This window comes from Micromonospora sp. SD19 (genome assembly GCF_054462275.1).
Genome location: NZ_JBTLMN010000002.1, coordinates 458,070 through 515,071, shown reverse-complemented (window position 1 = coordinate 515,071; position 57,002 = coordinate 458,070). Strand labels below are relative to the sequence as shown.

Genomic DNA, 57,002 nt, shown 5'->3' with positions numbered 1-57,002 from the left:
CTCTTCGCCGCCTACCAGGTCCCCTACCTGGCCACCCCCGCCGACCTGCGGATCGGCTACCACGAACGCACCCGGCTGATGGCCTTCCGGATGGTCGTGCTGACCCTGGGCATCCTCGTCTCCGGGCTGCTGGCCCCCCTGCTGACCGGCGGCGAGGATACGACCCGGGGCGGCTACCAGCGCATGGGCGTGGTCCTCGCGGTGGGGATGCTGGTGGCCATGCTGGTCGGTGTCGCCGGCATCGCCCGGCTGCGCGGCTCCGCCGCGGATCGGACCCCGGCCGGGCACGGCGGGTGGCGGGCGCTGCGCGTCGCGCTGCGCGATGCGCAGTTCCGGTGGCTGGTCGCCGCGTACCTGGCGATGTCCACCACCACCCACCTGGTGCTCGCCGGCGTGCCCTACTACGCCGAGTACGAGCTGCGCGCGCCCGGCCTGACCACGGTGCTGGTGGCCGCGTTCGTGGCGCCGGCGCTGCTGGTCACCCCGCTCTGGCTGGTGGTGGCGCGACGCGTCGGCAAGCAGCGGGCGCTGCTCGGCGCGCAGGGCGCGTTCGCCGTCGGCTCGCTGGTGCTGGCGGTGGGCCGACCGGCCGGCCTGCCGGTGCTGATCGCCGCGGTGGCGGTGCTCGGGGTGGCGTTCGCCGGCATGCAACTGTTGCCGTTCTCGATGCTGCCCGACGTGATCCGCGCCGCCAGCTCCGACACCGGCGGCACCGGGGCCGGCACCTACACCGGGGTGTGGACGGCAACCGAGGCCACCGGCGCGGCGCTGGGCCCGTACGCGTACGCGTTGTGCCTGGCCGTGGGTGGTTTCGTGGCCTCGACGGCCGGTGAGTCACCGGTGCAGCCGGACGCCGCGCTCGCGGCGGTCCGCTACGGCTTCGGGTTGCTGCCGGCGGTGGCGATGCTCGCGGCGCTGCTGCTGCAACGCCGCTACACCCTGGACGCGACGGCCCGGACGACGACCTGACCGGCCGGCACTAGACTTCGCCCTCGATGGACGCCCAGCCCGCCACCACCGAGACCCGTCCCTGCGCCCACTGTGGAGCGCCGGTGCCGCAGCGTGTCGGCGCGGGCCGACCGTTTCGCTACTGCCGCGACAACGACGGCGCCTGCCAGCGCGCCTCCCGCAACAGCCGGATGCGGCACCGCAACGCCCCCGGCCTGCCGGGGCAGGTGGCCCGCACCTGGGAGGCGGTGGACCGGCTCGACCAGATCGTCGAGACGTTGACCGAGTCGCTGCACGCCGAGTTGTCCCCGGTGGGTGTGCAGCGGCAGCTCGCCCAGGCCCGCGCGGAGGCCGCCACCGAGATCGCGGCGGCGCAGGCCGAACGTGACGAGGCCCGCGACGACGCCGAGGCCGCGGCGGCCGACGCGACGCGCGCCCGCGAGCAGGCCCGCGACGCCCGCGCCGACGCCGACGCCGCCCGTCAGCGCGCCGAGCTGGCGCACCGGCAGGCCACCGCCGCCGACGAGCGGGCACAACACGCCGAGGACGCCCGGGACCAGGCGCGCCACGCGGCCAGCGCCGCCGAGGCGCTGCGTGTGCAGGCCGAACGCGACCGCGACCAGGCCCGCGCGGAGGTGCGGGACCTGCGCGCGCAACGCGACGCCGAGCGGCAGCGGGTCGCCGATCTCGTCGTGGAACGCGACGCGGTGCGCGCCGAGGCTGAGCGGGCCACCCGGGCCGCCGCCGACGCGACCGAGCGGGCCGGGCGGTGGCAGGCCGAGGTGCAGGACGTCCGGCGTCAGATCGAGCAGTCCCGCGCCGACGCGGCGCGTACCCGGGCGGAGGCCGCCGACGCGGCCCGGGCGCGTGAGCAGGCCGACCGGGCCCGCGACCGCGCCGAGGTCGCCGCCCGGCAGGCCGACGAGGCCCGGCAGGAGGCCGCGGAGCTGGCCGCGCGCCTGCGCGCGGAGCTGACCGCCGTGGCCGCCCACCGCGACACGCTCACCGCCGAGCTGAGCGTGGCCCGGCAGGCCGCGGCGACCGCCGAGGGACACCGCACCGCCCTGACGGTACGGCTCGACGCCGCCGAGGCCGACCGGGATCTGGCCCAGCGGCGGGTGGCGCAGCTCGGCGACCAGGTCAGTGACCTGGCGTTGGCGTTGGCCCGTCTCGGCGCCGGCACTCCCGGCGACACGACTTGAGCATCGTGGCGCAACCTTCGGTAAGCTTGCGCGGTTAACCTCCCCGGTGGCCGCGCACACGCACCGTTGTCGCGACTCGCCTGGGGATCACCTCACCGGGTGACCGTCCCGGCCGGCTACCCTTGGTCCCGGCCCACCCGTGGACGCCTCACGCCCTCGGGCGGGAATGGCGCGGCGGGGACGCACCGTTACACCCAGAAGACCAGCACCACGAACGAGGGGAAGTCGATCATGGGCGAGCGTATGCTGCGCGGAAGCCGCCTTGGCGCGGTGAGCTATGAATCCGACCGCAACACGGAGCTCGCGCCGCGTCAGACCCGCGAGTACCTCTGCGCCAAGGGCCACCAGTTCGAGGTGCCGTTCGCCGTCGACGCCGAGGTCCCGACGACCTGGGAATGCAAGTTCGACGGCAGCGTCGCCCGACTCGTCGACGGCAGCGAGCCGGAGCAGAAGAAGGCCAAGCCGCCGCGTACCCACTGGGACATGCTTCTGGAGCGGCGCTCGATCGCCGAGCTGGAGGACATCCTGGAGGAGCGCCTGCAGGAGGTTCGGACCCGCCGCGGCCGCGCCTGAGCCGCACGACACACAACGGCGACGCCCCCGGGGTTTCCCCGGGGGCGTCGCCGTTGCTGATGGGCGGTGTCAGTGTCGACCGGGCTCGACGATCTCACCCTCGATGGCCCGACCGCCGTCGACCACCACCGGCTGTTCCGGTTGCGGTGTCGGTTGCGGCGCACCCTGGCGCACCCGCACCGTGCGGGGCCCGAACAGGTCACCGGCGACCATCGACGACACCCGCCGCTCGGTGGCGCGGCGCACCCCGGCGCGGGCCAGCCGACGCACCGGCGGCACCAGCAGCAACACCCCGACCAGCCCGCTGACCAGGCCGGGCACCGCCAGCAACAACGCGCCCGCCAACCCCACCAGGCCGTCGGTCACCTGCCCACCGGGGGGCTGCCCGGCCGCCGCGGCGGAACGGAACCCCCGCCAGGCGCGCATCCCCTCGCGGCGCAGCAGCACCAGACCCAGCAGGGACGCGGCGAACACCAGCAACACCGCCGCGCCGAACCCCAGCGCCCGTCCCACGCCGATGAACACGGCCAGCTCCAGCACCACCGTCAGCAACAGGGCCAACGGTACGAACCTCAGTCCTCGGCGCATCTCACCTCATCGCCATTCCTGCGGACACCACGGGCGTGGTCCGCTCATCCAGCATGACACGACCGCGCTCACGGCCACCGCGCCTGACCGGTGGCGGTGCCGTGCAGGCCGCGGCGTACCGACTGGCGTCGGTCCCGCACACCCCAGGCGGTGATCCGCCACAGCGCCTCCGCCACGATCTTCGGGCTCATCTTGCTGTCGCCGTGTTCCCGTTCGGCGAACGTGATCGGCACCTCCACGATCCGCACCCCGGCCCGGTGCGCCAGCCGGGACAGCTCCACCTGGAACGAATAGCCCTGCGAGGTCACCGACTCCAGGTCGATCGCGTCCAACGCGCTGGTCCGGTACACCCGGTAACCACCGGTGGCGTCCGAGACGGGCATGCCCAGCGCCAGCCGCGCGTACAGGTTGCCGCAGCGCGACAGCAGCAGCCGCCGCAGCGGCCAGTTGAGCACCCGCGCGCCGCTGGTCCACCGGGAGCCGATCACCACATCCGCGTCGCGGGCGGCGTCCAGCAACGCCGGCAGGTCCTCCGGGGCGTGCGAGCCGTCAGCGTCCATCTCCACGACCGCCTGGTAGCCGCGCTCACGCGCCCACCCGAACCCGGCCAGGTACGCCGCGCCGAGGCCCTGCTTGCCCCGGCGGTGCAGCACCTGCACGTGCGCGTCACCGTCGGCGAGGGCGTCGGCGATCGCGCCGGTGCCGTCGGGGCTGTTGTCGTCGGCGATGAGGACCTGCACCGCCGGGGCGGCGCGCCGGACCCGGCCCACGATCGCGGCGATGTTGTCGGCCTCGTTGTAGGTGGGGATCACCACCAGCACCCGGCCCACCCCGGGCACCTCGTCCGGGCGTCGGATCGTATCGGTCGCCTGGATCACGGTTCCTCCGCTCCCGCCGGCGTACCGGCTGTTGCTATCCGGGCATGACCCGCCGTCGGCGCAGCACCGCCGCGCCGACCAGGGCCGCCGCGGCCAGCGCGGCGAGCGTCACCTCCGGCCACCAACCGAGGCGGGTGGCGAGGGTGCGTCCGTCGTCGAGGCGCACCTGCCGCACCACGACCTCCCGGGTGTTGAACCCGGTGGCATCGCTTACCCGCCCGTCGGGTGCGACGAACCCGGACACACCGACAGTGGAGGCCATCAACGCCGGCCGGCCGTGCTCCACCGCCCGCAACCGCACCATGGCCAGCTGCTGGCGGGCCTCCGCCACGTTGAACGTGGCGTTGTTGGTCTGCACCACCAGCAGTTGCGCGCCACCGGTGACGGTGTCCCGGACCACCTCGTCGTAGGCGACCTCGAAGCAGATCACGTCACCGAGCACGGCGGGGCCGGCGCGTACCACGCCCGGGGTGCTTCCGGGCACGAAGTCGTTGCGGATCAGGTCGACCTGCTTGCTGACCATCCGGGCCACGTCGCGCAGCGGCACGTACTCGGCGAACGGCACCGGGTGGCGTTTGGTGTACAGCTGCTCCATGTCGGCGCCGGTGCCGGGGCGCCACAGGATGCCGGCGTTGCGGACCTGCCCGACGTCGGGGCCCAGCAGCACCGCGCCGACCAGGATCGGCGCGCCGATGGTGTCGGCGGCCTGGGAGATCCGGGCACCGGCGGTGGGGTTGCGCAGCGGGTCGATGTCGCTGGAGTTCTCCGGCCACACCACCACGTCGGGGTGCGGCTGCTGCCCGGCGGCGACCCGCCCGGCCAGCTCGATGGTGGCGTCGACGTGGTTGTTGAGCACCGCCTGCCGTTGGGCGTTGAAGTCCAGGCCCAGCCGCGGCACGTTGCCCTGCACGATCGCCACGGTGACGGTGGCGCCGGACCCGGCGGAGGCGACCGGCACGAGCAGGGCACCGGCGGTCAGCGCGACGGCCACGACCGCCGGTACGACGACCGGCGTCCACCGCCGCACCGAACCGCCGCCGGACGGCGCGGTGGTGGTGGGGTTGGTGTCGGCGGGGCCGTCGAGCTGGTGGCTGTCGGCGGGGCGGTCGGGCCGGTCGGTGTCCGCGGTGTCGGCCGTGTCGATGCTCGGGCCGGTGCCGTTGGGGGTGGTGCGGCGCAGGGTGCTGACGGTGCGCCAGCCGGCGGTGACCAGCAACCCACCGACGAGGGCCACGGCGAAGGTCACCAGCGGGGCGCCGCCCAGCGCTGCCAGGCGCAGCAACGGCGACTCGTCCTGGCTGAACGCGAGCCGCCCCCAGGGGAACCCACCGAACGGGGTGCGGTCGCGCAGCGCCTCCTGGCCCACCCAGAGCAGCCCGGTCAGCGCCGGCCACGCCCAGCGGCCCCGGTCGGCCAGCGGCGACACCCAGGCGGTAGCGGCGCCCAGCAGCGCCAGGTAGCCGGCCTGCAGCAACGACAGCAGCACCCACGGCAGGTAACCGGTGTGCAGGTTCGTCCAGGCCAGCAGCGGGGCGAACAACGCCACACCGGTCAGGAAGCCCAGGCCGGCGCCGGCGCGCAACCGCCGCCGGTGCGCGGCGGCGGCCAGCAACGCCACCCCGACGGGCGCGAGCGGCCACACCCCGTACGGGGGGAACGCCACCAGCAGGGCCAGCCCGGCGGCCACGGCCAGGGGCACAGCGACCCGCAGCGGCAGCGGCCGACCCGCGACGACCGGCGTGCCGGTCACCCGGGGGGTGCGGGTTTCATCCTGGTCCAGCATCGTCACCGCAGCTTCACCTCGATCACCCGGCGAAGGCTACCCGCCTGATGGTCCCGCCGGCCGGGCCCCCCGCTCGCCGATCTTGCGCTTTCCGTGCCGACACAAGGGGCATTCCCGCCCACCTCGACGACCGAAACCGCAAGATCGCCGCAAGTGGGGGTGGCGTGGGAGTGGCGTGAGGGTGGGGGATGAAATCGGGGCGCGGCTGACGCCGCGCCCCGATGCTCCCAGGCCCTTCCCGGCCGGTGTGGCGAGGATGGGGCACGACGACCTTCGGACCGACCGGACGTGGACTGGCTGCCCCCGCCGGGCCGTTGTCTACTGGCCGTGCACCTCACCCTGCCCGTACACCGGTAACCGCGGCCGGTTCGCGCCGCCCCGCCGACCCCCGCCCGCTGGACCTGGCCGCCGCGACGATGACGCTGAAACATGTCGCTCGGCCAGCGGACGAAGGGACGAAGCGAACAACAGCCGCTTCCCGTGGTAGGACTCAAAGACGGTACGTGCCGACCCCCGTCGGTTGTCAACCCGCACCCGGCCTGTCGTGTGTTGCGACACGGCGTGTCGGTCGGCGAGTCTCACTGCGTACGCAGATGGTGACGCAGCAGCGCCCTCGCGGCCGCCGGGTGTTCCTCGGCGAGCAGCCCTCCGGCGGCCAGCACGTAGTCCGCGTCGACGACCGCCGCGGCGGCGCGCGGCAGCGCCCACCCGCCGGCGTGATCGGCCAGGACCGCCGACAGCACCTGCCCGGACATGTCCGCCGGGGCGTGCCGCAACACCCCACCGGAGCCCACCAGCAGCCGCACGTCGCGCAGGTCCCGCCCGGCCCGCTCACCGGTGGCCACGCCCCGGGCGTGCCGGCGCAGCGCCACCGTCGCGGCGAGGGTGGCGATGCGCCGGTCCACGGCCCGCTCGACGTCGTCAACGGCCAGCAACGCCGGGTCGCCCGCCCGACGCGCCGCGGCGGCCGCCAGGTCGTCGGACTCGTCCCCGGCGAGCAGCCGCTCCTCGACGGCGGCGCGCACCACCCCGGGGGCGCTCCACCGCATCCCCAGATCGCCCTCCACGGTGCGGGCCCGCCACAGACTGCCGGCGACCTCCCGGCCCGGCCCGGTGGCCCGCTCGTCGGGCGTGAGCACCGAGTACACGTCGGTGGTGGCCCCACCCACGTCGACCACGGCGAGATCACCACCGAGGGTGTCGGCGAGCACCTCCACACCGGTGAGCACCGCGTCGGGGGTGGCCGCCCGCACCAGCCGCGCGAACCGGGTGCCCCTGGACAGTCGTTTACCACCGATGACGTGACGCAGGAACACCGCGCGGATCGCCGAGCGCGCCGACGCCGGGGCGAGCACCCCGATGCGCGGCAGGACGTTGTCGGCGGCGGTGACCGGCACCCCGGCGTCGCCCAGCAACCCGGTCAGCTGCTCGCGCACGTCGGAGTTGCCCGCGTACACCACGGGCCGGCGCCACCGGGCCCGGGCCAGCCGGGTCGCGTTGTGGGTGATCGTGTCGGCGTCACCGCCGTCGGTGCCACCGACGAGCAGCACCACATCGGGTCGGGCCGCCCGCACCGCCGTCAGGTCGGCCGCGCCGAGCCGACCCGCCGCGACGTGCACCACGTGCGCGCCCGCGGACAACCCGACCCGCCGCCCGGCCTGCGCGGTGACCAACGGCTCATAGCCGATCACGGCCAGCCGCAACCCACCCCCGGCCGACGAACACACGTACCACGGCACGTCACCCACCCGCAGCCCCGCGGTGGCCGCCGCCACCGCGGCGTCCAGGCCGTGCAGCACGTCGGTGCCGACAGTGGTCGGCGCCGACGCCGCACCGGCGAGGACACCGGCGGCCAGGTCCACCACCGCCACCTTCGTGTACGTGGAACCGACGTCGGCGCAGACCGCCAGTGTCGCGGGCTCTCCCGGTCCGCGACCGCGGGGCTCGCGACCCTGGCTCATTCCTCGCGACCGACTGCGGCGGGGACGACCACGGTGCCGGTCGCGGTGACCGCCACGATCGGCGGGTCGAGGACCTCCGCGGCGGACGCGGAACGGTCCGGGCGACCCCGGCACACCACCGCGCAGCTCAACTCCAGGGTGCGGCTGCGGGTGCCCACCCGCGACACCTGCGCGGTCACCTGCACCACGTCCCCGGCGTGGATGGGCGCGTGGAAGCGCACGTCGGCGTACCCGGCGAACAGCCCCTCGTCACCGTCGGTGCGGATGCACACCTCGGTGGCGACGTCACCGAACAACCCGAGCGCGTACGCCCCGTCGACCAGGTTCCCGCCGTAGTGGGCGTGCGAGTACGGCACATACCGCCGGTGCGTCACCGTCAACCCGAGCCGTGCGTCGGTCATGCCATCGCCTTCCGTTGCGTGATCAGGGCGTGCACCAGGTAGCTGGCCACCTCGCCGGGCGTGGTGCCCCGACCGAAGATCCGGTCCACGCCCAACTCGTCGGTCATCGTCTCGTCGAAGCGGGGACCACCGACGATCAGCAGCGGCCGCCGCCCCGCCGGCATCGCCTCCCGGAACGCCGCCGACATCTCCCGGGTGTTGTGCAGATGCGCGTCGCGTTGGGTGACCACCTGCGACACCAACACCGCGTCGGCCTTCTCCGCCCGGGCGGTCTCCACCAACTCCGGCACGCTGACCTGCGCGCCCATGTTGGTGACCTTCAACTCCCGGTAGTACTCCAGGCCCTTCTCCCCCGCGATGCCCTTGACGTTGAGGATCGCGTCGATGCCCACCGTGTGCGCGTCGGTGCCGATGCACGCCCCGACCACCGACAGCTTGCGCCGCAACCGCTGCTTGATCACCGTGTTGACGTCCTTCGCCGATAGCAACGCGAAGTCACGCTCCACCACCTGCACGGCGTCGAGGTCGACCAGGTGGTTCACCCGCCCGTAGACGACGAAGAAGGTGAACCCGTCACCCATCGGTTTGGCGTGCACCACCATCGCCGGGTCGATGCCCATCTTGTTGGCCAACTGCACCGCCGCGCCCTCGGCCCGCTTGTCATGCGCCACCGGCAGGGTGAACGACACCTGCACCATCCCGTCACCGGTGGTGTCCCCGTACGGGCGCACGATCTGCTTGCTCACGCCGCCGCCTCCAGGATGTCGGTGGCTGGGTTGCAGTAGTCGGCCTCGTGCGCGGCGACCCCGTCGAGGCCCTTGCCCCGGTCCGCGGGCCGCTTCATGATCCCGAAGGTGCCCTCGGCGATCGCCGTCAGCAACGTCTGCTCCCCGATGCGTTCCAACAGGTCCAGCGCCTCACCGAGGACCTGGTTGGCGCGGCGGCGGATGAACCCGCCCGGCGCCGGCACGAAGTCCTCGTGCAGCCCACCGGCCGCGCCCAGCACGTACCGCACGTTCTGCAGGGCGATGTCCCGATCCGACAACCACGGTGTCACCACCGCCTCGGTCATCATCCCCACCAGCAGGATCCCCTGACCGGTCAGCGCACCGGCCAGGTTGAAGAACCCGTCGAGCAGGTTGCCCCGGAACACGTCACCGGTCATGTGTTTCGTCGGCGGCATCCACTTCAGCGGCGCGTCCGGGAACAACTCCCGGGCCAGCAGGGCGTGCGCCAACTCCAGCCGGAACGACTCCGGCACCTCCGGGTTGATCTCGAACGCGTGGCCCAGACCCAACTGCCAGTCCGCCAACCCCGCCTCGTGCGCGAAGAACTCGTTGAGCAGCTGCGACACCGTCACCGTGTGCGCCTCGTCGACGGCGTCGGCGGTGGTCAGATAGTTGTCCTCACCGGTGTTGATGATGATCCCGGCGCGGGCGTGGACCTGCCGGGAGAACCGCTGGTCGACGAACGTACGCACCGGGTTGATGTCGCGGAACAGAATCCCGTACATCGAATCGTTCAACATCATGTCGAGGCGTTCCAACCCGGCCAGGGTCGCCATCTCCGGCATGCACAGCCCCGACGCGTAGTTGGTCAACCGCACGTAGCGTCCCAACTCCTTCGACGACTCGTCCAACGCCGCGCGCATCAACCGGAAGTTCTCCTGCGTGGCGTACGTGCCGGCGAAACCCTCCCGGGTCGCGCCCTCGGGCACGTAGTCCAGCAACGACTGCCCCGTCGAACGGATCACCGCGATCACGTCCGCGCCAGCCCGCGCCGCCGCCTGCGCCTGCGGAATGTCCTCGTAGATGTCCCCGGTCGCCACGATCAGGTAGATCCACGGCCGCTGCTTCGGGTCCCCGTGCCGCTTGATGAGCCGGTCCCGTTCGGCGCGCCGCCGGTCGATGCGCCGGATGCCCGCCCCGACCGCCCTGCGCGCCGCCGACCGGGCCGCCGTCGCGGCCCGCCCGGTCGGCTGGGTGAACCGCACCGACCCGGCCGCGGCCTTCTGCGCCAGCAACGTCACATCGGTGCCGCCCTCACGGGCCAGGGCGTCGAACACCGGCACCGCGACCCCGTGACCCAACCCCACGTCCGCGACGACCGCGTCGACGAGCCGGTTGACCCAGGGGATGCCGTCCGGGTCGGCGCCGCTCACCCCGGCCAACCGCAGCACCGCCCGCTCCACCGACACGGTGGTGTGGCTGCGAGCCAGGTCCACCACCGGCTGCCCGGCCCGACGCGCCAACTCCCGCGCCCGCGCCACCAACACCGGATCAAGATCAAGCTTGCCGGTCACGCCACACCGCTCATCTGCTCGCTCACGACGACCCTTCCTCGTAGATGACCTCACCGCGCAGCACCAGCCGCCGACACACCGGCAGCGGCGTCGGGTCGTCCGGACCCCACTGCTCCGGGTCCTCGGCCAGCAACACCGGCAGACCCCGCTGCACCCCCGCCGGTGTCGACCACACCGCGAACGTCGCCGGCGCACCCAACGCCAGAACCCCCTCGACGTCCAGGTGCACCGCCCGCCACCCACCCCGGGTGTGCGCCGCGAACGCCGAGCGCACCCCCATCCGCTGCGCCGGGTTGTGGTGCGCCGCCGCCGCCCGCACCGACCCCCACGGGTCCAGCGGCGTCACCGGCGAATCCGACCCGAACGCCAACGCCACCCCCACCGAGTGCATCGCACCCATCGGGTTCGACTCCAACGACCGGTCCAACCCCAACCGCGCCTCGTACATCCGACCCGCGCCACCCCACAACCGGTCGAACGCCGGCTGCATGCTCGCCACCACCCCGTACTCCACGAACCGCGCGATCAACCGCTTGTTCATGATCTCCGCGTGCTCGATGCGGTGCCGGGCCGCCCGCAATCGCTCCACCCCCACCGTCCGCGCCGCCGCCGCGAACCCGTCCAGGACCGTGCCGATCGCCGCGTCACCGATGGCGTGGAACCCGCCCTGCAGGCCGTGCGCCGCACAGTCCAGCAGGTGATCGCGGACCTGCTCGGCCGTCAGGTACCCGTGCCCGCACCCGTCACCGTCGCCGTACGGCTGCGACACGTGCGCCGTCCGCGACCCCAAGGCCCCGTCGGCGAACAGGTCCCCACCGGCGCCCACCGCACCCAACTCCCGGGCCCGCGCCGCGCCACCCAGCTCACCCCAGTACCCGTACACCTCCGGCAACCCCGCCCCGGAGATGCCCAGCAGACCGGTGAAGTCCTCCTCGTCGGAGATCTCCGGACCACCGCACTCGTGCACCGCCGCGATGCCCAACGACGCCGCGTGCGCCAACGCCACCCGCTGCGCCGCGACCCGCTGCGCCCGACTCACCGACCCCTGCGCGGCCGCCCGCACCACATGGTGCGCGTCGCGCCGCAACCACCCCGACGCGTCGTACCCGGCCTCGGTCGCCGCCTGCGGACACGCCGCCAGCATCGCCGAGGACACCAACGCCGAATGGATCGACGCCTGCGACAGGTACACCCGCCGGCCACCGGCCGCCCGGTCCAACGCCGCCGCGTCCGGCAACGTCGGATCCGACCAACCCGACTCGTCCCAGCCGTGCCCCAGCACCACCGCGTCCGCCGGCAGACCGGCCGCGAACCCGGCCACCGCGTCGAGCAGCTGCCCCGCCGAGCGCACCCGCGACAACTCCAGCCCGGACAACGCCAACCCGGTGTCGGTGGCGTGCACGTGCGCGTCCACGAACGCCGGCGTCACCAGCGCCCCACCCAGGTCCACCACCCGGTCGGCCGACGGCGCGTCACCATCGGTGCCCAACCAGGCGATCCGCCCACCGGACACCAGCAGCGCGGTCGCACTCGGGTCGGCGGGGCAGTGCAGCACGCCGCCGCGATACAACGTCGAGGGGTTCGTCATGACCTCAGTCTGCCGCGACCCGCGCCGCGAACAGCTGACGCACCCCCGGCTCGGCCCGCAACAACCCCAACGCCAGCTCCGCGTGCCCCGGCACGTACCCGTTGCCGACCAGCATCGTCACGTCCGCCGCCAACCCCTCCGCACCCAACGCCGCAGCGGAGAAGCTCGTCGCCATCGAGAAGAAAATCACCGTGCCGCCGTCCGCGGTGGCCAACACCGCCCCGTGCTCACACCCCGGCACGTCCACGCAGACCACCGTCACGTCCGCCGGGGCACCCAACGCGGTGGTCACCGCCGTGGACAACCCCACCGGGTCGCGGGCGTCTGCCAACGCCACCACCGACGCCAGACCGACGGCCGTCAGCGCGTCGCGCTCCGCCGCCACCGGCACCACCCCGACGGTACGGGCGGCGCCCGCGCGCCGTGCCGCAGCCAGCGACAGCGACCCGCTCTTGCCCGCTCCACCGATCACCGCGACCCGCACCGGCGACGGGTCACCGGCGCGCCGCCGGTCCTCGACGTAGCGCGACACCACCCGGGCGGTCAGCGCGGGCGCCCCGCACACGTCCAGCACGGCCAGGGACAACTGCGGGTCCTCGTCCTCGGGCAGCACCGCGGCGATGGACCGCGCGAACAGGATCGCCCACCCGTCGCACGGCACCTGCTCGCTGCGCCCGTCCCAACGGGCCAACCCGTCGGTGATCACCAACGGCGTCAACGTCAACGACACCAGGGTGGCGACCCGCTGGCCCGCCCTGAGCCCCAACGGGGAGCGCCGACCGGCCTCCTCGACAGTGCCGATCAACATCCCACCCGACCCGGTCACCGGGTTCTGCATCTTCCCCCGGGTCGAAATGATCTCCAGCACCTCGGCGCGGACCGCGTCACCGTCACCGCCGTGCTTCTCCGACAACTGCCGGAAGCTCGCCGCGTCCAGGTTGAGCCGCTGCACCCGGATCCGCACCTCGTTCGGCGCGATCACCGCCGACGTGTCCAGCCGCCAAGCCGCCTGCGGCAGCACCCCCGCCGGTTGCACGACGCGGTGCAGTCCCACCGGTGACGTCACGCCGACCTCCCCCTGTCCAGCCGCCCGAAGCCCCGGTCAAGGCTCGCGTAACGGGAAAACTTACGGCAGACTAGTTTCTGTACCGAATATTTTCCAGTAGCCTTCGGGCTTCGATGATCAGCCGCACCACCGAGGAGGGGCCGTGACCCACACCATCCCGCACCCCCGTCACGCCCCGGTCGCCGCACCGACCGCCGGGCAGCCCTACGAATACCACCGCCGCCCCCTGGTCGAACCGGACTGGACCCGCTTCCCCGGCTGGCGCCACGTCACCCGCGACCAGTGGGAATCCGCCCAGTGGCAGCGCGTCAACTGCGTCAAGAACATCAAGCAGCTCCGCACCGTCTTCGGCGACCTGATCGACGAGACCTTCTACGCCGACCTCGAGGCCGACCAGAAGGCCCTGGCCACCATGTCCATGCTGGTGCCACCGCAGATGATCAACACGATGGTGCCGTTCGCGACCCCCACCACCGAGGCACTGCTCGCCGACCCCATCCGCCGCTACATGATCCCGGTCGCCTCCGACCGCCGCACCGACTGGCCCTCACACCCCTACGCCAGCCGCGACAGCCTCCACGAACACGACATGTGGGTCGCCGAAGGGCTCACCCACCGCTACCCCACAAAGGTCCTCGCCGAGCTGCTCTCCACCTGCCCCCAGTACTGCGGGCACTGCACCCGGATGGACCTCGTCGGCAACTCCACCCCCGCCGTCGACAAACTCAAGCTCACCCTCAAGCCCGTCGACCGCTACGACGCCCACATCGCCTACCTCAAGGCTCACCCCGGCGTCCGCGACGTGGTCGTCTCCGGCGGCGACGTGGCCAACGTCCCCTGGCGCAACCTCGAGTCGTACCTCATGCGCCTGCTGGAACTGGAGACGGTCCGCGACATCCGGCTCGCCACCAAAGCCCTCATGGGCCTCCCCCAGCACTGGCTGCAACCCGACGTCGTCGAAGGCCTGGAGCGCGTCGCCCGCACCGCCGCCCGCCGCGGCGTCAACCTCGCCATCCACACCCACGTCAACCACGCCCAGTCGCTCACCCCACTGGTCGCCAAGGCCGCCCAGACCGCCCTCGACGTCGGCGTCCGCGACGTCCGCAACCAGGGCGTGCTCATGCGCGGCGTCAACGCCACCACCCCGGAACTGCTCGACCTCTGCTTCGCCCTGCAAGGCGAAGCCGGGATCCTGCCGTACTACTTCTACATGTGCGACATGATCCCCAACGCCGAGCACTGGCGGGTCCCGGTCTGGCACGCCCAGCAGCTCCAGCACGACATCATGGGCTACCTCCCCGGCTACGCGACCCCCCGGATCGTCTGCGACGTCCCGTTCGTCGGCAAGCGCTGGGTGCACATGCTCACCGACTACGACCGCGAGCGCGGCATCTCCTACTGGACCAAGAACTACCGCACCTCCATCGAGTCCGCCGACCTGGAGGCGCTCAACAAGCGCTACGCCTACTACGACCCGATCGACACCCTCCCCGAGGGCGGCCAGCAGTGGTGGAACGACCACCGCGACGACTGACCCACCAACGGCGACACCCCCGAGCAGACTGCCCGGGGGTGTCGCCGTTCCCGTCACCGGCAGCCCAGGGCCTCGACGTACCCTGTCGGCGACGTCCCCGCCGCGACCTCGTCGGCGTACCTCCAGAACACCTCCGGCCAGTCACCGGCCTGATCCATGTCCCGCAGCACCCGCCAGCCGTGACTCCCCCGCAGCGCCTCAGCGGCCTGCCGTGCCGCCTCCTCATCCCCGCTCGCTGTCGCCCGCCGCCACTGCTCAATCCACCCGCAACCCACCCGGGACGTCACCCCCACGCCGAACTGGTACGAGTCGCTGACCCCGATCTCCTCCAGCGCGGCCATATCGAACCCCGGCGGCAACGGCACGTCGGCGAGCACCTTCGCCGCCCGCTCCCGCACCGGCACGACCATCTCCGCCGGAAGCACCGCCAACCACGTCCGCGCATCCACCCGAACGATGGCCGCGAGAACCCGGTCCAGGTCCTTCCGCGACCAGTTCTCGGAGGACTTGATCTCCACGACCAGGTCGTCGCGGGGACGCAACAGCACCGTGAAATCACCGCTGAGGCTCTGGAACACATCAGCCGGCCAATCGTCCACCCGCACCGACCTTCCCGGCCCCGTCTCGCGCTGATTGGCATACCGGTCCGCGTACACGGACGCCGGATACCAGTTCATCTCCAGTTCCCGCGCACCCCGGCGAAACCTGACAGTGCCATAGTCCTGGGAGAACTCAGACAGCGCCGCCACCGTCCAACCGGTCTGGTCGACCAGTAACCGCGGGCTCCTCTCCGCCGCCTCCACCGCCGACGGCGGAAAACCGGCCCCGGCTCGCGCACCCGCGCTGACGAGCGGAGAGACCGTGTCGTCCTCGCCCTGCCCCCGCAACACCATGGACGCCGGCACGATGCTCACGAGCACGGCCGCCGCCGTCATGACGCCCGCGAAGCGACGCACCCACAACCGCCGCGGCGCCGACCCGACGGTACGCCGGACCAACGACTCGGACACGATGTCCTCCAGGAGGGTCTGCTTCACCCCGCCGAGGTCCCCCAACATCCCGAGCCCACCCGGGTCGGCATCCCGAACCAGCTGGTCGACACGCTCCTCCGTGCTCATCAGTCCTCCTTGCGGGTGGATGCGGTCAGTACGTCGAGTACATGTCCGGGCGGCCCCGGATCGTCGCCGACCAACGCCCGCAACCTCACCCGCGCCCGCGACAACCGGGTCCGGACCGCCGCGGCGGACACGCCCAGCACCGCGGCCACCTCATGCGGCTGCAGCCCCTCCCACACCGTCAGCATCAGCACCTCCCGGTCCATCTCGGCCAGACCCGACAGGGCCGCCCGAACGGCAAGCCGCTCCGGCACCTCACTGCCCGGATCGGTCACCGACGCGGCAATCTGCTGGCGTAACCGCTCACCGAGGCGCTGCCGGCGAACACCCCCACGGTGATGATTGGCCAGCACCCGCCGCGCGACCCCGTACAGCCACAGCCGGGCCGCGCCGGCAACCGGAATGTCCTGCCGGCGACGCCACGCCACCAGGAAGGTCTCCGCGACCACGTCGGCCGCGTCCTCCGGATGCGCGACCCGCCGCAACGCGTACGCCAACAGCGACTCGAAATCCTCGGCGTACGCCCGCCGGAATCGGTCCTCGTCCTGCTCTGTCCCGGGGCTCACACCCACTCCATGTCCGGTGCGCCCCCAACCGTGACAGTCCACAGGCACTCCCCAGGAGAATCACCAACCCGCGAATGCCGTGCACCGCCTGCGGCTAGCGTCCACCACCATGGGACACCCGAGGACAGCGCCCGAAACGGGCACGGCCGACGGGGTCACGCTCGACGAAGTCTTTTTCGACGTCGTGTTCGTGCTCACCGTCACCCAACTTGCCGGCGCCCTCGAAACCCACCTCAACTGGGCTGGATTCGGAAGCAGCGCCCTGATCTTCGGCCTGCTCTGGTACCTCTACACCGGCTACGCCTGGCTCAACAACCACCTGCCACCCCGACGGAACGCCACCAGGCTGATGCTTTTCACCGGCATGGCCGGCTTCCTGCTCACCGCCGTCGCACTACCCGACGCCCTCACCCACACCGGCGCTCTCTTCGCCGTCGGCTACCTCGTCGTCGTCGCCGTCCACCTCATCCTGTTCCTTCACTCCGACGCCCGCAGCGGCGCACTCCGACTCGCTCCCTACAACATCGCCGCCGCGCTCCTCGTCCTGGCCGCCGCCGCCTTCACCGGCCCCGCCGTGCCCGCCCTCTGGGCCGCCGCCGTCTTCACCCAGTCCGTCCTGCCCTACCTGCTCCCCCGCCTCTCCTGGACCGGCGCTCCCGCAGCCTTCCACCTGCGACCGGCGCACTTCGTCGAGCGACACGGCCTGCTCGTCATCGTCGCCCTCGGCGAATCCGTCGTCGCCATCGGCATGGGCGTACCGACCGAAGATCTCACCGCCGGAAAGGCCGCCGCGATCGTGCTCGCCCTCGCCCTACCCGTCGCCCTGTGGTGGACGTACTTCACCGACACGCGACCCGCCGAAGCTGCCCTCGCCGCCGCCGCACCGGCCACTCGCACCCGGCTGGCAGCCCGCGCCTACGTCCTCCCCCACTTCCTGTTGCTGATCGGGGTCATCGCCACCGTCAGTGGCCTGCACGCCGCCGTCGCCCATCCCGATGAGCCGGCTACCCCCGGTGCCGCCCTCGCCCTCAGTGGTGGCGTCGCGCTCTACCTGATCGGCATCACCGCCACCCGCCGCGCCCTGCGCCTCCCCCTCCCCCTCCCCCTCCCCCTCCCCCTCAGCCGACCCACCACCGCGCTAGCGGCGCTGGCAACCACCGCCGTCGGCCCTGCCCTGGCCGCCCCCGCCCAACTCGTCGCCGTCACCGGCGTCGTGGTGCTGATGCTCGTGACCGACACCCTGCGCGCCTAAATCGACGTCAGCGCACCGGTCAGGCCTCACCCAGTACCTCGGACAACGGCGCCGGCACCAGCCCTCGCTTGCGCAACCCGGCCAGGATGTGCGGCAACGCCTCGTCGGTCATCGCCGCGTTCGCCTCGGTCACATGCATGATCACCACGGATCCGGGGCGGACGTGGTCCAGCACCGCGCGCACCAACGGCTTCCACGCGGTCGCGAACGGATCACCGCTGACCACGTCCCCGTCGACAACCGTCACACCCAACGGCGCCAACGCCTCCAACGCCGCCGCGTCGTGGCAGAGCCCCGGAAAGCGGAAGTAGCGGGTCTGCCGACCCCCGTACGGCTTGATCACCTCGAAGGTCTTCGACACGTCCCGGGCCAGTTCGTCGACCGGCAGTGCGGGCAGGTCGTAGCAGTCAGTGGTGAACGCCGCGTGCCCGTAGGTGTGGTTGGCGAGTTCGAAGCGCGGGTTGTCGGCGATCCGCCGGGTCACGTCCGGGTACCGCTGCACCCACTTGCCGGTCAGGAAGAACGTTGCCGCCACCTGCTCCCGCTCCAGCAGGTCGAGGATGCGCAGGTTGGCGTACGACTTCACCCGACCGGCCCGCAGACTGGCAAGCATGGCGTCGGTCATGTCCGCGTCGAAGGTCAACGCGACCTTGTTACCGGTCCGCGGCCCGTTGTTCACCACCGGCGCCCTGGTGCCCGTCGGCGTCGCGCCCGGCACCGAGGCAACCGCCGACGGCGACGGGACACCGGCCGACGGAACAGCCGGGTCGACACCTGCGGACGGCCCCACCGAAGAGGCAGCGACCGACGGCGCGACCGACGGCGCGGATGGGTTCGACGACGCGGACGAGCCGACGAAGACCGGCTGGCCCGAGGGAGGCACCCGGGACGCTTCACACCCGGCACCGCCAAGAATGGCCGCCACGACCAGTACGCCAGTTAACGGGCGAAGCCCAGATCGGATCACGCCGCAGATCATCGCAAACGCGAAAGCCGTTCACTGCCCCCTGCGGTGTCGTCGTGAACGCCCACAGCACGACGGGTCCCCGGGCGCATCGCCGCCCGGGGACCCGCGAACCGCTCAGGTCACTTCGTGAACGAGTCCTTCACGTTGCGACCGGCGTCCTTGACGTTCTGACCGGCCTGCTTGGCGCGCGCGTCGCTCTGCTGGCTGGCGCCCTCGCCACGCATCCGCTCGTTGTCGGTCATATCGCCGACGCGCTCCCTCGCGGCGCCGGCCATCTGCTCAACCTTGTTCTTTGCCTTCTCGGTGAAGCTCATCGCGCCTCCTCGGTCTGGCGGTTGTCCTGGCTCGTGTGCCCGGTCTCCGGGTGCTGAAACCGGCGGTGCCGGTCGGCACACCCTGTAAGGTGTCCTAGGAAGATAGGTTGTGGTGGGGTCGGCTGTCGGGGCAGTCCCACGATGGTTAACTGGCCGCATGGGAGAGCTCCTGCTGATCCGGCACGGCGAGACCACCTGGAGCGCCAGCCACCGGCACACCTCGTACACCGACCTGGAGCTGACCCCCGACGGCGAGCGACAGGCCCGCACGCTGGCGGCGTTCCTGGCCGCCCGGCGCTTCGTCACCGTGCTGGCCAGCCCCCGCTCCCGGGCGCTGCGCACCGCGCAGCTGGCCGGGCTCACCGTCGACAGCGTCGACGAGGACCTCAGCGAGTGGAACTACGGCGAGTACGAGGGCCGCACCACCGTCGACATCCACGACGACGATCCGCACTGGAACATCTGGACCGACGGCTGCCCCGGCGGGGAGTCCCCCGGGCAGGTGGGCGAACGCCTCGACCGGGTGCTGGCCCGCGTCACCCCGCTGCTCGACCGGGGCACCGTCGCGCTGGTCGGGCACGCGCACAGCCTGCGGGTGCTCGGCGCCCGCTGGATCGGCATGCCACCGTCCACCGGTGGGCGGCTACGCCTGGACACCGCCACGGTCAGCGCGCTCGGCCACGAACACGGCCGGCAGGTCATCCTGCGGTGGAACCAGCCGGCTCCTCCGGCGCCCGGGACCGCGACCGACTCGGTGCCGCAGCGTTGATCTTCGGCGGCCGGTTCTCGTACGGCGTGGACAACACCACGGTCGTGCGGGTGGTGACGTTCGCCGAGGTGCGGATCTCCTGCAGCACCCGCTCCAGGTCGGTGGGGCTGGCCACCCGCACCAGCAGCAGGTAGAAGTCCTCCCCCGCCACCGAGTAGCACGAATCGATCTCCGGCAGGTGGGCCAGCCGCTCCGGGGCGTCGTCCGGCTGCGACGGATCGAACGGCCGGATCGCCACGAACGCGGTCAGCGGCAGATCCAACGCCTCGAACGACACCCGGGCGGCGTACCCCTTGATCACTCCGCGCTGCTCCAGCCGGCGGACCCGCTGGTGCACCGCGGACACCGACAGCCCCACCCGCTCGGCCAGGTCGGTGTACGACAGACGGCCGTCGGCGGTCAGCGCGGCGACGATAGCGCGGTCGATCTCCTCCACGGCGTGCAACCTACCGGGAAAATCGTCGCACGGCGACGCGGTACCTCCGGTGGCGGACCGCGACAGGCCGTGACGCACCCACCGCGACCGCGCCACCGGGCGCCGCCGTCAGCCCTTCGCGAGAGCCCGGGAGATCACCATCCGCTGGATCTGGTTGGTGCCCTCCACGATCTGCAACACCTTCGCCTCGCGCATGTACCGCTCCACCGGGTGGTCGGCCACGTACCCCGCGCCGCCGAGCACCTGCACCGCGTCGGTGGTCACCCGCATCGCCATGTCGGTGGCGAAGAGCTTCGCCTTGGCCGCCTCGATCGCGTACGGGAGGCCGGCGTCGCGCAGCCGGGCCGCCGCCAGGGTCAGCGCGCGGGCGGCGGAGATCTGGGTGGCCGCGTCGGCGAGGAGGAAGCCCAGCCCCTGGAAGTCGATGATGGAGCGCCCGAACTGCTGCCGCTCCCGGGCGTAGGAGACCGCGTAGTCCAGGGCGGCCTGGGCCAGCCCGACCGCGCACGCCGCGATGCCCAGCCGACCGGAGTCCAGCGCGGACATCGCGATGGTGAAGCCCATCCCCTCGCCGCCGATCAGCCGGTCCGCCGGCACCCGGGCCTCGTCGAAGGCGATCTGCGCCACCGGAGAGGCGCGCAGCCCCATCGTCCGCTCCGCCGCCTGCGGGGTGATGCCCGCCGTGCCCGCGTCGACGACCAGGCAGGAGATCCCCTTCGCGCCGGGCCCGCCGGTGCGGCAGAAGACGTTGTAGAAGTCGGCCGTCCGGGCGTGGGTGATCCATGCCTTGGTGCCGGAGACCAGGTACGCGTCGCCGTCGCGCTCGGCCCGGGTGCTCAGCGCCGCCGCGTCCGAGCCACCCTGCGGCTCGGAGAGGCAGTACGCGCCGAGCAGCTCGCCACCGAGCATGTCCGGCAGCAACTTGCGCTGCTCGTCGCTGCCGAACGCGGCCACCGGATAGCAGGACAGGGTGTGCACGCTGACCGCCTCGGCGACGGCGAGCCAGCGGCTGGCCAGGATCTCCAACACCTGCAGGTACACCTCGTACGGCTGCGCCGCGCCGCCGTACTCCTCCGGGTACGGCAGGCCGAGCAGCCCGGCGCGGCCCAGCGTCCGCAGCACCTCACGGGGGAACTCGGCGCGTTCCTCGAAGGCCGCGGCCTTCGGCGCGAGCTCGCCGTCGGCGAGCTCGGTGGCGAGACCCAGCAGGTCGTGGGCCTCGTCGGTGGGCAGGATCCGGTCGACAGTCATAGCGCGATGAGCTCCGTGGGGGTGGTGTTGAGCCGTTGCACGCCGTCCGTTGTGCAGACGACGATGTCCTCGATGCGGGCGCCGTGCCGGCCCGCCAGATAGATGCCCGGTTCGATGGAGAACGCCATGCCGGCCTCCAACGCCCGGTCGTTGCCGTCCACCAGGTACGGCTCCTCGTGCCCGTCGAGCCCGATGCCGTGGCCGGTGCGGTGCAGGAAGGCGGGGCCGTAGCCGGCGGCGGCGATCGGCTCCCGGGCCGCCGCGTCGGCCGCCGCGCCGGTGATTCCGGGTCGCACCGCCTCGACGGCGGCGCGCTGGGCGTCGCGCAGCACCGCGTAGTAGTCCAGGAAGTCGGCCGGCACCGGCCCACCCACCAGATAGGTGCGGGTGCAGTCCGAGCGGTAGCCCGACGGCATCGTGCCGCCGATGTCGACCACCACCGGCTCGCCGGCGCCGATCGGCCGGTCGGAGGTGCCGTGGTGCGGGCTGGCCCCGTTCGGCCCGGCCGCCACGATGACGAAGTCGACGCTGACGTGCCCGGCGGCGCGGATCGCCGCGGCGATGTCGGTCCCGACCTCGGCCTCGGTGCGCCCGGGGCGCAGCCACTCGCCCATCCGCAGGTGCACCTCGTCGATCGCCGCGCCGGCCTCGGCGAGCGCCGCGATCTCCGCCGGGGACTTGCGGATCCGCAGCTCACGCAGCACCTCCCCGGCGAGGCGTTGCGCGGCATCGGGCAGCGCCGCGCGCAGGCCGAGGACCTGCTCGGCCCACATCCGGTCGGCGAGCCCGACCGCCGCGACCGGGCCGTCGAGGGCGGCCACGACCAGGGGGTACGGGTCGCTGCCGTCGACGTGGTCGACGATGCGCACCCCGGTGTTCGGGGCCGCCTCCGCCGCGGGGCGTTCCAGCCTCGGCACGATCAGGGTCGGCTCGCCCTCGGCGGGCAGCACCAGGCAGGTCAGCCGCTCCCCCGCGTGGGCGTCGTACCCGGTCAGATACCGCAGGTCGGAACCGGGGGTGAGCAGCAGGGCGTCCAGACCGGCGGCGGCCGTGGCGCGCTGCGCGGCGATCAGCCGATCGGGCGGATACAGCTCGTCGATTCCCACCCCGTCAGCTTAACGGTCGTTTGGGCAAACTCCCTATCGGCACCGCTCGGCCGGAAATCCATCGATGTTGATTGACTCGGACAGTTAACACTCTTTAAGATTTGGCTGCCTCGAGGCCCACCCGTACCTGCGTCCCGCACTCCCCGCCCGCGACACCCCGCGCGGGCGGGTGTCGTCCCCCGCCCACGGGAAGGCCCCCGATGTCCTCACCACTACGCCGCGCCCTCGCCGCCGGCCTCCTCGCGCTGGCCACGGCCGGTGCCACCCTCACCGTCACCTCCACCGCCGCGCAGGCCGTGGTGCTGCCGAACAACTTCAAGAGCGTCGGCTACATGCCCTCCTGGGCCGGCAACGTCAACACCATCCAGTACAACAAGCTCACCCACATCAACTACGCGTTCGTGCTGCCCAACAACGACGGCAGCCTGCGCGCGGTGGAGAACCCGAGCAAACTCTCCTCGCTGGTCTCCCAGGCACACGCCAACAACGTCAAGGTGTCGATCGCGGTCGGCGGCTGGAACGACGGCAACGACTCGGCCTTCGAGGCCCTCGCGGCCAACTCCGGCAGCCGGACCACCTTCGTCAACAACCTGGTCAACTTCGTCAACCAGTACAACCTCGACGGCGTCGACATGGACTGGGAATACCCCGACCCGGGCGCCTCGGCGAACAACTACACGGCGCTCATGACGCAGCTCGGCACCGCCATGCACAGTCGCGGCAAGCTGCTCACCGCCGCCGTGGTCTCCGAGGGTTACTCCGTCGACGGCGTGCAGCCGGCCGTGTTCAACCAGGTCGACTGGCTCAACATCATGGCGTACGACGGCGGCAGCCCGCACTCGAACTACGACTGGTCGATCAACAGCGTCAACCTGTGGAAGGCCCGCGGCCTGCCGGCCAGCAAGGCCGTCCTCGGCATCCCGTTCTACAGCCGTCCCGGCTACTACACCTACTCGGCGCTGGTCGCGCTGGACCCGGCGAACGCCAACCGGGACTGCACCACCGCCGGCGGGGCCCAGCAGTGCTACAACGGCGTCCCGACGGTCAAGCGCAAGACGCAGTGGGCCCTCGCAAACGCCGGCGGCGTGATGAACTGGGAGCTGTCGCAGGACACCACCGGCTCGACCTCACTGGTCAGCGCCATGTACGACACGATCATGGGCGGCACCACCCCGCCGCCGACCGGTCGTACCGGCCGGATCACCGGGATCGGCGGCAAGTGCGTCGACGTGGCCTCGGCCAGCACCGCCAACGGCGCCGCCATCCAGCTCTGGACCTGCAACGGCACCAACGCGCAGACCTGGACCGTCGCCAGCGACAGCACGCTGCGCGCCCTCGGCAAGTGCGCCGACATCGCCAGCGGCTCCACCGCCAACGGCGCGAAGGTCCAACTCTGGGACTGCAACGGTAGCGGCGCGCAGGTCTGGCAGGCGCAGTCCAACGGGACGCTGCGCAACCCGCAGTCGAACAAGTGCCTCGACGCCACCGACAACAGCTCCGCCGACGGCACCCGGCTGCAGATCTGGGACTGCTTCGCCGGCGCCAACCAACGCTGGACGCTCCCGGCCTGACGCCACGCCCGCAGGCTGTTGCCCCGGGGCTCCCGATCGACGCCACCGCGTCAGTCGGGGGCCCCGGCGAGCTCACGGACCACTGTCAGCATCTCCTGCACCGAGCCGGCCGGGTCGGTGACCGGGAACTGCACCGCCCGCACCACCGCCGTCGGGTCGACCAGCAACGTCAGTCGCTTGAACCGGTTCACCCCGCCCGCCCGGAACACCGGCAGCAGCAGCCCCGCCGCCAGCCGACCATCCTCATCGGACAGCAGTGGAAACGGCAGCTCGGCGTACGCGGCGAAGGCGGCGAGCTGGTCGGGCCGCTGGGTGCTGACGCCGTACACCCGCACCCCGGCGGCCTGGAAGTCCGGGTGACGCCTGGCGTAGGTGGTCGACTCCAGCGTGCACCCCCGGGCACCGGGAATCTCCGCCCAGCCGAGCGGGTAGCCGTGCGTCCCCGGCGCGTACGCCCCCGGGAACAGGTAGAGGACGCTCCACGCCCCCGTCGCGGCCAGCGCGACCGGCTGCCCGTCGGCGGCGGGCAGGGCGATCTCGGGCAGCCGCCGGCCGACCAGATCATGTGCCCGGCGCGCCTCGGCCGAGCCGGCGTCGGCGGTAGCGGTCAGATCACCGTCACCCATGAGATACCTCGTCCCCCAGTCCTGCATGGCGATCAGCACCGGCAACAGGCCCTCGCCCCGCGCGGTGAGCAGATAGTCGTAGCGGGGCGGGTGGTCCGAATACGGTCTGCGTTCCAGCACACCGTGCTCGACCAGCGCGGCGAGGCGTTCGGTCAGCGCCCGCCGGCTGACGCCCAACTCCCGTTGGAGCCCGTCGAAGCGGGTCGTGCCACCGGCGACGTCGCGAACGATGAGGAAGGTCCACCAGTCCCCCAGCACGCCCAGCGCCTGCGCGATGCCGCAGTCCGCATCGGCAAGATCCTCCCGCCGCACCGTCCACCTCCATTGGTTCCGCCTCGACTATAGTCCGTTCCGGATTGGAACGGACTGCTCGGCGACGGCCGGGTGCCGGCACGCCCCCGCGCGTCGGTTTCCCTCATCGAACGCCACCGCGACCCCTAGCCTGGAAGCGGGGAGCCGCCCGGACTCCCCGACCGGGAGGACCGACATGGCAGCGAACCAGGCGAGCCAGGCCGCGACACGCCGCCGCCGCCAACTCTGGGCCGGCGTCCTCGCCCTCGTCGGCCTGGTCCTGCTGATCATCGGCCTCACCGTCGCCGACGGCGTCGCCGCCTGGGTCGAGGTGGTGGTCGCGATCCTGCTGCTGGTGACCAGCTACATCGTGCAGCACCTGGCCCGCCGCGAGACCGTCTACCAGCCCGACGAGCGCCGCTGACCCCACCGACGGCCGGGCGTACCCCCGATCGTCAGAGGGTTGTGCCAGGCTGTCCGGCGTGGCACACCGACCCCCGATCCTGCTGATCGACGCAGCCAGCCTCTACTTCCGGGCCTACTTCGGCATTCCGGAGTCCGCCGCCAAGGCCGAGGACGGCACCCCGGTCAACGCGGTACGCGGCTTCCTCGACATGCTCGCCACCCTGATCCGGGTGCGCGGCGCCGACCGGATGGTCTGCGCCCTGGACCACGACTGGCGCCCGGCGTGGCGCGTCGACCTGCTGCCGTCGTACAAGGCGCACCGGGTCGCCCCGCAGGGCGGCGAGATCGTTCCGGACACCCTCTCCCCGCAGGTCCCGATGATCCTGGAGGTCCTCGCCGCGGTGGGCATCACCGCGGTCGGCGCCACCGGCTACGAGGCCGACGACGTGCTCGGCACCCTCTCGGTGACCCAACCCGGCCCGGTCGAGGTGGTCTCCGGAGACCGGGACCTGTTCCAGCTCGTCGACGACGCCCGAGAGGTCCGGCTGCTCTACGTCGGGCGCGGCGTGGCCAAACTCGACGACTGCGACGACGCCGCGGTGCGGGCCCGCTACGGCGTACCGGCCGACCGGTACGCCGACTTCGCCGCGCTGCGCGGCGACCCGAGCGACGGGCTGCCCGGAGTGGCCGGCGTCGGCGAGAAGACCGCCGCCCGACTGATCGAGCGCTACGGCAGCATCGCCGGCATCCTGGCCGCGCTCGACGACTCCGACTCGTCCTTCGCGCCCGGCCTGCGCGCCAAGCTGGTCGCGGCACGCGACTACCTGGGCGTCGCGCCGACAGTGGTCCGGGTCGCCCTGGACGTGCCACTGCCGCAGCTGCCCACCGCACTGCCGACCGCGCCGGCCGACCCGGACCGGCTGCTCGAGCTCGCCCAACGATGGAACCTGGCCGGCTCGGCCCGCCGCCTGGTCGACGCCCTCGCCGCCCCCCGCGGCGGCGAGAAGCCGTCGACATCCCCGCAGGCGGGCTAGCCGCCCGACACAACCCGGTCGGGGGACGGGCGGGCGAACGCGCGCCAGTGCCCTCGCCCGCTCGTTACCGTCCGTTGAGGCGGACCCACAGGTCCATCGAGTCGAGCGGTTCCGCAGGAGAATCCCGTGCACCTCCCCGCGCCGGAACCCGGGTCACCGCGGGCCAGCGGTCCACCGGTGCGCGACCCGGAGGGCCCGCGCCGGGTCACCCTCCTCGAACTCTTCTTCGACCTGGTGTACGTGGTCGCGCTCGCGCTCATCTCGCGGGGACTGGTCGACCAGCTCGACTGGCACCGCGCCGCCGAGGCGCTGATCATGTTGGCCGCCGTGTGGTGGACCTGGGCGATCACCACGCTCGTCACCGACATGTACAACCCCGAACGCACCGAGATCAAGCTACTGATCAGCGCCGTGATGTTCGGCGCGCTGCTGATGACCACGGCGATCCCGGAGGCGTTCAACAATCGAGGGATCGTCTTCGCCGGCACGTACGTGGCGATCCACCTGGGGCGTGGACTGTTCCTGATGCCAGCGGTACGCCGCGAACCACAGACCCAACGGCGGGCGGCCCGCATCTTCCTGTGGTTCGTGGTGTCGGCGATCCCGTGGCTCATCGGCGCATTCGTCAGCGAGGACGCCCGGATCGCCTGCTGGGCCACCGCGCTCGCCATCGACTACCTCGGCTTCCGGCTCGCGTACCCGGTGCCGGGGCTGGGAGTGGTCCCGGAGCAGCAACGCAACGTCACCGCGGAACATCTCTCCGAGCGCTACCAGCAGTTCTTCATCATCGCGCTCGGCGACGCCATCCTGACCATCGGCACCATGTCCAGCATGGAGCACACCGAGGCCGAGAACATCGGCGCGTTCGCTGTGGCGTTCCTGACCACGCTGCTGCTCTGGCGGATCTACGTGCACAAGTCCGGCGAACTGCTGCCGACCGCCATCCAGACGGCCCGCTCCCCCAGCAAGTTCCTGTTCAGCGCGCCGTACACCCATCTGTTGATGATCGCCGGGGTGGTCACCACGGCATCCGGCTTCCACCTGGTGCTGCACGACCCGACCGGGCGGACGCCGCCGGCCTGGCTCGCGGTGATCCTCGGCGGCCCGGCGCTCTTCCTGGCCGGCCGGGCCTGTTTCGAGTACGAGGTGTTCAGCCGGGTGTCCTGGTCCCGGCCCGGTGGGGTGCTGGCGCTGCTGACCATCGCGCCCGCCCTGCTGTACCTGCCGCCGGCCTGCGCGTCCCTCGGCGGGCTGCTGGTGCTGGCCGGCGTGGCCTACGCGGACTTCCGGCGCAGTCACGGCAAGCCACCGGAGGCCCCGTCACCGCCGCACTGAAGCCGGCCGGGCCGCGGGCATCGCCGGCAACGGCTCAGACCAGCGCCCCGGCGTACCCCCGGACCTGCAACCGTTGCCGGGCGGTGCCCGCCAGGCGCACCTGCAGGCCCAGCGGCGCGGCGGCGCGGCGGACGTCGTCCAGGTGCAGCGACCCGTGCCGGTCCACCGTGAGCACCGGCGGTTCTTCGAGGTCACCCTCCGGCGCGTGGAACGAGAGCAGGGTGACCGAGGTGGTGAGGTAACCCGGGTACGCGGCGCGGGCGGCGGCCTCGTCCCGGTGCACGAGCACCACCAGATCGTCGAGGTGGGCGAAGTCGGCGGCCAGGGCGCCCGCCTTCCAGTGCGCCGGTTCCTCAGCCGCGCCGGTCAGGTGCCGCGACCGGTTCGCCGAGGTGATGTAGAGGTGATCCGTGCCGGCCTCGGCGAGCGCCCGCTCGAAGAGGGCGTTGGACGGGCAGGTCAGCCCCGGTGCGATCACCTGGGTGGTCCGCATCCCCTGGTCGACCTGGGTGAGGTGGTCGGGGAGCCGGTCGGCGGCCGGCCCGCGGAAGCCGAACGGTCCGGCCCCGTAGAGGGCGTCCATCAGCGCGCGCACCCGACCGACCGGCAGCCGGGGCGAGATCCGCGTCCAGTCGAACATCCCCGGGATCCGGCCGATCGCTGTGGTGATGCTGCCGACCTGGTGGGCCGGTCGACCCTTGGCCAGGTTGACCCGGCGCACGGTGGCCGCGTCCGGGCGGGCGACGATGACGTAGAAGTTGGCGAACGCCGCCGCGACGATCGCGCCGCCGGCGAGCGCGCGGGCCGCGACCGCGACGTCCTCGGGGCGGTCGATGTACAGGGGCGGTGTCGGGGCGTCCATGAGTCCTCCTCGGCGGGGCCGTGAGGCAGTTCTACGTCCACTCAGCCCGATCACGGCGAGGTCGGTCGTCGATCCGATAGCCGACAGGCGCTACCCGGTGCGGGCGGCGGATGCCCGGGCGGTACGCATCGGCGGACGGCATCGGCCGGACGGAGGATCCGCCGCAGGCGGCCTTAGCACGCAACAGTTAGCGGCGCGACCCGATTGGGTACAACCGCTGCACCTCAGATCCACCACATACCTCAGGAGGCAGCGATGCGCGGCACCTCGATTCTCGGAGTCATCGTCGTGATCTGGTTGGTGATCGGCGCCATCGCCGCTGGCCAGCGCGGCTACTACAGCGGTGACGACACCAACTGCGCCGAGGCCGGCACCATCCTGGTCACGATCGTGGCCGGGCCGCTGAACTACATCGGCGCCAACCCGAAGGTCGACTGCAAGCTGCCCGAGCCTTCCAAGTAGGCAACAGACGTAGACCGGCCCGTGCCCCCCGGCGGTGGGGCGCGGGCCGGTGCAGTTTCCGGCGAGGTCGCTCCGGAGCACTAGCCCGCCTCCTCCCCCGGCCGTCGAACGGTCGACCGATCGCGTCCCCAGGCGGCCAGCGGCTCGAGGGCGTCGTTGAGGCGCGTGCCGTCCTCGGTCAACGAGTACTCGACGCGGGGCGGCACCTCGTCGTAGGAGACGCGGCGTACGATGCCGTCCGCCTCCATCTCCCGTAGGTGAGAGGCCAGCACCTTCTCCGTGATCCCCGGAAGCAGTCGACGCAGCTCGCCGAAGCGACGCAGGGGGTGCTCGTGGAGCGCCCAGAGGATCAGCACCTTCCACTTGCCGCCGATCACCTCCATCGCGGTGTCGATACCGCAGGCGTGTCCGTCCGCGGTGCCCGGCCGGTTCACCGTCGCCATACCCACCCCTCCGACGTGCTCGCTCACCCCCGGGTAACCACGCACCTCGATGTGCGTACTTGATCACCTGGGGGCCGGTGACCAGCCTAATCGGCATGGAACCGAACACTGTGGAGAAGCCCTCCGTCACGATGCTGGGACTCGGCGCGATGGGTACCGCGCTTGCCCGAGCCTGGCTTGTCGCCGGCTACCCGCTCACCGTCTGGAACCGCACCCCGACCCGCGCCGCAGCGCTCGTGCCCGAAGGGGCAAGGGTCGCGGGCAGCGCCGCACAGGCGGTCGCGGCAAGCACCCTGGTCGTCGTCTGCCTGTTGGACGACAGCTCGGTCGACCAGGTGCTGGCCGGCGTGGACCTGATCGGCCGGGATCTGGTCAACCTGACCACCAGCACCCCTGCCCAGGCCCGCGCCCGCGCGGCGTGGGCCCGCCGACGCGGCGCGCGGTACCTGGACGGTGGAATTATGGCTGTCCCACCGATGGTCGGCGTCCCGGAGGCCGGCGGCTACGTCTTCTACAGCGGCTCACGAGCGCTGTTCGAACGGCACCGGGAGACGCTGGGCGTTCCGGTCGGCACCACCTACGTCGGTGAGGACGCGGGCTTCGCGGCCCTGCACGACGTGGCTCTCCTCAGCGCCATGTACGGGATGTTCGCCGGGGCCGCGCACGCATTCGCCCTGATCCGCCGGGAGGACATCGACCCGTCGGCGCTCGCCGCACTGCTCGCCGACTGGCTCGTCGCGATGGTCCCGGCGGTTCACCAGACCGCCGACCAGCTGCGCAGCGGGGACTACACCAAGGGGGTCGTCTCCCCTCTCGCCATGCAGGTGGCGGGCACGCCGACCTTTCTGAGCACCGCCGAGCAGCAGGGCGTCAGCCCCGAACTGCTCAGCCCCTACTTCGACCTGATGCGCCGCCGCCTGGCGGAGGGCGGTGGCGAGGAGGACCTGACGGGCGTCATCGATCTGCTGGTGCGGTGACGGTGTCCGGTGGCTGGAGGCGGTCCTTGGCACCTGCCGTCGTCCACCGCACTCCGCCTACGGCATCCTAGGAGGCTGGTTTGCGGCCTGTGGCGTTTGTCCGCGCCGGGGCCGGGAACCGCCGATGCCTCAGTCAGCGAAACGGGATCGGGAGTGCGGGCATGCAGATCGGCTACAAGTTGGCCTCGGAGGGGTACGGCCCGCAGGAGATCATCCGCCAGGCCGTCCTGGCCGAGCGGGCCGGCTTCGACTTCGTCGAGATGAGCGACCACTTCCACCCCTGGCTGGACGCACAGGGGCACTCGTCCTTCACCTGGAGCGTGCTCGGCGCCATCGCGGCCAGAACCAGCACCCTGCGTCTGGCCACCGGTGTCACCTGCCCGACCGTCCGCTACCACCCGGCGATCATCGCCCAGGCCGCGGCGACCATGGCACTGATCTCCGACGGCCGGTTCACCCTGGGCGTGGGCGCAGGCGAGCGGCTCAACGAGCACGTGGTCGGGCAGGGCTTCCCCAGCGTGCGGGGCCGACACGAGCGACTACGCGAGGCGCTGGAGATCATCCGGCTGCTCTGGCAGGGCGGCTACCAGTCGTACGAGGGACGGCACCTGCACCTGGAGGACGCCCGAGTCTTCGATCTGCCGGACACCCTGCCCGTGATCGCGGTGGCGGCCAGCGGTGAGGCGTCGGCGCGGCTCGCCGCCGAGTTGGGCGACGGACTGTTCGCCACCGACGCGGACGCGTCGATCGTCGAGCACTACCGACGCGCGCAGGGTGCCGGCCCGCGCTACGCCGAGGTGCCAGTGGCCTGGGCCACCGACGAGCAACAGGCGGTGCAGGCGGTGTTGCAGACGAGCCGGTGGATGGTGACCGGCTGGAAGGTGATGAGCGAGCTGCCGAACCCGGTCAACTTCGACGCGGCGAGCGCGTACGTCGAGGAGAAGCACATCCGGCAGCTCTTCGCCGTCGGCCCGGACCCGGAACCGCACGTCGCCAAGGTCCGGTCGTACGTCGAGGCCGGCTTCGACCACATCGTGCTGCAGAACGCCGGCCCCGACCCGGACGGCTTCCTCGACTTCTTCGCCGGCGATCTCGCCGGCCGGCTACGTGCGATGGGGTGACGCCGACGGGCGGCGGGGGTGACGCCCGCGGGCGGCGTTTGACCGGGGCGGGCACGGGCGAGCCGCCCCGACCGATCACCGGGGCGGCTCGTCCGCGTTCTCGGGATGAGGTGCGCGAGTCGACGTTCAGCGGAAGCAGTGCGCGATCGGCACCTGGCTGCCCTCGCAGTTGGTCGGCTCGTTCTCGACGACCACGCTCTCATCGTCGATCTTGACCTGGGCGTGCATGCCGAAGACACCACCGGGCTTCAGCGTCGACGCGTTGTGGGTGACCTTGCTGGTGTAGATCGCCACCGAGCCCGCGCTGGCGTAGATGCCGCCACCCTGGGACGCCGCGCCGACCGCCTCGTTGCGGACCACGTCGCTGCCCCGCACCAGCAGATTCGCCTTCTCGGCGTAGATGCCGGCACCCAGGCCGTGGGTGGTGTTGCCCTCGACCACGCTGTCGTCGAGCGGCGTCAGGCCCTTCACCGTCGAGATGCCGCCGCCGTTGACAGTGGACGTGTTGCCCCGGATGGTCATCGTGCGCATCACCAGCACCGCGTCGGAGTTGGCGGCGCCGCCGCCGACCTGGGCGGTGTTGTTGAGCAGCTCGGTGTCGGAGACCTTCGTGCGGGCCGAGAAGCTGGCCAGCCCGCCCCCCTGGGCGGCGCTGTTCTGGGTGAAGGAGACGCTCTCCACGTCGGCGGCACCCCGGTAGTTGCCGAGCCCGCCGCCGTAGCCGTTGGCGCTGTTGCGGTGGAACTCGGAACGCTTCAGCGTCAGGACACCACCGTTGAGCAGGCCCCCGCCCTTGCCCGCGGCGCCCGATGCGCTGTTGCCGACGAACGTGGAGTCGGTGACCACCATGTTGCCGTCGTTGAAGATGCCGCCACCGCCGCCCTCGGGCGACAGCGAGGTGCTCTGCGAGACGGTGACCCGTTCCACCACGGCGGTGGCGCCGTGCACCACGTGCACACTGCCACCCTCGATGGCCGAGCGGCCGTTGTGCAGTTCCATGTCCCGCAGGGTCAGCTCGCCGCCGTCGCGGACGGTGAAGAAGCGGAACGGGGCGGCCTGGGCGTCGCGGGCGATGGTGGCGCCGGCGCCGTCGATCGTGATGGCCTGGTAGATCACCGGCAGTCCGGCGGTGTCATCGGCCGGGTTGTGCGGCGGCGCCTCGGCGTCACCGGGGGTCTCCGCCGCGTCGGCCGCCTCCCGGGCGTCGCGGATTCCGCCGTCGTACTGGTCGGTCTCGTGGAACGCCTCGGTGAGAGTGTAGCGGCACTTGGGCGCGAGCCGGAGTTCGCCGCCGCCCTCGGCGTTGGCGGTCACCAGCGCCGCGACCAGCTTCGCGGCGTCGCAGGGAACCGACACGACGCCCCGCTTGCCGGTGCCCGGGGTGCTCGGACGGTCCTGTTCCGGGCCGTCCTGGTCCTGCTGCGTCGCCCGCCGGTCGCCGTCGCGGCGGTCGTCGTCAGCCGCCGGGGTCAGTCGGGCCAGACCTGGGAGGGTGAGGGCGCGGTCGGCGGCGGCAGCCGCTCCGGCCACGCCCACGACCAGGCTCCCCGCCAGTAAACCGCCGGCTAAGAACCATCGGGACCGCCGTCTGGGTCGACTCGCGCGGTCTCCCTCTCGGTACGTGGACATCAACGGTGCCTACCTTCCTGCCTACCTGACGTGACCGCGCCGATCCGGGCGCGGAGGGCCCGACATGCTCGCCGACCACCAAACGTCACGATAGGTCCGCAATACGGACAGGAAGGTGTGAACGTGAATAGTGCCCTCTTTCATCTTCAATGCCGGCAAATCGGCATCGACGTCACCCGCCGACGTGGATCCCGGGCCGGCGCAGCGGGTCCCGTTCGGTGCGTCGGATGATCTCCCGCACCACCGGCGGGGTGTCCCCCCGACCCAGGATGAGGTAGCGCGCCAGGTGCGCGATCGGGCTCCCCTCCGACCACTCGAAGTGCGCGTGCGGCCGGACCCCGGTGGCGTCCCGCAGGGCCAGCAGGATCGCGGCGATCGCGTTGGGCGCGGCCGGACTGTTGGCCCGCAACACCCGGAAGCCGCCCACCTCGATCCCGTGGACGCGCAGCACCTGGCTGAAGTCCGACGGATCCACCACATCGATCTCCAGGAACAGCACGTCCGCGGCGCCGGGCACCGGGTTCATCCCGCGTTGCGCCCGCTCCTTGATCGTGTACTCCTTCACCGAACCCTTCTGCCGCTTGTTCGCGATCAGGTGCAGCTGCCCGTCGTGCGCCAGCGACTCGGTGATGAACCGACGGGCCGGTTCGTCGAACTCGATGCGCTCGGCCCGCAGCTCGGTGGTCCGGGTGACCCGGGAGACCAATGAGACCGCGATGATGCCGAGGATGAACAGCGCGGAGATCGTGATCCCGTCCGGCTGTTCGATGACGTTCTCCAGCAGCGCGTACAGCAGCACCAGGGTCAGCACGGTGAAGCCGATCGCCGAGGCGCGCCGGTGGCGACGGGCCGCGGAGATCGTCACCGCCACCGCCCCGGAGACCATCATCGCCAGGATCCCGGTGGCGTACGCGCCGGCCTGGGCGTTGACGTCGGCGCGGAAGGCGATCGTGATGGCGACGCTGACGACGGTGTAGACGATCACCACGGGACGCACCGCCCGCGCCCACTCCGGCGCCATCCCGTACGACGGCAGGTAGCGCGGCACGATGTTGATCAAGCCGGCCATGGCCGACGCGCCGGCGAACCAGAGGATGAGCACACTGCTCACGTCGTAGACACTGCCGAACACCTCACCCAGGTAGGTGTGCGCCAGGAAGGCCAGCGCCCGCCCGTTCGCGGCGCCGCCCGGCGCGAACTCCTGCTTCGGGATGAGCGCCGTGGTCACGAAGGTCGTCGAGATCAGGTACACCGACATGATCAACGCGGCGGTGGTGAGCAGTCGGCGCGTGTTGCGGATCCGGGCGGCGAGCCGGGCCTGCTGGTCCGGACCATCCGCCGCGACCAGGGGCATCATGCTGACCCCGGTCTCGAAACCGGAGAGCCCCAGCACCAGCAGCGGGAACGCCAGCACCGCGGTGAGCAGCACGTGGCCCGGTCCCCCGCCGGTCGTGGTGATCGCGGCCGTCCAGTCCGACACGATGCCCGGGTCGGCGGCGATCCGGGCCACCGCGACCACGACGATCACCGCGTTGAGCACCAGGAAGACCGCGACCAGCGGGATGGCCACCACCACCGCCTCGCGGAATCCGAGCAGGAACACCCCGCCGAGGATCAGCAGCAGCACCACGGTGACCACGACCGGCACCAGGGACCCGTGCACCGTGTCCGGCAGGTACGGGTTCTCCAACAGGTGCACTGTGGCGTCGGCCGAGGAGAGGGTGATCGTGATGATCCAGGAGGTGGCCACGAAGCCGAGCAGCACCAGGACGAAGATCTTGCCCCGCCAGAACGGCAACAACCGCTCCAGCATCGCCACCGAACCCTGACCGTGCGGGCTCTCCTGGGCCACCCGCCGGTACATCGGCAGCATGCCGAAGAGAGTGAGCGCGACGATCAACAGGGTCGCCAACGGGGAGAGCGCACCGGCCGCCACCGCCGCGATGCCCGGCAGGTACGACAACGTGGAGAAGTAGTCCACGCCGGTCAGGCACATCACCTGCCACCAGGCGTGCCGACGGCTCTGCCCCTCGATCGCCTCGGGGCCGGGCGGCTGCACCTGGTGCTGGAAGAGCCACCGGCGCAACGGGCTGGTCGGCGACAGTGAGCGGGCCGGGGTGGCCACACGTTCGGGCACCACGACACCCTGCCGGCCGCCCCGGTGCGGGCGGGCCGGATCGCGGGCCGCCCGCAGTGCCGGGTCCGGACCGGTCGGCGTATGCCGGCGTCCGTTCCAGCGTCGTGGTTTAGCCCGGTGCTCGTCACCCATCGCCAGTCCCACCCTCACAGGTCCTGATCCGACGGTAGGCGCTGCCCCGGCGCCCGGTCGGCGGAACCGGCCACCTGTTCGGCCTGCTCAGGACAGGTCCGCGACGGCGAGCAGCCGGGCCAGCGCGGGTGGGTCGGTGACGGTCACCGTGGCCGCCGGGTGCCGCAGCCGCCCGCCGGGCAGCAACGCCGGCACCGGTACGCCGAAGCGCAGACAGATCCCGCCAGCCGTACTGCTGCCGAAGGTCGCACCGCCGTCGGCCAGCGACAGGTGCGGGCCGATCGCCCGCCACCAGCGGTACGGCCCGCTCAGCTCGACGGCGACGACGTTGTCCCGGGCGGTCCGCAGCCGCCACGGCCCGTACCGGATCATCAGATCCCGTTCGCTGACGGCGACCCAGGCCGTCGCCGGACGGACCCCCAGCAGGGCCAGCATCGGCCGGAACGCCGCATCGAAGCGGAACGGAAATCGCGTGGCGACGCCGGTCATCGGGCGCCGGGCCGCGCGGTGGGTCGCGACACCGGGCCGCCCGGCCGCAGCGGGCCGGGCCGCGCGGGCCGGGGGCGGGCGGCGGGCCGACGCCGGGCCAGGACAATCATGGCGCGGGCGTACCCGATCCGAGCCCGCCGACACCCCCGGATCCGCACGCCGTCGACGCGCCCCCACCCGGCGGTCCCCCACCGCCGGCCGACACCCCCCGGGCCGGCCGACGGTGGCAGACGGTCGACACCCCCCGGGCCGACCGGCTGTCCCCGCTCGTGACCGACCCGATTTCGGGTGGCCACGCGGGGTGGAACTGGTGGGACGCGCTCCCGCGCTCCGCCGCCCCCCACGGGGCGGAGCGCGGGAGCCCCCCGTCCCGGCTACTGCAGGAACGCCCCGAGGGGCGAGAGCAGCAACCGGCCGAGCGCCGCGGCGTTGTCGTCCAACCGCGTGCGCTCACACTCGCGGGCCTGCGGGTCGTGCCGGCACCGCCAGATCTTCTGCGCGTTGCGCCAGGCGACATCGCGCGTGTACTCGACCAGTTCCCCCTGGTACCAGTCGTCGATGTCACCGTTGAGCATGTCGATGAGCAGCTGCCACCGCTCCAGGTAGCCACGGCGCAGGCCGGGGATCTTGTCCGCGAAGATGTTGTTGATCTCGAGGTAGTCGTGGTGCTGGTCGCTGCCGTCGACCGGCTCCGACTCCAGGTGGTCGAACGTGGTCACCAGGGCGAACGGCAGGTCGAAGTTGATGTGCGCGTTCACCCCGGCCGCCGCCGAGGGCAGCGGGCGGGCGTCCGGCCCCCGCATCCGCTCGAACAGGCACGACCACGCCTTCGGGGTGCCGGGGCTGGAGTCGGTCCACAGCCGCATCGCGTCGAAGTAGCGGGCGGCGAACTCGACGTCGAGCCGGGAGAGGAAGACCGGGTCGATGAAGCGGTCGTCGTACAGCCCGTCCAACACGCTGCTGGTGATCGTCAGGTAGAGCTTGTTGAAGTCGGCCAGCGGGCAACTGGCCTCCAACGGTGGCAGCCGGACCAGCATGTCCTGCAGCTTGGTCAAATGATCGACCACGGCCGGCACGTCCGCGGGGTGGTCGGCGAGCAGGTCGACGATGTCCCGGTGCACGGGCCCCCAGACCGGTTCGATCATTTCTCCTCCATTGTGGTCGGCGGCATCCCCCGTGCCGTCGTCGACGCGGCTCAGCCTCTCAGCCGACACCGGCCCGCCGGATCAGTAGAACGACGTATCCCGGCGCGCACACGCGCGCCGGGATACGTCGTGGTGGTAAGTCAGCCCCGTTGGTTGCGCAGCTGGATCGCGCTGGCCTGCACCCGGGTCCGGACCTGGAGCTTGTCGAAGATGTGCGACACGTGCACACCGATGGTCCGCTCGCTGATGAACAGCCGCTGCCCGATCTCCTTGTTGGTCAACCCCTCCGCGACCAGGGCGAGCACCTCCCGCTCCCGTGCGGTGAGCGCCGTCAGCTCGTCGTCGGACGCCTCCGCCGGTGCGCTGCGCGTACCGGTGGTGGTGTCGCGCTCGTCCAGCGACACCCGGGCCCGCCCGGCCAACTCGCGGATCTCCGAGGTCAACGGCACCGCACCCAGCCCCTGCGCCACCCGGTACGCCTCCCGCAGGAGCTTGCCGGCGGTGGCCAGCCGGCTGCGGCGGGCCAGCAGCGCCTCGGCCTGCCGCAGCCGCGAGTAGGCCGCCGGATAGGGGTGGTTGCGCCGATCCCACTCGGCGGCCGACACCGCCCACAGCTCCGGGTCGCTGCCGTCGAGGCGGCTCACCTCGGCGGCGCACAACGCCAGGAAGCCCTCCACCACCGAGCGCACCGGCCGGGCGGCGCCGGCGCTCTTGCGGGCCATCCGGTCGGCCACGTCGCGCAGCCGGCGCACCGCCGTCGGGTCCACCTCCACGGTGCGGCTGGCGTGCGCCTCCGCCTCGGCGCGCAGGCCGTGCCAGACCAACGCGGAGAGGATCATCACGTCGTCGGAACGGCTCTCGGTGAGGCCGCGCTGCACGGCCTGCCGCGCCACGTCGTGCCGACCCTCCCACATGGCCAGCCCGGAGCGCAGGGTGAGCAGCGGAATGACGTGCCGCGCCCCGCCGCCGGCGAGCAGGGTCGCCACCGCGTCGAGGTCCCGACCGGCGGCCTCGATGTCGCCGTAGCCCACCGAGAGCCGGCACCGGGCCAGCAGCAGCTCCACCGCGTCCGCACCGGACGGTCGGTGTCGCAGCGCTACGGCCACCACCTTCTCCGCCTCGGCCCACTGGCCCACCCGGAACAGCCCGTTGATGGCGATGGCCAGCAGCCGGGTGCCCCAGGTGCGGCCCAGCCCCAGCTCGGCCACCCGTTCGGCACCCCGACGGGCCACCACCACACCCTCTTCGAGGATGTTCAGCGGCCCGGTCAACAGCTCCGCCAGGTGCAGGTACGCGCAGGCCACATCCTCCGGCTGACCGGCGCGCTCGGCGGTGTCGAGGGCGTCACGCATGACCGCCAGGCCGGCGTCCGGGTCTTCCAGGAAGGCGTCGCTGAAGCCCAGCGCCGAACTGGCCAGCACCACCTCGGTCGTCGAGCCCGCCACGTTCTCGGCCAACGCCAGCGCCTCGCGGGCCCGCTCGCCGGCGTCGGCGTACCGGCCGAGGTGCAGCAGCAGCTCGGCCAGCCGGGCGGCGGCGGTGGCCCGGTCCCGGGGGGAGCAGTCTTCGGCCTTCAGCGCCCGCTGGTACTCCTCCTCGGCCAACGCGGAGCGACCGGCGGCGGCCAGGTAACGGGCACGGCGGATGTGCAGCGCGCAGCTCGGCTCGCCACCGCGCAGCGCGACCAGCTCCTCCAGCAGGGCCAACGCGCGGGCGTGCTCCCCACAGTGGTGGGCCGCCTCGGCGGCGTTCTCCAGCAACTCGACCCGGTCCACCGTCGACGGGCCCGGCTCGGCGGCCAACTGCAACGCCGCGGACCAGTGCCGGTGCGCCTCGGCGTAACCGTGCAGCCGTTCGGCCTCCTGCGCGGCGGCCACCGCCGCCGGCAGGGCGCGTGCCGGTTCGCCGGCCAGTCGCCAGTGGTGCGCCAGCCGGGCCTGGTGCAGCTCGCCCGGCGCCGTGGTCAGCGCCTCGGCGTAGCGGCGGTGCAGCCCGGAGCGCTCGGCTGGCAGCAGCTCGTGGGCCAACACCTCGGCGACGAGGCGGTGCCGCAGCCGGTAGCCGTCGTCGGCGCCGACCAGCAGCCGGTGCGCGACAGCGGCGCGAGCCGCGGCGATCAGCTCGTCCTCCGGCATCCGCAGCACCTCGGCCAGCAGCCAGTGCTGCACCGGCTCGACACCGGCGGCCACCGCGTGCACCACGGCGTGCGCGTGCTGGGGCAACGCGTCGACGCGGTCGAGGAAGATCTCCCGCAGTGTCTCGGACAGGCCGTCGCGGCCGTCGCGCAGGTCGCGGGCCAGTTCCTCGATGACGAACGGGTTGCCGCCGCTGCGCTGCCACACCTGCTCGGCCGCGTCGGCGCTCAGCGTCCGGCCGACCACCGCAGCGGCGAGCGTCTCGGTGTCGGCCCGACCCAGCGGCGCCAGGTCGAGCACCCGCACCGTGCGCAGCCGACGCAATTCGGTGAGCACCCGACGCAGCGGGTGCGCGCCCTGCAACGACTCGGCCCGGACCGCGGCCAACACCGACAGCTGAAGATCACCCAGGCCGGCGAGCAGGTAGAGCAGAAGCTGACGGGTGCTGCGGTCGACCCACTGCAGGTCGTCCAGGATCAGCACCAACGGCCGACCCTCGGCGATCAGGTGCAGGCCGCGGGAGACCCGCTCCAGCAACGCGCCCGCGCCGTCCGGGCCGGCGGTCTCGTCGGCGAACATCTGCAGCAGCCCCCGCACCGCCGAGGAGGTGCGGGCGGGCGAGGCGGACACTTCGGTGTCGAACCGGCGCAGCGCCTGCAACAGCGGGTGCAGCGGTGAGGCGTCGCCGATGTCCAGGCAGCTGCCGGTGAGCACCACGGCACCCCGCTCCCGCAGGCGGTCGCCGATCTCATCCAACAGCCGGGTCTTTCCCACACCGCTCTCGCCGGTCAGGAAGACCGCCGCGGTCTGCCCGTGCGCGCCGTCACCGAGCAACGCGGACCGAACCGTCTGCACCAGCTCGGCCCGGCCCACGAGCGGTGCGGTGTCCACATCGCTGGCCATGCCACGCAGCCTAATCACAGGGCCCCGCACCGTTCTACGGCTGCCTGCCGCTTGTGGTACTCCTCGCGTCGACTTTGCGACTAAAGGTTGCAGGTGGCCGACATACGTCGTTCTGCAGATCCCCCGTCGGCCCAGGAGTGCCAATCTCCGGAGGTGATCAGGCAACCGCGGGGAGAAAGGCCGGTGCGACACCCATGACCACCAGCATCATCGTCGACACGCAACGGACCGTCACCCCGCTCTGGCCGGTACCGCAGGAGAGGCGCGTCGTCACCGTCCTTTTCGCGGACATCGTCGGCTCCACGGCCCTGGTGGGCCGCCTCGACCCGGAGGACGTCCGGGCGTTGCAGCAGGCCTACTTCGACACCGTCGCCGGTGTGCTGCACCGCTGGCAGGGGGTGGTGGAGAAGTACATCGGCGACGCCGTGATGGCCCTCTTCGGCGCGCGGCACTCCGACGGCTTCGACGCCTACCGGGCGGTGCGCGCCGGCCTGGAGATCCAGGCCGCGCTGGACCGCCGGCCCATGGTCGGCGACATCCGGCTGCGCGTCCGCGTCGGGGTGGCCACCGGCGAGGTCGTGGTCGACCTCGGCGACGTCGTCACCGGCGGGCACGGCGTGGCCAGCGGCGCGGTGATCACCGCCGCCGCCCGCCTGCAGGAGTACGCCGCACCCGGCGGCGTCGCGCTCTGCGCGGCCACCGCCCGCGCCACCGCCGGCCTGATCACCCAGCGTCAGCTGACGCCGGTGCCGGTGGCCGGTCGGGTGCCGCCGGTGCCGCTGTGGCACGCCGTCGGCCCGGTCCGCCCCGGCGCCGACCGGCACGACGGTCCGCTGATCGGCCGACGCCGCGAACTGGCCACCATCCGCGACCAGTTGGGCGGGGCCATCCGGGACCGGGCGCCACGCTGGATCTCCCTGGTCGGCCCCACCGGCAGTGGCCGCAGCCGGCTGCTGCACGAGCTGACCCGCGGCCTGACCACGGTGGACGGTACGCCCGTCCGCTGGTGCGTGGCGGCCTGCCAGCCGTACCCCGATCAGGTGTTGGCGCCGGTCGCGCACCTGCTCCGAAACCTCGCCGGGATCCGGCACAGCGACGGACCGGCGGCGGTCCACGACCGGCTGGTCACCGCCCTGACGCCGCTGTTCCCGCCGACCAGGGTGGCCACCGCCGTCCCGGCGCTGCAGCGCCTGCTGACCACCCCGGACGGCTCGGCCGCTGCCCTCGCCGGCGCGGCGATCTGCCGGGAGGTCCTGCTGCGCCTGGCCGCCGACCGGCCGCTGATAGTGGCCGTCGACGACCTGGACCGGGCCGCGCCGGCGGTGAGCCGGTTCCTGCACGCGTTGTTCCGCGCGGCGACCGAGCGCGCGCTGCCGCTGGCAGTGCTCACCGTGCACCAGCCGCAGTGGGCCGACACCCGGCCCGGTCCGGCCCGACGGGTGACGATCGGCCCGCTGGCCACTGTGCAGTCCGGCCGGCTGCTGCGCCACCTGCTCAGCCGGGCCGGGCAGCCGGTGGCCCTGGTCGACCGGCTGCTGCCGCTGGTGGGAGGCCGCCCCGGGCACGCGACGGCGTACGTGACGTCGCTGGTGGACGGCGCCGACCCGGCGGCACTTGCGCTGCCCGAGGCGGTCCGCCGGGCGGTCGGCGCGGAAGTGGACCACCTCGACGGTGAGCGGCGGGCGGTGCTGATGGCCGCCGGCACCCTCGGTGGCCTCATCCACGGCGCGGCAGTGGACCGGGCACTCGGCTGGACGCCCGGCCGGTCCGCACCCGCGCTGCGCGGTCTGGTCGCCGCCGGGCTGCTGCGTCCGCACCGCGTCGACGGGTACGCGTTCGCCGCGCCCGCGCTGCGCCAGGTCGCCGCCGAGCGGTTGCCCCGCGCCCTGCGCGCCGTCTTCGCCAGCCGAACCGCCGACACGCCGCGCCTCGACACCGTCCACGCGCACACCGCCGACCCTGCCGAGGCGGTCGGCACCGGCGTCGTCGACGCCGCGACCGCGCAGGTCGTGCGTCTCGACGCGGTCCGCTCCCGGGCCGGCCTCGACACCACACTGGCCCCGGTGTCGCGACCGGGTGCCACCGGCCCGGTGCGGCACCGACCCGTTCGCACCCCGACGATGGCCACCGCGCCGGCCGCGCCGAATCGGCAGACCCACCGTTTGCCGGGTTCCGGTCGGCTGCGGGTCGTCGGGTCGGCCGGTGACGGGCCGCCGACCCCGGCCGCCTCGACGGCCGCGTCCCGACGCAACGCGGCCGGGCACTGGCCCCCGGAGGTCGCCCGATCCCGGGCGGCGATCAGCGCCAGGCCCGCCGTACCGGGCTCCGCCCGACGGGGTGCGCTCGTCGGCGTCGGGGAGACACCCCCGTTACGCGGCACGCCCGGTACGCCGTCGCCGCGCTGGTCGGATGCTCTGGCCGCCTGCGCCTGAGGTGGCATCGAGAGCGAGGCGCCCCCACCTGGGGTGAGCTGGCTTGCCACCGTCCGACGGGAGCGGGCGAGCCGGTCACCCGGCGTGACTAGGATTGGTCCCGTCATGCTGCTACGGGTGCTCGGGCCGCTTGAGGTCGAGGTCGACACAGGCGGGCCGGTCGACCTCGGCGGCCCCCGGCAACGCGCCGTGCTCGCGCTGCTGCTCGCGGCCCGGGGCGAGGTCGTCTCCGTCGGTCAGCTGATCGAGGATCTGTGGCGGGGCGACGCGCCACCACGGGCGATCGCCTCCCTGCAGGCGTACATCTCGCACCTGCGCCGCCTGGTGGAACCGGCCCGCGAACGCCGGGCGCCGGCCCGGGTCCTGGTCACCGCGGCACCGGGTTACGCGCTGCGGCTGCCCGCCGACGCCGTCGACGCCGGCCGGTTCGAGACCCTGCTCGCCGAGGCGCGCGCGGTCGGCCCCACCGACCCGAGCCGGGCACGTCACCTGCTGCGCGACGGCCTCGACCTGTGGCGCGGTCGGGCGTACGCCGAGTTCGCCGGGGAGCCGTGGGCGCAGCCGGAGGTGTTGCGGCTGGAGGAGCTGCGCCTCGGCGCCCGGGAGTTGCTGCTCGACGTGACGGTGCGCTGCGGCGACGCGGCCGAGGCGGTGCCGGAGGCGGAGTTGCTGACCCGGCAGGCGCCGCTGCGGGAGGAGAGCTGGCGGTTGCTGGCGCTGGCGTTGTGGCGTACCGGCCGGCAGGGCGACGCGCTCGCCGCGCTGCGGCGGGCGCGGGCGACCCTGGCCGACCAGCTCGGTCTGGACCCGGGCCCGGCGTTGGTCGAGGTGGAGTCCGCGATCCTCGGCCAGCGCCTCGACCTGCTGCCACCGGCGACGCCGGCACCGGTACGCGCCGGGCGACAGGTGTCGCAGGAGGTCTTCGTCGGCCGGGAGGTCGAGGGGGAAGCGCTGCGGCAGGCCGCCGCCGACACGGTGGCGAGCGGGCCGCGGGTCGCAGTGCTCAGCGGTGAGGCCGGGGCCGGCAAGACCAGCCTGCTCACCCGGTTCCGGCAGGAGCTCATCGACCACGGCTGGCTGGTCACCGTCGGCCGTTGCCCCGAGGTCGACGGCGCCCCGCCGGCCTGGGCCTGGGTCGAGGCGCTGCGGCAACTCGCCGAGCAGGCACCCCCGGGCGACCTCGCACCCGCGCTCGCCCCGCTGCTCGGCGGCGGCGACGGTGAGCCCGGTGGCGACGTCACCGCCGGCCGGTTCCGGCTGCACCGCGCGGTGGGCACCTGGTTGGACGCCGCCGCGACCCGCAGACCGGTCGCCGTGATCCTCGACGACCTGCACGCCGCCGACGCGGAGACCCTGCTGCTGTTGCAGAGCGTCACCGAGATGACCACCGGCGCCGTCCTGTTCGTCGCGGCGCTGCGGCCCGCGGACAACGCCGACCGCCTCGCCGAGACGATGGCCGTGCTGGCCCGCCGGTCACCCCACCGGATCCCGCTGGGCGGCCTGAGCACGTCCGAGGTCGAACGGCTGCTCGGCGCGCTGGCCCGGACCACCGTCGACCCGGACACGGTCGCCGCGTTGGCCGAGCGGACCGGCGGCAACCCGTTCTACGTCCGGGAGTCGGCGCGGCTGCTCGCCGCCGAGGGCACGCTCGTCGCCACCTCCGACGTGCCCGAGGGCGTACGCGACGTGCTGCGCCGACGGCTCTCCCGGCTGCCGGCGACGGCCGTGTCGGTGCTGCGCCTCACCGCCGCCGTCGGGCGGGAGGCTGACGTGCCGACGCTCGTCGACGCCGCCGGCACCGACGAGGCCACTGTGCTACGGGGGCTGGAGGCCGGGCTGGCCGCCGGACTGCTCACCGAACCGGCGCCCGGGCGGGTGCGGTTCGTGCACGGCCTCGTCTGCGACACCATCTACACCGACCTGCCGCAGCTGCGCCGCACCCGCCTGCACGCCCGGATCGCCGCCGCCACCCGCCGGTTGCGGCCCGACGACTACCCGGCCCTCGCCCACCAGTACGCCCGCGCCGCGTCGGCCGACACCGCGCCGCTCGCCGTGGACTACGCCATCCGGGCCGCCGAACTGGCCGAGCGACGGTACGCGTACGACGCCGCGATCGAGCTGCTCAGCAACGCCGTCGAGGCCGCCGCCACGGTCGCCGGGGACCGCGACGCGCTGCGGGTCGACCTGCTCGGCCGGCTGTTGCGCGCCTACGCGCGCGCCGGTGCGGTGGCCGCCGCCCGGCAGACCCGCGCCCGGGCGTTCGACGTCGCCGCGCAGTCCGGCCGCGACGACCTGCTGGTCGCGGCGTTCACCGCGTGGACCGTCCCCACCCCGTGGCTGACCCACGAGTACGGCGTGGTGGACCACCGCGTCGTCGAGGTGCTCACCCGGCTGCTGCGCGCCGACGACCTGGACCCGGTTGCCCGTTGCCGACTGCTGGAGGCGCTCGCCACGGAGTTGGACGGCGAATCCGACCCGCGCGGCGTGGCGGCCGGGCGGGAGGCGTTGGCCCTCGGGCGGCGCCTCGACGACCCCGAGCTGCGGGCCCTCGGGCTGGCCGCGCGGATGCGCACCATGAGCTACGAGCGGGAAGCGCCGGCCCGTCGGGAGCTGGCCGTGGAGCTGCGCGACCTCGCCGACGAGCATGGGCTGGTGACCTACCGCTCGGTAGCCGAGCAGGTGCTGGGCCACTGCGCCGCCGCCCTCAACGAACCGGACGAGCTGCGCCTCAGCGTCGCCCGGCAGGGGTGGCTGGCCGAGACGTACCAGCTGAACGAGGCGCAGACCATCAACCTGTGCTCGTTGGGCACCCTCGCGCACGTCGCCGGCGACTTCGTCGCCGCGCAACGGCACTACGACGAGGTCGCCGTGCAGATGCGGCGGCAGGGTTCGCTGCACGCCGAGTCCTTCCACTACTTCTCCACCGGGACCCTGCTGATCAGCCAGGGACGGTTCGGTGAGCACCTGGCGGCGACCCGGCGGATCCGGGAGTCGTTGGGCCCGATCGTGGACGACCTGCTGGCGCTGGCGTTGATCGGAAGCGGACGCCTGGCCGAGGCGCGGGCCATGCCGATCGGGCGGCACACGTACCGCCCGGACTACTTCGAGTCGGCGTTGCTCACCGTCCGCGGGATGGTCATCGTGGCGCTGGGTCGGCGGGACCTGGCCCAGCCGGTGATCGACGCGCTGCTCCCGGTCAGCGACCAACTGGCCGGTTTCTCCACCACCGCGGCCGTGGTGCGGCCGGTCGCGTTGACGCTCGGGGAGCTGTGCCGGCTGCTGGGCCGCACCGAGGAGGCGACCCGGCACTTCACGCTCGCCGCACGGGTGGCCCGCCGGTGGGAGTCGCCGCACTGGCTGGCCGAGGCGACGGCGGCGTTGGCCGGCTGACCGGCACGGTTGGTGGATTCCAAGCCGGTTACAAGTGACACCGAGCATGATCAACAGATCTGTGCCAGTTGATCCCTCGGAAAGGTCACCGTGAACCAGAACCACCGCGAAGCCATGGCCGACGTGCGCGACATGTACATGGCGCACTCCGCGCTCCGTCGCGAATTCAGCCTGCTGCCGCAGCTCGTCCGGGACGTCACACCGGGCGACACCAGGCGCGCGGAGGTCGTCGGCGCCCACGCCGAGATGCTCTGCCACATCCTGCACCTGCACCACGAGGGCGAGGACCTGCTGCTGTGGCCGCTGCTGCTGGAGCGCGGCGGCGCGCAGGCGGCGATCGTCCCCACCATGGAGGCGCAGCACCACGCCATCGAGGACGCCCACGCGGCGGTGGTGGCCCTCCTCCCCCAGTGGCGTCGTACCGGACGCGACGGCGAGCAGCTCGCCGACGCCCTGGAACAGCTCCGCAGCGCGCTGATCGAGCACATGGCTCTGGAGGAGAAGGAGATCCTGCCCCTGGCGGAACGGCACGTCACCGCCAGGGAGTGGATGCGGCTCGGCGAGCACGGGATGAGCAAGTCCTCGAAGAAGCAGCTGCCGTTGGCCTTCGGCCTGGCCATGTACGAGGGCGACCCGGCAGTGGTCAAGGCGGTGCTCGCGCACGCCCCGCTGCCGGCCCGGTTGCTCATGCCGATCATCGCGCCCCGGCTGTTCGCCAACCACGCCCGGCGGGTGCACGGCACCGCCACTCCCCCACGCATCGGCGCCACCGCCAACTGAGCGGGGTCGGCGGCTCAGCCGACCGGCCAGGGCGACGAGGTCACGCCCCCGGGCCTGGTGATCAGCAAGCGGCCAGGAAGGCCAGCACGCGCGGCCAGGCCGCCGCGCTGGCGTCCGGGGAATACTCAGCCACCTCCGGATCGGTGAACAGGTGGCCCACCCCGGGATAGCGGAACACCGTCAGGTCGGCGCCGGCGCCGGTCATGGCCCGCTGCCACTCGTCGACCTCGTCCGGGACGTCGTACGGGTCGGGGTCGGCGAGGTGCAGCTGCACCGGCAACCCGGGTCGGACCGCGTCCGGGGCCCCACCGGTGCCGTGCAGCAGGAGCAGACCGGCGGCGTCGGGGCGCTCGGCCAGCAGCGCCCCGGCCACCCCGGCGCCCATCGAGAAGCCGGCGAGCACGGTCTGCGGTGGCAGGTCACGCAGCGCGGCCCGGGCCCGGTCCAGCACCACCTCCTGGCCGATCTTGTCGAGCAGCGCGAAGCCCTCCTCGACGGTGTCGGCGGCCGGGACGCCGTACAGGTCGGGGGTGCTGACCTGGTGCCCGGCGGCGCGCAACCGGTCGGCGGCGGCGCGCACGGCGGACCGTAGCCCGTACACGGAGTGGAACAGCACGACGTGTCGCATCCGGTCATCCTGCCGCAGCCGGGCGACAGTCCGGGGTGGCCACGCCCAGCGGGCGTCAGACCAGTGCCGTCAGCCGCGCGACCAGGTCGGTCGGTGGCGGCATCCCGGCGATCTCGCGGCTGACCTGCGCGGCGGCGGTACGCAGGCGCTCGTCGGTGAGCAGCTGGGTCAGGGCCCGCGCGGTGATGTCGCGGGGACGCAGCGCCAGACCGGCGCCCCGGCGGGCCACCAGCTCGGCGTTGTGCCGCCGGTCCCCGGGACCCGTGGTGGCCAGTTGGGGCAGGCCGGCGGCGAGGGCACCGAGGACGCTGCCCGCCCCACCGTGGTGCACCAGCGCCGTGCTCGCCGGCAACGCCTCGTCGAGGGGGATCCAGTCGACCACCCGGACGTTGCCGGGCACCGAGCGGGCCGACCGTTCGTCGGGACGGACCAGCACGATCTCCGCGTCCACCTCGGCGGCGGCGGCCACCACGGCGGGCATCGGCCCCCGGTCGCCGGGGCCGGTCAGGGTGCTGCGGGTGACCAGGATCCGCTGGCGGTCACCCGGCTCGCGCAGCCAGTCCGGCAGCTCGCCACCGCCCACGTAGGACGAGTAGCGCATCGGCCAGCCGCCCTGCGTGGCAACGCTGGGCGGGGCCACGGCCAGGGCGGCGGCCGGCGCGGGCAGCTCGGTGAGGCCGTGGCGGCGCAGCGCACCGCCGAGTCGGGCGACGGTGGCGCGGACCAGATCCCGGCCATCGAAGAGGGCGTTCTCCTGGCGTACGGCCGGCACGTCGAGGCGCGCGGCGGCGACCGCACCGGCGACCGCGAACGGCTCGTACACCACCAGATGCGGCCGCCAGTCGGTGGCCAGCGCGACCACCGGGTCGGTGAGCTGGTCGTTGAGCGCGCCGAACAGCAGGCCGGCGCCCCGGGTGCCGGCGGTGCCGGCCAGCTCCGCGCGGGCGATCAGCGGATGGCGGGGGAAGACCCGCAGCGCGATCCGCCCGAAGTCGAAGCCCGGCGCGATGTCGTGCACCGACAGACCGGCCTCGGCGGCGGCCAGGCCCCCACCGCCGGTGGCCACCAGCACGTCGTGGCCGGCGTCGCGCAGCGCGACCGCGAGCGGCACCAGTGGGAAGACGTGCCCGACGAGCGGGGCGGAGACCACCAGCACACGCATGCGCGGGATCCTATGTCGGGTTCGACGTCGAGGTGGGCCGCTGGTCGACGATGCGGCGCATCTTGCCCATCGACCGTTCCACAGTGTCCGGGGCGAGCACCTCGACCGCCACGCTCACGCCGATGGTGTTCTTCACCAGCTGCACCAGCGTGCCGCCGGCCCGGTCGGCGGCATCCACGGCGACGCCGGCGCGCCGCTCCACCCGCACCGTGAGGGTGTCCAGCCGGCCGTGCCGGTCGAGGACGCACTGGAAGTGCGGCGACAACTGCGGAATCCGCAGGATCAGCTCCTCGATCTGGGTGGGGAAGATGTTCACCCCGCGCAGGATCATCATGTCGTCGGTCCGGCCGGTGATCTTCTCGATCCGGCGCATCGGCCGGGCGGTGCCGGGCAGCAGCCGGGTCAGGTCGCGGGTGCGGTAGCGCACGACCGGCATCGCCTCCTTGCTCAGCGAGGTCAACACCAGCTCACCGCGCTCGCCGTCGGGCAGCACGGCCCCGGTGACCGGGTCGATGATCTCCGGGTAGAAGTGGTCCTCCCAGAGGTGCAGCCCGTCCTTGGTCTCGACGCACTCGGTCGCCACACCGGGACCCATCACCTCGGAGAGCCCGTAGATGTCGACGGCGTGGATGTCCAGCTGCTGCTCGATCTCCCGGCGCATGTCCTCGGTCCACGGCTCGGCCCCGAAGATGCCCACCCGCAGCGAGGTGGACCGCGGGTCGATGCCCTGGCGGCGCATCTCGTCCACGATGGCCAGCAGGTAGCTGGGCGTGACCATGATGACCTCGGGTTCGAAGTCGCGGATCAGCATGACCTGACGCTCGGTCATGCCACCGGAGACCGGGATGACGGTGCAGCCCAACTCTTCAGCCCCGTAGTGCGCGCCCAGACCGCCGGTGAAGAGCCCGTAGCCGTACGCGACGTGCACCCGGTCACCCGGACGGCCGCCGGAGGCGCGGATCGAGCGGGCCATCAGGCGCGCCCAGGTGCGCAGGTCGTCGCGGGTGTAGCCGACCACCGTCGGGCGGCCGGTGGTGCCGGAGGAGGCGTGCAGGCGGGCGACCCGCTCCCGGGGTACGGCGAACATGCCGAACGGGTAGTTCTCCCGCAGCTCGGCCTTGCCGGTGAACGGGAAGCGGGCCAGGTCGTCGAGATCCCGGCAGTCGTCGGGGTGCACCCCGACCGCGTCGAACGCCCGCCGGTAGTGCGGCACGTTGTCGTACGCGTGCCGCAGCGACCAGCGCAGTCGGTCGCGTTGCAGGGCGCGCAGCTCGTCGATGCCGGCGCGCTCGATCGGCTCCAGCTCCTCCGGACGAGGGGTGCGGTCCTGCATCGGCTGCCTCCTTGGCGCGGTCCCGGTGGGGCTGCGGGTACCGTACGCCCGCCGTCGCGCCGGCCGGCGGGGCGGTCAGCGGGCGGCGGGCAGCCGGTGCAGGGCGTCGACCAGTGGTGCCAGCTCGGGGGTGGCCTCCGCCTGGGCGAGCGCCTCGGTGAGCACCCGGTCGTGGGTCGGTCGGGTCTGGGCGAGCAGCTCGGAGCCGGCCGGGGTCAGCTCGGTGTAGATGCCGCGCCGGTCGTCGGCGCAGAGGATCCGGGTGAGCAGCCCCCGCTGTTCGAGGCGGGTGACCAGCCGGGTGGTGGCGCTGCCGGAGAGCGCGGCGGCGCGGGCGAGCTGGCTCATCCGCATGTGCCAGCCGTCCTGGCGGGACAGCGCGTCGAGCACTGTGTATTCGACGACGGAGAGGTCGTGGCCGGCCTGTAGGGCGCGTTCCAGGGACGTCTCGATCAGCCCGTGCAGGGCGGCGAGGGTGCGCCAACCCTGGGCGCGGATCTCGACCGCGTCGTCCGCGATGCCCATGGCTGCCTCCTCGGTGTGATCTGAACGGATGCCAGGCTACCACGCTTGCGCCGATATAAAGCGCGTGCAAGTATCTCGTTGCTGGCGCGTGTAGTTGCACACGCCTCACATCTGCCCCCTCTCGACGGGAAGACCATGTCCGTACGCCACACGTCCCTGCCGCCCGGCCTGATCGCGCTGGCCATCGGCGCCTTCGGCATCGGGCTCACCGAGTTCGTCATCATGGGGCTGTTGCCCGAGGTGGCCGCCGACTTCGCGGTCACCGAACCGGTGGCCGGCTGGTTGATCTCCGGCTACGCGCTCAGCGTGGCCGTCGGCGGGGTCGCCCTCACCGCGGCGGTCACCCGACTGCCGCGCAAACCGGTCCTGCTCGGCCTGATGGTGCTCTTCATCATCGGCAACCTGCTCTCCGCGATCGCCGGCGACTACGCCGTGATGATGGCCGGCCGGATCGTCGCCGCGCTCTGCCACGGCGCGTTCTTCGGCATCGGCGCGGTGGTCGCCGCCGGCCTGGTCGCACCCGCGCGCCGGGCGGGTGCCATCGCCATGATGTTCGCCGGCCTGACCATCGCCAACGTGCTCGGCGTGCCCTTCGGCACCTTCCTCGGGCAGCACTTCGGCTGGCGGTCGACGTTCTGGGCGATCACCGCCATCGGCGTGGTCGCCCTGGTCGGGCTGGCAGCGCTCATCCCGGCGGGCGACACCGCCGACGCCGACCGGCCGGCCGGCGGGCTGCGCGGCGAGTTGCGCGCCTTCACCCACGCCCAGGTCTGGCTCTCCCTGGTGATCACCGTCCTGGGTTTCGGTGGGATGTTCGGCGCGTTCACCTACATCGCCTACACGCTCACCGAGGTCAGCGGCTTCGCCTCCAGCACGGTGCCGTGGCTGCTGGTGCTCTTCGGAGCCGGGCTCTTCGCGGGCAACCTGCTCGGCGGCCGGGCGGCGGACCGGTCCCTGTCGCGCACCCTGGTCACCGTCCTGGCGGTGCTCACCGTGGTGCTCGTCGGCTTCGCGCTGACCGCCACCAACCCGGTGCTGACCATCGTCGCGCTGGTGCTGATGGGCGGGTTCGGCTTCGCCACCGTGCCGCCGCTGCAAATGCGGATCATGCGGTACGCCCAGCAGGCGCCAACCCTGGCCTCCGGGGCGAACATCGCCGCGTTCAACCTCGGCAACGCGCTGGGCGCCTGGATCGGCGGTGTGACCATCGCCGCCGGGCTCGGCTACACCTCGCCGATCTGGGCCGGTGCCGCGCTCACTCTGGCCGGCTTGGGCGTCCTGCTCGGAGCGCTGCGGTTGGCCCGTCGCGACGAGTCGGCCCGGGCCGACGAGGGCCTGGTGGACGCCGCGTTCTGACGGCGCGGGACGAGGACGCCGGGCCGGACGGAAGCGCCGGGCCCGGCGCCGCTCTGATCATCGCCTCGCCATCTTCTCGCAGTTGCAAAAGATGTGCAACAAGGTCTGGACAACGCACTCGTGGCGTAATTAGCCTGATCGCTATGACTCCTTACATCGAGGATCCCTGGGCCTGGCAGGAAAGCTGGGACCGCCAGCAGGAGGCCTACCTCCCGGACCGGGAACACCGGTTCGCCGCGATGCTCGACACCGTCGACGCGGTCATCGACGGCCGGGCACCGCGCGTGCTCGACCTGGCCGGCGGCACCGGCACCATCTCGCTGCGGACCCTCGCCCGCTTCCCCACCGCGCAGACGACGCTCGTCGACCTCGACCCGGCGCTGCTCGCCATCGCCAGCGCCTCGCTGGCCGACCGGGCCACCATCATCACGGCCGACCTCGGCACCCCCGAATGGCACTCCGCGCTCCCCCACCGCGAGTACGACGCCGTCCTCACCGCCACCGCCCTGCACTGGCTGCCGGCCGACCGGATCGGGCAGCTCTACGCCGAGGTGCGCGACGTGCTGCGCCCGGGCGGCGTCTTCGTCAACGCCGACCACATGCCGGACGACACCCTGCCGGAGCTGACCAAGCGGCTGATGGACCGGGCCCGTGACCGGCGCAACGCCCGGTACGCCGCCGGCTCGATGCTGTCCTGGTCGGACTGGTGGGAGCGGGCCGGCGCCGATCCGGCGCTCGCCCCGCTGGTCGCCCGGCGTCACGCGATCTACCCGACCGGGCACAGCCCCGAGTGGAACCCACCGGTCTCCTGGCACCTCGCCGCGCTCACCGCCGCCGGTTTCCGCGAGGTCGGCACGCTCTGGCGCGGCGGCCCGGACGCCGCGGTGGCGGCAGTGCGCTGACACCACCCTCCGCCGGCAGCGCGGCAAGCCCGACGGCAGGGCGCTGACGCCGCTGACGCCGGCACTACGCTGAGGAGCCGTGCCAGAGCCGTTCGAGCCGCGTACCGACCCCGACGTCGATCTGCGCGTCCCCGCCGACCGCCGCGAGCTGACCGCGCGCCCCGCGACGATTCTCGCGGTGATCGCGGCCGGCGGGGTGCTCGGCGCGCTGGCCCGGGCCGGCCTGCAACACGCCGTTCCCCACCCGCCGACCGGATTCCCGTGGGCCACCTTCACCATCAACACGTCCGGTTGCCTGCTGATCGGCGTGCTGATGGCGGTGCTCGGGCACCTCGACGGTGGGCATCCGCTGGCTCGCCCGTTCCTCGGGGTCGGGGTGCTCGGCGGCTTCACCACCTTCTCCACCTACGCGGTCGACGTCCAGCAGGCGATCGTCGCGGGCGCACCGGGCATCGCGCTGGCGTATCTCGCCGCGACGGTGCTCGGGGCGCTCGTCGCGGTCGGGCTGGGCGATGCGGTCACCGCCGGGCTGCTGCGCCGGGCGGCCCGATGACCGTCCTGCTCATCGCCCTGGGCGCGGCCATCGGCGCGCCGCTGCGCTACCTCGCCGACCGGGCCGTGCAGTCCCGACACGCCTCGGTGTTCCCCTGGGGCACATTGCTGGTCAACGTGGCAGGGTCGCTGCTGCTCGGCGCCTTGGCCGGATGGCCGGCTGGCCCGGCGGTCAGCGCGTTGCTCAGCACCGGCTTCTGCGGCGCGCTGACCACCTACTCCACCTTCAGCTACGAGACACTGCGGCTGACCAGGGGCGGGCACCGGCTGCTCGCCCTGGCCAACGTGCTGGGCAGCGTGGCCGCCGGACTCGCCGCGGCCACCGCCGGTTACACCCTGGCCCGCGCCCTGGCCGGCTGACCCCGCCAGCTCGATCGCCTCGCCATCAACGCCTCGACCAGGCGTCGACCCACAACACACCGAGGGTATATACGCGAGGTATACCCTCGGTGTAGTCTTCCGGCATGAGCGTGCCACTGACTCTTCTCGGCCTCCTCGAACGGGAGCCCAGCCACGGTTACGACCTGAAGCGCGACTACGACGCCTTCTTCGGCCGAGGCAAGCCGTTGCCGTTCGGCCAGGTCTACTCCACCCTCAGCCGACTGGCCCGCGACGGCAAGGTGGTGATCAGCGACGTCGCCCCCGGCTCCGGCCCGGACCGCAAGCGCTACGTCATCACCGACGTCGGGGCGACCGAGGTCGAGCAGTGGCTGACCCAGCCGGTCGACCCGGAACCACACCTGCAGACGGTGCTCTTCGCCAAGGTCGTGCTCGCGCTGATGCTCGACCGGCCGGCCGCCGAATACCTCGACACCCAGCGCAGCGCGCACCTGCGGCGGATGCGGGAGCTGACCGAGATCAAGCGCGCCGGCAGCCTGGTCGACGCGCTGCTCGCCGACCACGGCCTCTATCACCTGGAGGCGGACCTCCGGTGGATCGAGATGACCGGCGCCCGACTGGACGCCCTGCGGAAGGAGGTGCGGCGGTGAGCGTCGTGATCGAAGCGCGTGACGTCGAATTCTCCTTCGGTCAGACCCCCGCCCTGCGCGGCGCCAGCCTCGCCGTGGACGCGGGCGAGATCGTCGCCGTCATGGGCCCCAGCGGCTCGGGCAAGTCCACCCTGCTGCACTGCCTGGCCGGCATCCTGGTGCCCGACTCCGGCGAGATCCTCTTCGACGGGGCCAAGGTCCACGCCATGGCCGAGACCGAGCGCAGCAGCCTGCGCCGGGACCGGTTCGGGTTCGTGTTCCAGTTCGGCCAGCTCGTCCCCGAGCTGACGGCGGCCGAGAACGTCGCCCTTCCGATGCTGCTCAGCGGCGTACGCCGGACCGAGGCGCTGCGCAGGGCGTACACCTGGTTCGAGCGCCTCGGCCTCGACGGCATGCAACAGCGCCGATCGGGTGAGTTGTCCGGTGGGCAGGCGCAGCGCGTAGCCCTGGCCCGGGGCCTGGTCGCCGAGCCGCAGGTGCTCTTCGCCGACGAGCCGACCGGCGCGCTCGACTCGCTCACCGGTGAGCAGGTGATGGACCTGCTGGTCGGCGCCGCCCGCGAGCAGGGCACCACTGTCATCCTGGTCACCCACGAGGCGAGGATCGCCGCGTACGCCGACCGCGAGGTCATGGTCCGCGACGGGCGCGTGAACGCGCCGGACCGGATCGCCTCATGATCCGCTTCGGGCTCCGCCTCGCCGTGGCCGGCGGCCGTGAGGCGCTCACCCGCCTGATCGTCATCGCCGCCGCCGTCGCGGTCGGCAGCGGTCTGCTGCTGACCACACTCGCCGGGGTCAACGCCGTCGACGCCCAGCTCACCCGGTACGCCTCGGTGTATCCCAGCGCCTCGACCGGCGGCGACGCCGACCCGCTGTGGTGGTCGACCCGAAACGACTACTTCCACGGCGAGCAGATCATCCGGATCGACGTGGCCGCCACCGGCTCGAACGCGCCCACCCCGGCCGGCGTCCCGACCACTCCCGGTCCCGGCGAGTTCTACGCCTCGCCCGCGCTGCGGGAACTGCTGGCCGCGCACCCGGCCGACCAGTTGAGCGACCGTTACCCGGGCCGTGACGTCGGCACCGTCGCCCCCGCCGGGCTGACCTCACCGAACACCCTGCTCGCCATCGTCGGCGGCACCCCGGACAGCGTCGGCAAGCTGCCCGACGCCAGGCAGGTCAGCGACGTCGGTGACAAACCAGCGCTTCCCGAGACCGCGGTGAACCTCATCCTGGGCGTGATCGCCGGCGGGCTGCTGTTCCCGGTACTGATCTTCATCGGCACCGCCACCCGGCTCAGCGCCGCCCGCCGGGAGCAGCGTTTCGCCGCGATGCGCCTGGTCGGCGCGACGCCCCGGCAGATCTCGACGGTCGCCGCGGTGGAGGCGGCCGCCGCCGCCGTCGCCGGCACCGCCGTCGGCTTCGGCCTGTTCTACGCCTTCCGCGACCCGCTCGCGGGCATCCCGTTCACCGGCATGCCGTTCTTCCCCAGTGACATGTCACTGGGCGTGCTGGACGTCCTGCTGGTGGCGCTCGGCGTCCCGGCCGGCGCGGCGCTGGCCGCCCAGGTCTCGCTGCGTCGGGTACGGATCTCGCCGCTGGGCGTCACCCGCCGGGTCACCCCCCGTGCGCCGCGCGCGTACCGACTGATCCCGATGGTGCTCGGCGTCGCCGTGCTGTTCTTCGCCATCAGCTTCCGGCCCGCCACGTCCGACGGCCAGGCGGCGGTCTTCCTACCCGGGCTGCTGCTCATCATGCTCGGCCTGATCTTCGCCGGCCCCTGGCTGACGATGGTCGGTGCCCGGGTGATGGCGCGGTACGCCAGCCGCCCCGCCACCCTCATCGCCGCGCGGCGTCTCGCCGACAACCCGAAGGCAGGCTTCCGGGCGATCAGCGGCATCATGCTCGCGCTCTTCGTGACGAGCGTGGCCGTCGGCGTGATCACCACGATCATCGACAACCGCGGTCCGGCCCCGATCGGCTCGACCGACGCGGGCACGGTGACCACCGTCTTCGACGAGAAGGTGCCGTCGGTGCCCGACCCGCTCTTCGCCGAGCTGCGGGCGATCAGCGGCGTACGGTCCGCGACCGCCGTCCGGGAAGACCCGGACATCACGAACGGCGGCGAGGGCGGGTTGATCGCGTGCACCGACCTCCCGAGCGCGTACGGCCGGTGCGCCGACGGCGCGAGCGTCATCGAGGTGCCGATCGGTCTCAGCCGCTGGCGGGAGTCCGCCTCGCCCGCGACGGTCTGGCCCGCCGCGTCGTTCACCCTCGACGAGCTTCAGCGGCTACCGGTCGGGTCGATGGTCGTCGGCACCGACGGTTCCGCCGCCGCCGTCGAGCGCGTCCGCACCGTGCTGGAGGTCGCCTTCCCGAGCTTCTGGGTGGGGCCGAACGTGCCAGGCGACTTCGAGTCGGACTTCGCCGACACGCTGCGCGGCTGGGAACAACTGGCCAACGTCATCATCATCGCCAGCCTCGCGCTCGGCGGGTGCAGCCTCGCGGTCAGCGTTATCGGCGGCCTCACCGAACGCCGACGCCCGTTCAGCCTGCTGCGGCTCAGCGGAGCGCCGGTACGGGTGCTGCGTCGGGTGGTCGCGTTGGAGAGCGCCGTACCGATGCTCGCCGTCGCCGCGGTCGCCATCGGCATGGGT

General features: G+C 72.8%; 51 protein-coding genes (2 of these 51 cut by a window edge). 23 read left to right on the top strand and 28 right to left on the bottom strand.

Annotated elements, in window-relative coordinates; translation table 11 throughout:
* From ACX27O_RS09510 to ACX27O_RS09500, 3 genes are all read left to right on the top strand, one after another.
* A protein-coding gene (locus ACX27O_RS09510) for an MFS transporter (protein WP_458939280.1) crosses the window boundary here: on the top strand, positions 1 to 969 show its 3' portion. 393 nt of this gene lie to the left of the window's left edge; 969 of the gene's 1,362 nt are visible here — the last part of the coding sequence; its start codon lies off the left edge, out of view; it ends in the stop codon at positions 967 to 969.
* Between the two features lie 26 nt (positions 970 to 995).
* Entirely contained in the window at positions 996 to 2,150 is a 1,155-nt protein-coding gene (locus ACX27O_RS09505) for a coiled-coil domain-containing protein (RefSeq protein ID WP_030327609.1), read from the top strand.
* A gap of 231 nt (positions 2,151 to 2,381) precedes the next feature.
* Positions 2,382 to 2,723, top strand: coding sequence for an RNA polymerase-binding protein RbpA (locus ACX27O_RS09500; protein WP_030327608.1), 342 nt, complete (start codon positions 2,382 to 2,384; stop codon positions 2,721 to 2,723).
* Positions 2,724 to 2,792: 69 nt separating this feature from the next.
* Here the strand turns inward: ACX27O_RS09500 and ACX27O_RS09495 are convergent, their stop codons facing one another.
* The 9 genes from ACX27O_RS09495 to kdd all read right to left on the bottom strand — a co-directional run bounded on the left by ACX27O_RS09495 (position 2,793) and on the right by kdd (position 13,290).
* The gene (locus tag ACX27O_RS09495; protein WP_458939279.1) at positions 2,793 to 3,311 is read right to left on the bottom strand and encodes an FxsA family protein; all 519 of its coding nucleotides are present in this window, start codon (positions 3,309 to 3,311) and stop codon (positions 2,793 to 2,795) included.
* 68 nt (positions 3,312 to 3,379) lie between these two features.
* Complete coding sequence (locus ACX27O_RS09490; RefSeq protein WP_458939278.1) at positions 3,380 to 4,189, bottom strand: polyprenol monophosphomannose synthase; 810 nt, start codon at positions 4,187 to 4,189, stop codon at positions 3,380 to 3,382.
* Between the two features lie 34 nt (positions 4,190 to 4,223).
* Positions 4,224 to 5,972 carry an apolipoprotein N-acyltransferase gene (gene lnt, locus ACX27O_RS09485; RefSeq protein ID WP_458939465.1) on the bottom strand — a complete coding sequence of 583 codons (1,749 nt, stop codon included), beginning with the start codon at positions 5,970 to 5,972 and terminating at the stop codon, positions 4,224 to 4,226.
* A gap of 578 nt (positions 5,973 to 6,550) precedes the next feature.
* On the bottom strand, positions 6,551 to 7,933 hold the full coding sequence (locus ACX27O_RS09480; protein WP_458939277.1) for a glutamate mutase L: 1,383 nt from the start codon (positions 7,931 to 7,933) through the stop codon (positions 6,551 to 6,553).
* Positions 7,930 to 8,334, bottom strand: coding sequence for a 3-aminobutyryl-CoA ammonia lyase (kal, locus tag ACX27O_RS09475; RefSeq protein ID WP_030327602.1), 405 nt, complete (start codon positions 8,332 to 8,334; stop codon positions 7,930 to 7,932). Before kal ends, ACX27O_RS09480 begins: the two co-directional genes overlap by 4 nt.
* Positions 8,331 to 9,080 carry a lysine 5,6-aminomutase subunit beta gene (gene kamE / locus ACX27O_RS09470; RefSeq protein WP_030327600.1) on the bottom strand — a complete coding sequence of 250 codons (750 nt, stop codon included), beginning with the start codon at positions 9,078 to 9,080 and terminating at the stop codon, positions 8,331 to 8,333. Before kamE ends, kal begins: the two co-directional genes overlap by 4 nt.
* Positions 9,077 to 10,636 (bottom strand): lysine 5,6-aminomutase subunit alpha, encoded by a 1,560-nt coding sequence (gene kamD / locus ACX27O_RS09465; RefSeq protein WP_458939276.1) that lies wholly within the window; start codon positions 10,634 to 10,636, stop codon positions 9,077 to 9,079. The genes kamE and kamD overlap by 4 nt, the downstream gene beginning before the upstream one ends.
* Positions 10,637 to 10,658: 22 nt before the next feature.
* The gene (locus ACX27O_RS09460) at positions 10,659 to 12,224 is read right to left on the bottom strand and encodes an amidohydrolase (protein WP_030327598.1); all 1,566 of its coding nucleotides are present in this window, start codon (positions 12,222 to 12,224) and stop codon (positions 10,659 to 10,661) included.
* A 4-nt stretch (positions 12,225 to 12,228) separates the two neighbouring features.
* Positions 12,229 to 13,290, bottom strand: coding sequence for an L-erythro-3,5-diaminohexanoate dehydrogenase (gene kdd / locus ACX27O_RS09455; protein ID WP_455648662.1), 1,062 nt, complete (start codon positions 13,288 to 13,290; stop codon positions 12,229 to 12,231).
* 142 nt (positions 13,291 to 13,432) lie between these two features.
* Between kdd and ACX27O_RS09450 the strand changes: the two genes are divergently transcribed.
* A complete protein-coding gene (locus ACX27O_RS09450) occupies positions 13,433 to 14,824 on the top strand; it encodes a KamA family radical SAM protein (protein ID WP_279515684.1) in 1,392 nt (463 codons plus the stop codon).
* A gap of 53 nt (positions 14,825 to 14,877) precedes the next feature.
* On the opposite strand, the gene ACX27O_RS09445 is transcribed toward ACX27O_RS09450, so the two are convergent.
* Both ACX27O_RS09445 and ACX27O_RS09440 read right to left on the bottom strand, forming a co-directional pair.
* A complete protein-coding gene (locus tag ACX27O_RS09445) occupies positions 14,878 to 15,942 on the bottom strand; it encodes a hypothetical protein (protein ID WP_458939275.1) in 1,065 nt (354 codons plus the stop codon).
* Positions 15,942 to 16,505, bottom strand: a complete 564-nt coding sequence (locus tag ACX27O_RS09440) for an RNA polymerase sigma factor (protein ID WP_036410537.1) — start codon at positions 16,503 to 16,505, stop codon at positions 15,942 to 15,944. Before ACX27O_RS09440 ends, ACX27O_RS09445 begins: the two co-directional genes overlap by 1 nt.
* A 109-nt stretch (positions 16,506 to 16,614) precedes the next feature.
* Here ACX27O_RS09440 and ACX27O_RS09435 point away from each other — a divergent pair, with 109 nt between their 5' ends.
* Positions 16,615 to 17,757 (top strand): low temperature requirement protein A, encoded by a 1,143-nt coding sequence (locus ACX27O_RS09435; protein WP_458939274.1) that lies wholly within the window; start codon positions 16,615 to 16,617, stop codon positions 17,755 to 17,757.
* A 19-nt stretch (positions 17,758 to 17,776) separates the two neighbouring features.
* On the opposite strand, the gene ACX27O_RS09430 is transcribed toward ACX27O_RS09435, so the two are convergent.
* Both ACX27O_RS09430 and ACX27O_RS09425 read right to left on the bottom strand, forming a co-directional pair.
* Positions 17,777 to 18,436, bottom strand: a complete 660-nt coding sequence (locus ACX27O_RS09430; protein WP_458939273.1) for a polysaccharide deacetylase family protein — start codon at positions 18,434 to 18,436, stop codon at positions 17,777 to 17,779.
* A gap of 407 nt (positions 18,437 to 18,843) precedes the next feature.
* The gene (locus tag ACX27O_RS09425; RefSeq protein ID WP_088989634.1) at positions 18,844 to 19,038 is read right to left on the bottom strand and encodes a CsbD family protein; all 195 of its coding nucleotides are present in this window, start codon (positions 19,036 to 19,038) and stop codon (positions 18,844 to 18,846) included.
* A 157-nt stretch (positions 19,039 to 19,195) separates the two neighbouring features.
* Here ACX27O_RS09425 and ACX27O_RS09420 point away from each other — a divergent pair, with 157 nt between their 5' ends.
* Positions 19,196 to 19,807, top strand: coding sequence for a histidine phosphatase family protein (locus ACX27O_RS09420; protein WP_458939272.1), 612 nt, complete (start codon positions 19,196 to 19,198; stop codon positions 19,805 to 19,807).
* Here the strand turns inward: ACX27O_RS09420 and ACX27O_RS09415 are convergent.
* The 3 genes from ACX27O_RS09415 to ACX27O_RS09405 form a co-directional block, all read right to left on the bottom strand.
* Positions 19,737 to 20,243 (bottom strand): Lrp/AsnC family transcriptional regulator, encoded by a 507-nt coding sequence (locus ACX27O_RS09415; RefSeq protein ID WP_357635067.1) that lies wholly within the window; start codon positions 20,241 to 20,243, stop codon positions 19,737 to 19,739. The genes ACX27O_RS09420 and ACX27O_RS09415 overlap by 71 nt on opposite strands.
* A gap of 108 nt (positions 20,244 to 20,351) precedes the next feature.
* Positions 20,352 to 21,494 carry an acyl-CoA dehydrogenase family protein gene (locus ACX27O_RS09410; protein WP_458939271.1) on the bottom strand — a complete coding sequence of 381 codons (1,143 nt, stop codon included), beginning with the start codon at positions 21,492 to 21,494 and terminating at the stop codon, positions 20,352 to 20,354.
* Entirely contained in the window at positions 21,491 to 22,600 is a 1,110-nt protein-coding gene (locus ACX27O_RS09405; RefSeq protein WP_458939270.1) for a M24 family metallopeptidase, read from the bottom strand. Before ACX27O_RS09405 ends, ACX27O_RS09410 begins: the two co-directional genes overlap by 4 nt.
* Positions 22,601 to 22,800: 200 nt before the next feature.
* On the opposite strand from ACX27O_RS09405, the gene ACX27O_RS09400 reads away from it, so the two are divergent.
* The gene (locus ACX27O_RS09400; protein ID WP_030327583.1) at positions 22,801 to 24,171 is read left to right on the top strand and encodes a glycosyl hydrolase family 18 protein; all 1,371 of its coding nucleotides are present in this window, start codon (positions 22,801 to 22,803) and stop codon (positions 24,169 to 24,171) included.
* A 50-nt stretch (positions 24,172 to 24,221) separates the two neighbouring features.
* Here the strand turns inward: ACX27O_RS09400 and ACX27O_RS09395 are convergent, their stop codons facing one another.
* The gene (locus ACX27O_RS09395; protein WP_458939269.1) at positions 24,222 to 25,109 is read right to left on the bottom strand and encodes a winged helix-turn-helix transcriptional regulator; all 888 of its coding nucleotides are present in this window, start codon (positions 25,107 to 25,109) and stop codon (positions 24,222 to 24,224) included.
* Positions 25,110 to 25,284: 175 nt separating this feature from the next.
* Between ACX27O_RS09395 and ACX27O_RS09390 the strand changes: the two genes are divergently transcribed.
* The 3 genes from ACX27O_RS09390 (at position 25,285) to ACX27O_RS09380 (ending at position 27,862) form a co-directional block, all read left to right on the top strand.
* Positions 25,285 to 25,512 carry a hypothetical protein gene (locus ACX27O_RS09390; protein WP_030327581.1) on the top strand — a complete coding sequence of 76 codons (228 nt, stop codon included), beginning with the start codon at positions 25,285 to 25,287 and terminating at the stop codon, positions 25,510 to 25,512.
* Between the two features lie 58 nt (positions 25,513 to 25,570).
* On the top strand, positions 25,571 to 26,527 hold the full coding sequence (locus ACX27O_RS09385; RefSeq protein ID WP_210866111.1) for a 5'-3' exonuclease: 957 nt from the start codon (positions 25,571 to 25,573) through the stop codon (positions 26,525 to 26,527).
* Positions 26,528 to 26,704: 177 nt separating this feature from the next.
* Positions 26,705 to 27,862: a low temperature requirement protein A gene (locus ACX27O_RS09380; RefSeq protein WP_030327579.1), complete on the top strand. Its 1,158-nt coding sequence runs from the start codon at positions 26,705 to 26,707 to the stop codon at positions 27,860 to 27,862.
* Between the two features lie 34 nt (positions 27,863 to 27,896).
* Here the strand turns inward: ACX27O_RS09380 and ACX27O_RS09375 are convergent, their stop codons facing one another.
* A complete protein-coding gene (locus tag ACX27O_RS09375; RefSeq protein ID WP_458939268.1) occupies positions 27,897 to 28,724 on the bottom strand; it encodes a hypothetical protein in 828 nt (275 codons plus the stop codon).
* Between the two features lie 255 nt (positions 28,725 to 28,979).
* On the opposite strand from ACX27O_RS09375, the gene ACX27O_RS09370 reads away from it, so the two are divergent.
* Positions 28,980 to 29,186, top strand: coding sequence for a hypothetical protein (locus ACX27O_RS09370; protein WP_030327576.1), 207 nt, complete (start codon positions 28,980 to 28,982; stop codon positions 29,184 to 29,186).
* 80 nt (positions 29,187 to 29,266) lie between these two features.
* Here ACX27O_RS09370 and ACX27O_RS09365 read toward each other — a convergent pair whose 3' ends face one another.
* Entirely contained in the window at positions 29,267 to 29,629 is a 363-nt protein-coding gene (locus ACX27O_RS09365; RefSeq protein ID WP_210859619.1) for a winged helix-turn-helix transcriptional regulator, read from the bottom strand.
* A 95-nt stretch (positions 29,630 to 29,724) separates the two neighbouring features.
* Here ACX27O_RS09365 and ACX27O_RS09360 point away from each other — a divergent pair, with 95 nt between their 5' ends.
* On the top strand, positions 29,725 to 30,606 hold the full coding sequence (locus ACX27O_RS09360) for an NAD(P)-dependent oxidoreductase (protein WP_210859618.1): 882 nt from the start codon (positions 29,725 to 29,727) through the stop codon (positions 30,604 to 30,606).
* A 161-nt stretch (positions 30,607 to 30,767) separates the two neighbouring features.
* A complete protein-coding gene (locus ACX27O_RS09355) occupies positions 30,768 to 31,727 on the top strand; it encodes a TIGR03557 family F420-dependent LLM class oxidoreductase (protein WP_030327573.1) in 960 nt (319 codons plus the stop codon).
* A 126-nt stretch (positions 31,728 to 31,853) separates the two neighbouring features.
* On the opposite strand, the gene ACX27O_RS09350 is transcribed toward ACX27O_RS09355, so the two are convergent.
* The 5 genes from ACX27O_RS09350 to ACX27O_RS09330 all read right to left on the bottom strand — a co-directional run bounded on the left by ACX27O_RS09350 (position 31,854) and on the right by ACX27O_RS09330 (position 40,297).
* Positions 31,854 to 33,356 carry a right-handed parallel beta-helix repeat-containing protein gene (locus ACX27O_RS09350; protein WP_030327572.1) on the bottom strand — a complete coding sequence of 501 codons (1,503 nt, stop codon included), beginning with the start codon at positions 33,354 to 33,356 and terminating at the stop codon, positions 31,854 to 31,856.
* 172 nt (positions 33,357 to 33,528) lie between these two features.
* Positions 33,529 to 35,625, bottom strand: a complete 2,097-nt coding sequence (locus ACX27O_RS09345; protein WP_167337258.1) for an APC family permease — start codon at positions 35,623 to 35,625, stop codon at positions 33,529 to 33,531.
* 87 nt (positions 35,626 to 35,712) lie between these two features.
* Complete coding sequence (locus tag ACX27O_RS09340; protein WP_030327569.1) at positions 35,713 to 36,114, bottom strand: hypothetical protein; 402 nt, start codon at positions 36,112 to 36,114, stop codon at positions 35,713 to 35,715.
* A gap of 374 nt (positions 36,115 to 36,488) precedes the next feature.
* The gene (locus ACX27O_RS09335; RefSeq protein WP_030327568.1) at positions 36,489 to 37,259 is read right to left on the bottom strand and encodes a DUF5995 family protein; all 771 of its coding nucleotides are present in this window, start codon (positions 37,257 to 37,259) and stop codon (positions 36,489 to 36,491) included.
* Between the two features lie 140 nt (positions 37,260 to 37,399).
* The gene (locus ACX27O_RS09330; RefSeq protein ID WP_210866107.1) at positions 37,400 to 40,297 is read right to left on the bottom strand and encodes a helix-turn-helix transcriptional regulator; all 2,898 of its coding nucleotides are present in this window, start codon (positions 40,295 to 40,297) and stop codon (positions 37,400 to 37,402) included.
* 194 nt (positions 40,298 to 40,491) lie between these two features.
* Here ACX27O_RS09330 and ACX27O_RS09325 point away from each other — a divergent pair, with 194 nt between their 5' ends.
* The 3 genes from ACX27O_RS09325 (at position 40,492) to ACX27O_RS09315 (ending at position 46,899) form a co-directional block, all read left to right on the top strand.
* Entirely contained in the window at positions 40,492 to 42,729 is a 2,238-nt protein-coding gene (locus ACX27O_RS09325) for an AAA family ATPase (RefSeq protein ID WP_458939267.1), read from the top strand.
* A gap of 105 nt (positions 42,730 to 42,834) precedes the next feature.
* Positions 42,835 to 46,119, top strand: coding sequence for an ATP-binding protein (locus tag ACX27O_RS09320; RefSeq protein ID WP_358136576.1), 3,285 nt, complete (start codon positions 42,835 to 42,837; stop codon positions 46,117 to 46,119).
* Positions 46,120 to 46,209: 90 nt separating this feature from the next.
* Entirely contained in the window at positions 46,210 to 46,899 is a 690-nt protein-coding gene (locus ACX27O_RS09315; protein ID WP_458939266.1) for a hemerythrin domain-containing protein, read from the top strand.
* 61 nt (positions 46,900 to 46,960) lie between these two features.
* Here the strand turns inward: ACX27O_RS09315 and ACX27O_RS09310 are convergent, their stop codons facing one another.
* From ACX27O_RS09310 to ACX27O_RS09295, 4 genes are all read right to left on the bottom strand, one after another.
* Complete coding sequence (locus ACX27O_RS09310; protein WP_400446177.1) at positions 46,961 to 47,527, bottom strand: dienelactone hydrolase family protein; 567 nt, start codon at positions 47,525 to 47,527, stop codon at positions 46,961 to 46,963.
* 55 nt (positions 47,528 to 47,582) lie between these two features.
* Positions 47,583 to 48,689 (bottom strand): nucleotide disphospho-sugar-binding domain-containing protein, encoded by a 1,107-nt coding sequence (locus tag ACX27O_RS09305; protein ID WP_458939265.1) that lies wholly within the window; start codon positions 48,687 to 48,689, stop codon positions 47,583 to 47,585.
* A 10-nt stretch (positions 48,690 to 48,699) separates the two neighbouring features.
* Positions 48,700 to 50,022 (bottom strand): phenylacetate--CoA ligase PaaK, encoded by a 1,323-nt coding sequence (paaK, locus tag ACX27O_RS09300; RefSeq protein ID WP_458939264.1) that lies wholly within the window; start codon positions 50,020 to 50,022, stop codon positions 48,700 to 48,702.
* Between the two features lie 75 nt (positions 50,023 to 50,097).
* Positions 50,098 to 50,547: a MarR family winged helix-turn-helix transcriptional regulator gene (locus tag ACX27O_RS09295; RefSeq protein WP_030327558.1), complete on the bottom strand. Its 450-nt coding sequence runs from the start codon at positions 50,545 to 50,547 to the stop codon at positions 50,098 to 50,100.
* 135 nt (positions 50,548 to 50,682) lie between these two features.
* Between ACX27O_RS09295 and ACX27O_RS09290 the strand changes: the two genes are divergently transcribed.
* The 7 genes from ACX27O_RS09290 to ACX27O_RS09260 all read left to right on the top strand — a co-directional run.
* A complete protein-coding gene (locus tag ACX27O_RS09290; protein WP_247680837.1) occupies positions 50,683 to 51,903 on the top strand; it encodes an MFS transporter in 1,221 nt (406 codons plus the stop codon).
* A 143-nt stretch (positions 51,904 to 52,046) separates the two neighbouring features.
* Complete coding sequence (locus ACX27O_RS09285) at positions 52,047 to 52,805, top strand: class I SAM-dependent methyltransferase (RefSeq protein WP_210866104.1); 759 nt, start codon at positions 52,047 to 52,049, stop codon at positions 52,803 to 52,805.
* Positions 52,806 to 52,884: 79 nt separating this feature from the next.
* Positions 52,885 to 53,358, top strand: a complete 474-nt coding sequence (locus ACX27O_RS09280) for a fluoride efflux transporter FluC (protein WP_210866103.1) — start codon at positions 52,885 to 52,887, stop codon at positions 53,356 to 53,358.
* A complete protein-coding gene (gene crcB / locus ACX27O_RS09275; protein WP_210866102.1) occupies positions 53,355 to 53,717 on the top strand; it encodes a fluoride efflux transporter CrcB in 363 nt (120 codons plus the stop codon). Before ACX27O_RS09280 ends, crcB begins: the two co-directional genes overlap by 4 nt.
* Positions 53,718 to 53,821: 104 nt before the next feature.
* Complete coding sequence (locus ACX27O_RS09270) at positions 53,822 to 54,346, top strand: PadR family transcriptional regulator (RefSeq protein WP_210866101.1); 525 nt, start codon at positions 53,822 to 53,824, stop codon at positions 54,344 to 54,346.
* Positions 54,343 to 55,023: an ABC transporter ATP-binding protein gene (locus tag ACX27O_RS09265; protein WP_030327550.1), complete on the top strand. Its 681-nt coding sequence runs from the start codon at positions 54,343 to 54,345 to the stop codon at positions 55,021 to 55,023. Before ACX27O_RS09270 ends, ACX27O_RS09265 begins: the two co-directional genes overlap by 4 nt.
* Positions 55,020 to 57,002, top strand: partial view of an FtsX-like permease family protein gene (locus ACX27O_RS09260; RefSeq protein WP_357635012.1) — the 5' portion only. It continues 174 nt past the right edge of the window; only the first 1,983 of its 2,157 coding nucleotides appear in the window; its start codon is at positions 55,020 to 55,022; the stop codon falls past the right edge of the window. Before ACX27O_RS09265 ends, ACX27O_RS09260 begins: the two co-directional genes overlap by 4 nt.

Excerpts from the sequence above, each read along its gene's own strand:
- ACX27O_RS09305 (WP_458939265.1), bottom strand. The coding sequence starts at position 48,689 with ATGCGTGTGCTGGTGGTCTCCGCCCCGCTCGTCGGGCACGTCTTCCCA.
- lnt (WP_458939465.1), bottom strand. The coding sequence starts at position 5,972 with ATGCTGGACCAGGATGAAACCCGCACCCCCCGGGTGACCGGCACGCCG.
- ACX27O_RS09330 (WP_210866107.1), bottom strand. The coding sequence starts at position 40,297 with ATGGCCAGCGATGTGGACACCGCACCGCTCGTGGGCCGGGCCGAGCTG.
- ACX27O_RS09290 (WP_247680837.1), top strand. The coding sequence starts at position 50,683 with ATGTCCGTACGCCACACGTCCCTGCCGCCCGGCCTGATCGCGCTGGCC.
- ACX27O_RS09325 (WP_458939267.1), top strand. The coding sequence starts at position 40,492 with ATGACCACCAGCATCATCGTCGACACGCAACGGACCGTCACCCCGCTC.
- ACX27O_RS09355 (WP_030327573.1), top strand. The coding sequence starts at position 30,768 with ATGCAGATCGGCTACAAGTTGGCCTCGGAGGGGTACGGCCCGCAGGAG.
- ACX27O_RS09375 (WP_458939268.1), bottom strand. The coding sequence starts at position 28,724 with ATGGACGCCCCGACACCGCCCCTGTACATCGACCGCCCCGAGGACGTC.
- ACX27O_RS09425 (WP_088989634.1), bottom strand. The coding sequence starts at position 19,038 with ATGAGCTTCACCGAGAAGGCAAAGAACAAGGTTGAGCAGATGGCCGGC.
- ACX27O_RS09360 (WP_210859618.1), top strand. The coding sequence starts at position 29,725 with ATGGAACCGAACACTGTGGAGAAGCCCTCCGTCACGATGCTGGGACTC.
- ACX27O_RS09400 (WP_030327583.1), top strand. The coding sequence starts at position 22,801 with ATGTCCTCACCACTACGCCGCGCCCTCGCCGCCGGCCTCCTCGCGCTG.
- ACX27O_RS09390 (WP_030327581.1), top strand. The coding sequence starts at position 25,285 with ATGGCAGCGAACCAGGCGAGCCAGGCCGCGACACGCCGCCGCCGCCAA.
- ACX27O_RS09345 (WP_167337258.1), bottom strand. The coding sequence starts at position 35,625 with ATGGGTGACGAGCACCGGGCTAAACCACGACGCTGGAACGGACGCCGG.
- ACX27O_RS09310 (WP_400446177.1), bottom strand. The coding sequence starts at position 47,527 with ATGCGACACGTCGTGCTGTTCCACTCCGTGTACGGGCTACGGTCCGCC.
- kal (WP_030327602.1), bottom strand. The coding sequence starts at position 8,334 with ATGACCGACGCACGGCTCGGGTTGACGGTGACGCACCGGCGGTATGTG.
- ACX27O_RS09435 (WP_458939274.1), top strand. The coding sequence starts at position 16,615 with ATGGGACACCCGAGGACAGCGCCCGAAACGGGCACGGCCGACGGGGTC.
- ACX27O_RS09365 (WP_210859619.1), bottom strand. The coding sequence starts at position 29,629 with ATGGCGACGGTGAACCGGCCGGGCACCGCGGACGGACACGCCTGCGGT.
- ACX27O_RS09350 (WP_030327572.1), bottom strand. The coding sequence starts at position 33,356 with ATGTCCACGTACCGAGAGGGAGACCGCGCGAGTCGACCCAGACGGCGG.
- ACX27O_RS09460 (WP_030327598.1), bottom strand. The coding sequence starts at position 12,224 with ATGACGAACCCCTCGACGTTGTATCGCGGCGGCGTGCTGCACTGCCCC.
- crcB (WP_210866102.1), top strand. The coding sequence starts at position 53,355 with ATGACCGTCCTGCTCATCGCCCTGGGCGCGGCCATCGGCGCGCCGCTG.
- ACX27O_RS09370 (WP_030327576.1), top strand. The coding sequence starts at position 28,980 with ATGCGCGGCACCTCGATTCTCGGAGTCATCGTCGTGATCTGGTTGGTG.
- ACX27O_RS09285 (WP_210866104.1), top strand. The coding sequence starts at position 52,047 with ATGACTCCTTACATCGAGGATCCCTGGGCCTGGCAGGAAAGCTGGGAC.
- ACX27O_RS09295 (WP_030327558.1), bottom strand. The coding sequence starts at position 50,547 with ATGGGCATCGCGGACGACGCGGTCGAGATCCGCGCCCAGGGTTGGCGC.
- ACX27O_RS09410 (WP_458939271.1), bottom strand. The coding sequence starts at position 21,494 with ATGACTGTCGACCGGATCCTGCCCACCGACGAGGCCCACGACCTGCTG.
- ACX27O_RS09420 (WP_458939272.1), top strand. The coding sequence starts at position 19,196 with ATGGGAGAGCTCCTGCTGATCCGGCACGGCGAGACCACCTGGAGCGCC.
- ACX27O_RS09335 (WP_030327568.1), bottom strand. The coding sequence starts at position 37,259 with ATGATCGAACCGGTCTGGGGGCCCGTGCACCGGGACATCGTCGACCTG.
- ACX27O_RS09270 (WP_210866101.1), top strand. The coding sequence starts at position 53,822 with ATGAGCGTGCCACTGACTCTTCTCGGCCTCCTCGAACGGGAGCCCAGC.
- ACX27O_RS09340 (WP_030327569.1), bottom strand. The coding sequence starts at position 36,114 with ATGACCGGCGTCGCCACGCGATTTCCGTTCCGCTTCGATGCGGCGTTC.
- ACX27O_RS09445 (WP_458939275.1), bottom strand. The coding sequence starts at position 15,942 with ATGAGCACGGAGGAGCGTGTCGACCAGCTGGTTCGGGATGCCGACCCG.
- ACX27O_RS09505 (WP_030327609.1), top strand. The coding sequence starts at position 996 with ATGGACGCCCAGCCCGCCACCACCGAGACCCGTCCCTGCGCCCACTGT.
- ACX27O_RS09495 (WP_458939279.1), bottom strand. The coding sequence starts at position 3,311 with ATGCGCCGAGGACTGAGGTTCGTACCGTTGGCCCTGTTGCTGACGGTG.
- ACX27O_RS09320 (WP_358136576.1), top strand. The coding sequence starts at position 42,835 with ATGCTGCTACGGGTGCTCGGGCCGCTTGAGGTCGAGGTCGACACAGGC.
- ACX27O_RS09480 (WP_458939277.1), bottom strand. The coding sequence starts at position 7,933 with ATGAGCCAGGGTCGCGAGCCCCGCGGTCGCGGACCGGGAGAGCCCGCG.
- paaK (WP_458939264.1), bottom strand. The coding sequence starts at position 50,022 with ATGCAGGACCGCACCCCTCGTCCGGAGGAGCTGGAGCCGATCGAGCGC.
- ACX27O_RS09500 (WP_030327608.1), top strand. The coding sequence starts at position 2,382 with ATGGGCGAGCGTATGCTGCGCGGAAGCCGCCTTGGCGCGGTGAGCTAT.